This is a genomic window from Caulobacter endophyticus, assembly GCF_029543245.1.
In the GTDB taxonomy this organism is placed as follows: Bacteria; Pseudomonadota; Alphaproteobacteria; order Caulobacterales; family Caulobacteraceae; genus Caulobacter; species Caulobacter endophyticus_A.
The window spans coordinates 1-51,286 of sequence record NZ_JARQWV010000034.1 but is presented as its reverse complement, the minus strand read 5'-3'; the positions used below and the strand labels follow the sequence as shown (position 1 = coordinate 51,286).

Sequence of the window (51,286 nt, the reverse complement as noted above, 5' to 3'; positions counted from 1 at the left end):
GGACCTGCGCCTATCCCCGTCCGCCCTGCTCCTCCCCCGAGAAACGGGGGAGGTGGCGCGGCGCCATCGGCGACGTGACTGAGGGGGCGACGGCCGGCACAGCGCCCAGTCTCGCCCCCTCCACCGGCTTCGCCGGTCCCCCTCCCCCGTTTTACGGGGGAGGAGCAGAACGCTGCGGCAGTTGAAAACGGCCCCCCTCCGTCGCCTTCGGCGACACCTCCCCCAGAAGGGGGAGGATCTGGATCGGCGCCTTGCTGGGCCTTGCGCCCAGGATCCATCGTTCAGCCGCTCAGACCTTTGCAGGACGACCCAGGTCTGAGCAGCGGCCGGCATGGGCCCTCGCCACGAGGGCGAGGGAGGCGGTGATGGGGGCAAACGCCCTGGGTCTCAGAAAAAGCCTCGCGGGGATCTTACGGACGGCCCCTACCCTTTCGCGATCAGTCCGGCCAGGCGCCGGACTCCCTCCTCGATCTGGTCGGGCGGCAGCAGGGAGTAGCTGAGGCGCAGGGTGTTGGCGGCGGGGGCCTCGGCGAAGAAGGGCGCGCCGGGGACGAAGGCCACGCGGACCTCGGTCAGGGCCCGCTCCAGCAGGGCCTTGCCGTCGATCCCCTCAGGCAGGGTCAGCCAGACGAACATGCCGCCCTCCGGCGAGATCCACGACACGCTCTTGGGCATATGCCGCTCCAGCGCCGCCAGCATGGCCCGGGCCTGGCCGCCATAGGCGCCGCGCAGGCGGCCCAGGTGCTGGTCGTAGCCTTCGGAGACCACGCGATGGGCGACCATCTGGTTGATGGTCGAAACATGCAGGTCGCCGCCCTGCTTGAGCAGGACCAGCTTCTCGATCGCCGCCCTGGGGCCGCAGATCCAGCCGATGCGCAGGGCCGGCGACAGGGTCTTGGACAGGGTGCCGCAGAACAGGGTGCGCGCCGCCTCGATCGAGCCCTTGCGGGCGATGTCCAGGGCCAGCAGCGAGGGCACGGCCTCGCCGCCGAAGCGCAGCTCGCGATAGGCCCCGTCCTCGATCAGCGGGAAATCCAGCTCGTCGGCGAGGTCGAGCAGGGCCTCGCGCTGCGCCAGGGTCAGGCTGACGCCGGTGGGATTGGCGAAGTCGGGAACGAAGTAGCCCAGGCGCGGCGCACGAGCCGCCACGGCCTCGCGCGCGGCCGGATCGCCGTCCAGGGCGCCCGCCGGCAGGTCGAGATAGGTCGGCTGGTAGGCGTTGAAGGCCTGCAAGGCGCCCAGATAGGTCGGCCGGGCCACCATGACGGGCGCGCCGGGGTCGAGGAACAGCTTGCCCAGCAGGTCGAGGGCCTGCTGCGAGCCGGCGGTCAGCAGCACGTTCTCGGGTTCGCACGGCATGCCGTCGCGGGTCATGCGCTCGGCGATCCAGCGGCGCAGCGGGCCGTGGCCCTCGCTGACCGTGTATTGCAGGGCCTGGGCGGCCTGGCCGCCGTCGGCGAGGATCTCGGCATAGGCCTGGCGGATCGCTTCGGCCGGAAACAGGGCCGGATCGGGGATGCCGCCGGCGAAGGAGAGGATGTCGGGCTGCTCGAGCAGCTTCAGCAGTTCGCGGATCTCGCTGGCGCGGATGCCGGCCATGCGCGCGGAGTAACGCGCGGCCCAGTCCTGGGCGGCGAAGTCTTGGGTGTCGGTGGTCATTTGGTCTTCTTCGTCGAGACGGTCGTGCGGCGGCTCTCGGGCCGCCGGTCTTCTGAGTGCGACGGCCCTGACGTCCGTCGTCCCGGCGCACGAAGGCGCCGCGCCTGATCCCTAGCGGTCAGGCGCTGCGTACGAGTCCGTTGGTGCCCAGGGACAGCCGGCGCTGGAAGCGCCAGGTCCCGCGTTCGCTCGCGATCATGGCGCGACCCTAGCGACCCGGGCGGCGGAAGGAAACCCGGCTTTTCCTCGAAGGACCGCCAGCAAGCCTCACCGCGGGCCGTTGAGGCTGTCGGTCCAGTCCTCGTTGGGATCGGGCGGACCGCCGGTCGGCAGGCGCCATTCGCCGCGATAGGCGAAGTCCAGAGTGCCGCACAGCCGGGCCTGGCCGGCGGCCTTGGGATCGTCGCCGAAGGCCTGGATCCGCAGGTCGTGGCGCAGGGCGATGCGGCTGAAGCTCAGCCACAGGCGCTTGGAGCCGGGACAGAAGGCGCGGACATAGACCTTGCCCTGCTCGACGGTTCCGTTGACCTCGTAGAGGGCCGCGTCGGTGTCGACGCCGGGCATGGAGGCCAGGCCGCCCTTGCCGAGGTCCTTGGGGCCGGCCTTGCGCAGCAGGGCCTGGGCCGGAACGCCGGTGGCCAGCACCTTGATCGGCCGGGCGCTGAGCAGCCCCTGCTCGAACAGCACGGTCAGGCCCGCCCCCGTCAGCCGCTTGGCGTCGGGCGAGATCGGGTCGTAGGAAAACATCCGCCGCTCGGCCGCGGCCGGGCTCGCCGCCACGGCCAGGGCGGCCGCCGCGCCCAGCGCCAGGGCAAGGCCCCTCATCGCTTGAGCTGCAGGTTCACGGCCTGGGCGTCGAAGCCCGACAGCCGCCAGCTTCCGCCCTCGCGGGTGAAGGTCAACATGCACGGACCGTCCTTCTTGGCGGCGCAGACGCGGCCGTCGCCGACGGGACGCAGGGCCGAGGCGATGGCGATGCGGCCGGGGATCGGCTTGTCGGGCGTGTAGCCGTAGTAGTTGGCGGCGGCGCGGAACACCTCGGGGCGGATCAGGGCCGCGCCGGCGACGTCGGCGGCCGGACCGGCCAAAGCGATCATCGCCGCCTGCCAACCGCCCTTAGCCCCCGAGCGGCGGGCCTCTTCGACGAGACGGGCCTCGACCGCGCCGGTCAGGGCCCGATGATCGACCAGGCTGTCGAAGGTCGCCCGGTCGTTGTTGCGGATCGCCGTCAGCAGGGCGTGCACGTCGCCGGCGGCGTCATAGCGATCGGCGGTCGCGCAGGCGCTCAGCGAGGCGGCGACGGCGGTCAGGGCGAAAAGGGCTTTGATGCGCATGAATAACGGCTAGCGCTCAATTCCGGCGAATTCCAGTCGCTCGTGCAGCACCGCCCTAGCCTCGGCTAAGCGTAACGGTCTCGCGGTCGGAAAGGCCGCGTACGGGCCGGCTCCTGCCGCCCACCAGGGGCTCCTCTACCCGCAGGGCGAAATCGTAGACCCCGGAGACCTCATAGCCGCCTTCAATGTCGTAGGTCGCCGCCGTAGCCCGCTCGGGGGTCAGGCGATCGATCGCGGCGCGCCAGTCGGCCTTGAACGTGGCCGACAGGGCTTCGAGCGAGACCTCCAGCCGGGTGTCGCCGGGAACCTCGACCTCCAGGCTGAGCTGGCCACGGACGGTCACGGCGGCGCTGGTGTCAGCGCCCAGGACCAGCCCGGACGGCGCGGCGACCCATTTCGGCTCCAGGCCCGAGCCCGCCTGCAGGCGCTCGGGCCGAAAGCTGGCGACCTCGTCGAGGCCGATGCTTCCCCCCAAGGCAGCCAGGCGCTCCAGCGCCGACTGCGATCCTGCCGCCGCCCGCCAGCGATGCTGCGACACGCCCGACGCCGTCAGCTCGATGTTGAAGACCCGAGGGCCACGAGATCCGCGGTTGTCCAGGTTATGGACCACGCCGCGCAGCCCCCCGCCCGCCGCCAGGGACCGCTGGCGATAGACGATACGCGGATGGCCGAAGCTGGGTCGATAGGGCGCGAACCGCCACTCCTGATGGGCGCGGTTGTGGCGGTCGTACTCGTAGACCCGCACCGGACTGCGCGCGTCATAGGGACCGTTGCCGGAGATTTCGAGCAGTTGGTCGCCGGGGCTCGCTACGATCGGGGTGACCTCCAGGTTCGTGTCGAGGTTCCAGTAGAAGCCCCTGTCGTTCTCGTCGAACATCACGACGCGCACCGGCGCCCGGCCCTGCACCGCGGAGAAGTTGAGGCCTCCGCCCACGCCGCCGCCGGGATGGCTCAACGCGACAGCCTCAAGCCAGAACCGTCCGTCCTTACCGCTTCGCCGCCACAGCTGGTTGTCGCCGTAGCCGGCCGGCGCGACCCCGACGCGGCAATCCATCGTACCCCAATGGGCCTTCGTCCCCAGGCCGTCCGACGCCGCCGCGGTCAGCGCCAGGGGCGTGGGCCAGTCGCGACTGGCGGCGGACAGAATGACATAGAGCAGCGGCGCGTCGGCCATGGATGAGCCCCCTGGAGCGCGCGATCGCGCCGTGGGCGACAACCTAGGGCGGCGCTGCGGGGCGTCCATCCGCCGGGGACTCATTTTGGGGCGCGCATGCGAAAAGGGCGCGGACCTTTCGATCCGCGCCCTTCGATAGTTCGGTGACCGAAGTCGCCGGCCCTTAGTCGAGCTGGCGCTTGATCTCCTCGACGGTGAAGCACTCGATGGTGTCGCCGACCTTGATGTCCTGGAAGCCCGCGAACATCATGCCGCACTCCTGACCGACGGGGACTTCGTTGACCTCGTCCTTGAAGCGCTTGAGCGTCTGCAGGGTGCCCAGTTCGAGCACGACGATGTCCTGACGGATGATCCGGACCTTCGCGCCCTTGCGGACCACGCCTTCGGTGACCTTACAGCCGGCGACCTTGCCGATCTTGGTGATGTCGAAGGCCTGCAGGACTTCGGCGTTACCGAGGAAGGTTTCGCGCTGGATCGGGGCCAGCATGCCCGAGAGCACGCCTTTGATGTCGTCCAGCAGGTCGTAGATGATCGCGTAGTAGCGGATCTCGACGCCTTCGCGTTCGGCCAGGGCCCGCGCCTGGGCCGAGGCCCGGACGTTGAAGCCGATGACCGGCGCGCCGGCGCCCTTGGCCAGCATGACGTCGCTTTCGCTGATCGCGCCGGCGCCCGACAGGATGATCCGCGCGCGGACCTCGTCGGTGGCCATCTTGTCCAGCGAACCGATGATCGCCTCGGCCGAACCTTGCACGTCGGCCTTGATGATCAGCGGAAGCTCTTTCAGCTTCTTGTCCTGCAGCTTGGCCATCATGTCGGCCATCGAAGCGCCGGCGCCCACCGGGGCCAGCGTCTTCTCGCGCTTCTGGCGGATGCGGTACTCGGTCAGCTCGCGGGCGCGGGCCTCGTTCTCGACTACGGCGAAGGCTTCGCCCGGCGAGGGAACGCCGTCCAGGCCGAGGATCTCGACCGGAGTAGCCGGACCGGCTTCGGTCAGCTGCTCGTTGCGCTCGTTCAGCAGGGCGCGAACCCGGCCGAACTGGCTGCCGGCGACGACGATGTCGCCGCGCTTGAGCGTGCCGCGGTTGACCAGGACGGTCGAGACGGCGCCGCGACCCTTGTCCAGCTTGGCCTCGATCACCACGCCGTCGGCGGTGCGGTCGGGGTTGGCCTTCAGGTCGAGCACTTCGGCCTGCAGCAGGATGGCGTCGAGCAGGTCGTCCAGGCCCGTGCGGGCCTTGGCCGAGACTTCGATGATCTGGGTGTCGCCACCCAGGCTTTCGACGACGATCTCGTGCTGCAGCAGCTCGTTGACCACGCGGGTCGGATCCGAGCCCGGCTTGTCCATCTTGTTGACGGCCACGATGATCGGAACCTCGGCCGCCTTGGCGTGCTTGATGGCTTCGATCGTCTGCGGCATCACGCCGTCGTCACCGGCCACCACCAGCACGACGATGTCGGTGATGTTGGCGCCGCGGGCGCGCATCGCCGAGAAGGCGGCGTGGCCCGGGGTGTCGAGGAAGGTGACGCGCTGGCCGTCCTTCAGGCGAACCTGATAGGCGCCGATGTGCTGGGTGATCCCGCCGTGTTCGCCGGCCGCCACGTCGGTGGAGCGCAGGGCGTCGAGCAGGCTGGTCTTGCCGTGGTCGACGTGGCCCATGATGGTCACGACCGGAGGACGGGCCTCCAGGTGATCGTCGTGGTCCTCGGCGCCGATGAAGCCTTCTTCGACGTCGGCTTCCGACACGCGCTTGACGGTGTGACCAAACTCGGTGGCCACCAGCTCGGCGGTGTCGTTGTCGATGACGTCGTTGATCTTCAGCATCACGCCCTGACGCATCAGGAACTTGATGATCTCGACGCCGCGCACGGCCATCCGGTTGGACAGCTCCTGCACGGTGATGACGTCGGGGATCACGACCTCGCGGGCGACGCGCGCCTGCTCGACCGCGCCGCCACGGCGCTTTTCCTTCTCGCGTTCACGGGCCCGGCGAACCGAGGCCAGCGAGCGCATGCGATCGGCGGAATCCCCATCACCGGCCACGGCCTGGATGGTCAGACGGCCTTCGCGACGCTGCGGAGCGCCCTTGACGCGCGACACGGCCTTGTTCGGCGCGTTCGCGGTCTTGCGACGATCGTCGTCCTCGTCGGGACGGCGGCCGATTTCGCCACCGGGACGCGGGGCCGAACGCATGGCGCGCTGGATTTCCGGGGTCGCCGGAGCCGAGGCGGGAACGCCGGGACGCGGACCGCGCGGACCGCCGGGGCCGCCAGGACCACGAGCGCCGCCAGGCGCCGGACGCGGGGCCAGGGCCGAGTAGCGGACGGTCTGCTGCGGACGGTCGCCTTGCGGACGATCACCCTGCGGGCGGTCGCCGCCCGAGCGGTAACCACCGCCGCCAGCGCCGCCTTCCGGACGCGGGCCGCGCGGACGGTCGCCGTCCGGACGCGGAGCGCGCTGGTTGTACGGGCCGTCCTGACGGGGGGCGCGTTGGTTGTACGGGCCGTCCTGGCGCGGAGCGCGCTGGTTGAACGGACGGTCGCCCTGCGGACGGTCACCCTGGGGACGATCGCCTTGCGGGCGGTCGCCGCCCGGCGTCGGCCGGTAGGTCGTGGTCGTCGGACGGTCGTCGCGGCGCTCACGGCTGGGTTCGTAGGTGCGGGTCTGGCCCGGCGCGCTGGGGCGCGGAGCCTCGGCGCGGGGCGCTTCGACGCGCGGCGCGGCCGGAGCCGGAGCGGGCGTCGGCGCGGGCGCGGCCGGAGCAGCGGCGGCCGGGGTCGGCGCGGGCGCGGGCTTGGCGGCGGCGGCTTCAGCGGCGGCCTTGGCGGCAGCGGCCTTGGCGGCGGCTTCGCGAGCCGCGGCGGCCTCGGCGGCGGCGCGGGCGTCAGCGGCGCGACGCTCGGCGGCCTGGCGCTCCTGGTTCTCGCGAGCAGCTTCGATGGCGCGCTGGCGGGCGCGCATCTCGTCCTGCGACAGACCGCCAGCGGCGGAACCGCCGCCCTGCGGGCGCGGCGCGTCATGGCGACGCTCGGCCTGGGACGGCGCGGCGAGGTTGCCGGAAGCCGGCGCATGCGGACGCGTGCGCTTCGTCTCGACAACCACCGTCTTGGTCCTGCCGTGGCTGAAGCTCTGCTTCACAACGCCGGCGCTCACCGAGCCCTGGCGGGGCTTCAGGGTGATGGGCGCGCGCCCACCGGGGTTGGAACCAGGCCGACCGTTATCGTTCTCGTCGCTCATGCGCTCGCTTGTACTTCCGCCGGGCGGGTTCCCGGCCCAAAAAACCGATCAATCCATACGAGAAAGGGGCCTGGACGTACCTCCAATAGGAAGCGCGTTTCCCGGCCCTTCGCTCAAGAGCGCGACGCCTGCGGCGGCTTGCTCCAACATTCAGGTTCTAGGCTATTTTCGCCATCGAATGAAGCCATCCGAGGACGTATCGAAGCCTAGGGCTCCTCGCTCTGCCGCACCACCCAGTCCGGCGGCGTGAAAGGACGGAAGCCTGATAACCGCTCGACGTCCAAAGTCCAGCGATCCGTACCTCGCCCCGCGAGGAGCGCCGTGTGTATCACATTCTCCCCGCCCAAGGCCAAACCCAATTCGTCGGATGTGAACATCCCGAGGATTCTTGGGGCGTTCGGCGCCTTGCGGGCGGCTGAAAAGACCTTTCGGCGGCCGTCATCGGCGCCGTCGGCGGCTTCGATCAGCCAGGCGGTCTTGCCCGAGGCCAGAGCCGCCAGAACCTTTTCGAACCCCGAGATAATGCTCCCCGAGCGCCGCGCAAGGCCAAGACCGTCCAGAACCCGCTTGGCCAGAAGCTGTTCCACCTGGTCGGCGAGATCGGCCGGGGCCGACAGCTTGGCCTTGGCCGAACGCGAGAAGGCGTTCTTCTTCACGGCCGCGGCGATCGACTCGCGGTCGGCCGCCACCCACATGCCGCGCCCCGGCAGCTTGCGGGCCACGTCGGGCACGACGACGCCGTCCGGGCCGGCCACGAACCGCACCAGGCGCGCCTCGTCGACCGCCTCGCCCAGGACGATGTCCTTGCGGGCGCGGTTGGCTTCGGCGTGGGTTTTCGGTGCGGCCTGGTCGATCATGCGTCTTTTAAAGGAAGCGGCCCCTCCGAGGTTCGGAAGGGCCGGCTCTCTGTCTCTTACTGCTCTTGCGCGGCTTCTTCGGCGGCAGGAGCTTCTTCGCCCTCGCCTTCGACTTCGGCGCCTTCGGTCTCGTCGGTCGCTTCGACCTCCTCGACCTCTTCGTATTCCGGCTCCGGCGGGGCCTCGACCCAGCCCATGGCGATGCGGGCGCGCATGATCAGGGCTTCGGCGTCGTCGGGCGACAGGTTGAAGCTTTCGAGGATGCCCGGCTCGCGCACGCGCTCGCCGCCCTTGCTCTCGAACCAGCCGCGCATGTCGTCGGGGACGAGGCCGGCCAGGTCTTCGATCGTCTTCACGTCGCCTTCACCCAGGGCCACGGCCATGGCCAGGGTCACGCCCTCGATGCCGAGCACCTCGTCCTGAACGCCCAGTTCGACGCGCTTGGCGTCGAGGGCGGCGGCTTCCTTTTCGAGGAATTCGCGGGCGCGGGCCTGCAGTTCCTCGGCGGTCTCGTCGTCGAAGCCTTCGATCGAACCGATCTCGTGGGTGTCGACATAGGCGACGTCTTCCACGGCGGTGAAGCCTTCGGTGACCAGCAGCTGGGCGATGACCTCGTCGACGTCCAGGGCTTCCTGGAACAGGGCGGTGGCCTCGGCGAACTGCTTCTGACGGCGCTCGCTCTCCTGGCTTTCGGTCATGATGTCGATCTGCCAGCCGGTCAGCTGCGAGGCCAGGCGGACGTTCTGGCCGCGGCGGCCGATGGCCAGCGACAGCTGTTCATCCGGCACCACGACTTCGACGCGCTCGTCTTCCTCGTCCATGACGACCTTGGAGACTTCGGCGGGCGCCAGGGCGTTGACGATGAAGGTGGCTTCGTCTTCCGACCACTGGATGATGTCGATCTTCTCGCCCTGCAGCTCGGCGACCACCGCCTGCACGCGCGAACCGCGCATGCCGACGCAGGCGCCGACCGGGTCGATCGAACCGTCGTTGGAGATGACGGCCATCTTGGCGCGCGAACCCGGGTCACGGGCGACGGCGCGGATCTCGATGACGCCGTCGTAGACTTCCGGCACTTCCTGCGCGAACAGCTTGGCCATGAAGCCGCCGTGGGCGCGGCTGAGCATGATCTGCGGGCCCTTGGTCTCGCGACGGACGTCGTAGATGTAGGCGCGGATGCGGTCGCCGACGTTGAAGTTCTCGCGCGGGATCGACTGGTCGCGGCGCATGATGCCTTCGCCGCGGCCCAGGTCGACGATGACGTTGCCGTACTCGACGCGCTTGACGCTGCCGTTGACGATCTCGCCCGAGCGGTCCTTGTACTCTTCGTACTGGCGCTCGCGCTCGGCTTCGCGAACCTTGTGCATGACGACCTGGCGGGCCATCTGGGTCTGCACGCGGCCGATCTCGAACGGCGGCAGGGCTTCTTCGTAGATCTTGCCGATCTCGGCGTCGCGCCAGGTGCGCTTGGCCGAGGTCAGGTGGACCTTGCCGATCTCGCCTTCCAGGTCGGCGTCGTCGGCGACGACCTCGATCACGCGCTTCTGCGTCGTCTCGCCCGTGCGCGGATCGATCTTGACGCGGATGTCGTGCTCGGCGCCGTAGCGGGCGCGGGCGGCCTTCTGCAGGGCGTCCTCGATGGCCTCGATGACGACTTCCTTCTCGATGCCCTTTTCGCGGGCGACCGCGTCGGCGATCTGGAGCAGTTCAAGCCGGTTGGCGGCGATGCCGATGGCCATGGTCAGTCCTCTTCACTTTCGGACAAATCGTTGTCGTTCTCGGCGTCCACGCGGGCGGCGCGCGCATCGGCGCCCCGCTTCATCAGCTCGTCGGTGAGGACGAGCTTGGCGTCGACGATCCAGGCGAACGGGAAATAGACGGTGACGTCGTCCTCGCCCTCGATGTTGAGGCCGACCTGGTCGTCCTCGACACCGGCGAGCTCGCCCTTGAAGCGCTTGCGGCCCTCGGCCACGCGGTCGAGCTCGATGCGCACCTCGAAACCGGCATAGGTCTCGAAGTCCTTCAGGCGGGTCAGCGGGCGGTCGACGCCCGGGCTGGAGACTTCCAGGGTGTATTCGCCGGCGATCGGGTCGGCGGCGTCCATCACCTCGGAGATGGCGCGCGACAGCTTGGCGCAGTCCTCGACGTTCATGTCGCCGCCCGTGCCGTCTTCCAGCAGGGGGCGCTCGGCCATGATCTGCAGGCGGCGCTGCTCGGCCCCGCCCATCAGGCGCAGGCGGACGATCTCGTAGCCGGTCGCCTCGGCGACGGGGTCGAGCATCTCGATCAGGTCCAGGTCTTCTCGCGTCTTGCCGCGCACGGTTCTCTTCTCAAATTTCGCGGGCCGTCCGCCGGGGGCCTGGAAGGCCCAGCTGGCGAGCGACCAAAGAAAAAGCGGCAGCCTTTCGGGCCGCCGCTCGAAAGCGCCAATCAGCGCTAACGGACGATGTAGGAGCTATATAGCGCGATAGGCGGACGGGTGGAAGCCCCCTGGCGCCCGACGGCTCGCGCCACGCGCGAGAGACCTTTGCAGGCCCCGCAAGCCAAGCGGCGAAAGCTGTTCTGATGGTCACTCGGCAAGCTGGGCCACAGATCGAAGTTGCTTTTGCGGGCGCAAGTCGAGGGGCGGACACGCCCCCTCTTTCGCATCGCAACACTTGTGGCCTATACAGGCGGCCGCTTGAGGCCCGCCTCCCCGCGGGAACCTTCCCACAACGAAGAGTGACTATGGACCTCTCCAAGATCGCCGTGGGCGTGAACCCGCCCTACGACCTGAACGCCGTCATCGAGATCCCGCAGGGCGGTGAGCCGGTGAAGTACGAGATCGACAAGGAAAGCGGCGCCCTGATGGTGGACCGCTTCCTGCACACGGCGATGTTCTACCCGGCCAACTACGGCTTCATCCCGCACACCCTGGCCGACGACGGCGACCCCGCCGACATCATGGTCGTGGGCCCGACCCCGGTGGTGCCCGGCGCGATCATCCGCTGCCGCCCGATCGGCGCCCTGATGATGGTCGACGAGGCCGGGTCGGACGAAAAGATCCTGGCCGTGCCGGTCGACAAGCTGCACCCCTTCTACACGGGCGTGAACAGCTGGCGCGACCTGCCGACCATCCTGACCGAGCAGATCGCCCACTTCTTCCAGCACTACAAGGACCTGGAAAAGGGCAAGTCGACCAAGATCACCGGCTGGGCCGATCCGGACGAGACCGCCGAGCTGATCCGCGCGGCGATCAAGCGTCACGACGAGAACTACTGATCCTTCAAGGATCGAGATGCGGCGCCGGAGGCCTCTCCGGCGCCGTTTTCTTTTGGGGTTTCAAGAGCCGGGTGTGACCTTCGCGACCTTGCGCGCGGGGCCGCCCGACCCCATAACCTCGCCGGATGAGCGAGACCCCGCAAAAGCGCCTCTATATCAAGACCTACGGCTGTCAGATGAACGTCTACGACAGCGAGCGCATGACCGACGTCCTGCGTCCGCTGGGCTATGGCGTGGTCGATGATCCCGAGGGCGCGGATCTCGTGGTGCTCAACACCTGCCACATCCGCGAGAAGGCCACCGAGAAGGTCTATTCCGAGCTCGGCCTGATCAAGCAGATGAAGGACCGCAAGGCCCAGACCGGCGGCAAGATGACCATCGCCGTGGCCGGCTGCGTCGCCCAGGCCGAAGGCCAGGAGATCATGAACCGCCAGCGGGCGGTGGACCTGGTCGTCGGCCCGCAGGCCTATCACCAGCTGCCCGAGCTGATCGCCCGCGCCCACCGGGCTAGCGGCGAACGCCTGGCCGCCGACTTCGCCGCCGACGAGAAGTTCGACGCCCTGCCGGCCGAGCGTCACGTGACCGGGGTCACCGCCTTCCTCACCGTGCAGGAGGGCTGCGACAAGTTCTGCACCTTCTGCGTGGTGCCCTATACCCGCGGCGGCGAGTGGTCGCGGCCGGTGAACGACATCGTCGAGGAAGCCAAGCGCCTGGCCGGGGCCGGCGTGCGCGAGGTCACCCTGCTGGGCCAGAACGTCAACGCCTATGACGGCGACGGCTCGACCCTGGCCAAGCTGGTGCGCAAGCTGGCCACGATCGATGGCCTGGACCGCATCCGCTACACCACCAGCCACCCGCGCGACATGGGCGAGGATCTGATCGAGGCCCACGGCGAGCTGCCGCAGCTGATGCCGTACCTGCACCTGCCGGTGCAGGCGGGCAGCGACAAGATCCTCAAGGCCATGAACCGCGACCACACGGCCGAAAGCTACGTGAAGCTGATCGAGCGCATCCGCGCCGCCCGCCCCGACATCGCCATGAGCGGCGACTTCATCGTCGGCTTCCCCGGCGAGCGCGACGGCGATTTCGAGAAGACGCTGGAGCTGGTGCGCGAGGTCGGTTTCGCCAGCGCCTTCTCGTTCAAGTATTCGCGCCGCCCCGGCACGCCCGCCTCGGCCATGCCCGGCCAGGTCGACGAGGCCGTGAAGGCCGAACGCCTGGACCGCCTGAACCAGCTGCTCGACGACCAGCAGCGGGCCTTCAACGCCAGCCAGGTGGGCAAGACCCTGCCGGTGCTGTTCGAGAAGGCCGGCCGCCACCCCGGCCAGATCGTCGGCCGCAGCCCCTATCTGCAAGCCGTCCACGTTTCGGGCGGGGAGCACCTGATCGGGACCATCGTTCCCGTCCGCATCGAGAGCGCCGCCAAGATGAGCCTGGCCGGCGTGCTCGCCAACGAACCTGTTCTGGAGACCGCGTGAGCCGCACGCCCGAGTTCCTGCCGCTTTCCGACGACGCCGTCGTCGCCGTCACCGGCCCGTCCGGCCGCCACGCCGCCCTGATCGAGGACGCCTTCAAGGTCCTGCTCGAGACGCCCGGCGGCGGCGTCAAGATCACCGGCGACGTCAAGGGCCGCTCGTCGGCCAAGCGCGCCCTGCTGGCCCTGGCCGAGCGCGCCGACGCCGGCCATGAGGTCGTCGAGGCCGACATCCGTGTGGCCGTGGGCGAAGCCCACAGCGCCGGCGGCCAGGCCTCGCCGCGCGCCGTGCGCCGCGGCGCGGTCTCGCCCAAGACCAAGAACCAGGCCGCCTACATGGAGCTGATGGCCCGGCAGCCGCTGGTCTTCGGCCTGGGTCCGGCCGGCACCGGCAAGACCTTCCTGGCCGTGGCCCAGGGCGCGGGCATGCTGCTGCGCGGCGAGGTCGACCGCCTGATCGTCACCCGCCCGGCCGTCGAGGCCGGCGAGAAGCTGGGTTTCCTTCCAGGCGACCTGAACGAAAAGGTCGACCCCTACATGGCCCCCGTCTGGGAGGCCCTGACCGACATCATGGGCGCCGAGCAACTGCGCCGCCGCCGCGACAAGGGCGAGATCGAGGTCGCCCCGATCGCCTTCATGCGCGGCCGCACCCTGGCCCATGCGTTCGTCATCGTCGACGAGGCCCAGAACTGCTCGCGCCTGCAGATGAAGATGGTGCTGACCCGCCTGGGCGAAGGCGCCCGCATGGTGGTGACCGGCGACCCGACCCAGATCGACCTTCTGAACCCCCGCGACTCCGGCCTGGCCCACGCGGTGTCGATCCTCGACGGCGTCGAGGGCGTGGCCGTGGCCCGCTTCACCTCGACCGACGTCGTGCGCCACCCCTTGGTGGAGCGCATCGTCAAGGCCTACGACGCCGACGCGGCCCTGGTGGCGACTCCCCGATGATCACTGTCGATATCGAAATCGAAGACGAGGCCTGGACCAAGGCCGAGCCCGAAGCCGAGGCCCTGGTCTGGCGCGCCGCCCAGGCCGTTCTGGACGCCCACGAGGACGTCGAGGGCAAGGGCATCGTCATCCTGCTGGCCGACGACGACAGCGTCCAGGCGCTGAACCGCGACTTCCGCCACAAGGACTACGCCACCAACGTACTGTCCTTCCCCGCCCCCCAGGATCCGGCGGCCAACCCGGAGGGCCAGATCGGCGACATCGCCCTGGCCTACGGCGTCTGCGCCCGCGAGGCGGCGGAGCAGGGCAAGCCCCTGAGCCACCACCTGCAACATCTTGTGGCGCACGGGGTGCTGCATCTTCTAGGATACGACCACGAAGGCGACGAAGAGGCCGAGGCCATGGAAGCGCTGGAACGTGAGATCCTGGCCGGGCTGGACGTGCCCGACCCCTACGCCGACGAGAGGTGAAAGCCTAAAGGCATGCCCGACGACGACCAGAGTTCCACGCCCGCCGGTCCGGCCAGATTCAGCCGGGGCCTGCGGGCGTTCTTCCGTGAGCTGCGACGGGCCGCGCCGGTCAAGCGCGCGCATCCGGTCGACCCCGACCACCCCGCCGCCCCCGACCTCGTCGACCAGGCCGAGGCGTTCAAGACGCTGAAAGTCGGCGACCTGATGACCCCCCGCCCCGACGTGGTGGCGGTGGAGCTCGACACCCCGTTCGCCGTGGTCGTGGCCCAGTTCGTCGAGTCCGGCCACTCGCGCATGCCGATCTATCGCGAAGCCCTCGACCAGCCGATCGGCGTGGTCCACGTCAAGGACGTGTTCAGGCTGCTGGCCGACGGCGACCTGCGGCCCGAGCCCGAGGACCGTGTCCTCGAACAGCTGCGCCGCGACATGTTCCTGGTTCCCGCCTCCATGCGGGCCGCCGACCTGCTGCAGCGGATGCGCACCAAGCGCGTGCACATGGCCATGCTCATCGACGAGTTCGGCGGGGTCGACGGCCTGGTGACCATCGAGGATCTGATCGAGAGCGTGGTCGGCGACATCGACGACGAGCATGACGACGCCCAGGTGGCCACCGTGATCGCCCGTCCGGGCGGCGTCTTCGAGACCGAGGGGCGCACGCCGCTGGAGGACCTGGAGGCGGCCCTAGGCGAGACCCTGGATCCACCCGAGCACGAGGAGGAGGTCGACACCGTCGGCGGCCTCGTCGCGGCCCTGGCCGGCCAGGTGCCCGAGCCCGGACAGGTGGTGCGCCATCCGGCCGGCTTTGAACTGGAAGTGCTGGAGGCGGATTCCCGCCGCGTCCTGAAAGTGCGAGTGCGCCGCGCGCCCGAGCCGGCCGAGCCCGAGACCTCGTTCGCGCCGGTGGACGTTCCTTGAACCTGCGCGCCCTGACCGCCGCTCCAGCCCGCCTCGGCCCATGGCGCGACCGCGTGTTCGCGCTGGTCGCCGGCCTGGCCGCCGCCCTGGCCCATCCGCCGTTCGGGGTTCTGCCGGGCCTGCTGGGCTACGCCCTGCTGCTGTGGCTGCTGGACGGGATCGACGGCCCACGCCCCCTGCGCAGCGCCTTTCTGCGCGGCTGGCTGGCGGGCCTGGCCTATTTCGGCCTGGGCACCTGGTGGATCGGCGAGGCCTTCATGGTCGACGCCGCCAACCAGGGCTGGATGGCTCCGTTCGCGGTGACCGCCATGGCCGCGGGCCTGGCGCTGTTCTGGGGCCTGGCCGCACTCCTCTATCGCCGCCTGCGTCCGTCCGGCGCCGTGCGCGTGCTGGCCTTCGCCGCCGCCCTGTCGGCTCTGGAATGGGTGCGCGGCCACGTTCTGACCGGTTTTCCCTGGAACCTGCCGGGCGAGACCTGGCGGGCCGGTTCGGCCCCCTCCCAGGCCGCGGCCCTGATCGGCGCCTACGGCCTGACCTTCGTCACCCTCGCCGTCTCGGCGGCCCCCGCCGTCTGGCGGCAGGGACGATCGGGCAGGATCGCGGCCGGCGCGGCCGTCCTGACCCTGGCCGGCCTCTATGGCGGCGGCCTGCTGGCGCTCAAGACCGCGCCGCCGACGGCCCAAGCCCCGGCGCCCAAGATCCGCATCGTCCAGGCCGACGTGCAGCAGTCGGCCAAGTGGGACGCCGCCAGCTTCCAGGCGATCGTCAACGACTACGCCGCCCTGACCGCCACGCCCTACGCCGACGGCCGCCCGGCCGACATCGTGGTCTGGCCCGAAGGCGCCTTGCCTGCGGCCATCAACGACTACCTGGCCCCCGGGACCTGGGTGCGCCAGGCGATCATGGACTCGCTTCAGCCGGGCCAGCTGCTGCTGATCGGCGGCTACCGCTACGAAGGGTCGGTCGAGGCGCCGGTCTACTACAACAGCCTGGTGGCCCTGCGCCGCGACCCCGGCGACCTCGTCATGGTCGGCGTCTACGACAAGCACCGGCTGGTGCCGTTCGGCGAGTACCTGCCGGCCGAGGACTTCCTGACCGCCATCGGCTTTAAGAGCATGGCCCACCTGGGCGACGGCTTCGCCATCGGTCCGCGGCCCGCCGCCCTGGCCGTCGCGCCGGGCCTGAAGGTGCAGCCGCTGATCTGCTACGAGAGCCTGTTTCCGGGCCTGGCCAGGCCAGACCCCGCCGTGCGGGCCCTGGTCAACGTCTCCAACGACGCCTGGTTCGGGGTGACCTCCGGACCGCTGCAGCACCTGAACCTGGCCAGCTATCGCGCCATCGAGGCAGGCCGGCCGATGATCCGCGCCACCCCCACCGGCGTCTCGGCCATGATCGACGCCAAGGGCCAGGTGGTCGAAGGACAGCGCCTGGACCTCGGCGCCCGAGGGGTCATCGACGCGCCCCTGCCCGCCATCGGCGCCGACACCCCGGCCGCCCGTCTGGGCGACTGGCCGTTCATGCTCATGCTTTTCGCCTCGGTGGCGATCTGTATCGCGATTTCACGTATCACGGGTCAGAAGTTTGCCGGCCTGAAAGATATGGGCTGAACTAAAACCGTAATCTCAGGTCTATGCCTAAGCATGACCGTCGCCCCCGAATCCCCCGCCGAAATCGAGCGTTCGCCCAACCCCGTCGACCTGCACGTCGGGGCCCGTATCCGCATGCGCCGCAAGATCCTGGGCGTCAGCCAGGAGAAGCTGGCCGAGAGCCTGGGCCTGACCTTCCAGCAGGTGCAGAAGTACGAGCGCGGCGCCAACCGCGTCAGCGCCAGCAAGCTCTATGAGATCGCCCGCAGCCTGCAGGCCCCCGTGGCCTACTTCTTCGAGGGCCTGGCCGATCCGTCCGAACCGGCCGACGGCGAGACCCGCAACGACCATCAGGTGCACGAATTCCTGATGACCCCCGAGGGCCTGGAACTGGCCTCGCTGTTCCCTCGCCTGAACCGCGCGCCGGTGCGCCGCCGCATCCTCGACCTCGTCCGGTCGATGGCCGACGAGCAGGTCTAGCCACCGATCCCGGCCTTCGGGCCGGGTTTTGGCCATCAAACACCGCGAAACCGCGCCCGGCCGCCTTGCGGACATAAACATATCTTTATATGTTCCGCCCCTAGCTCGCGGGGCCGGTCGCCACGTGGGCGCTGGATTCTAAGCCGGAGACGTCCACTTGAGCCGTTCGTCCTACATCTTCACCAGCGAAAGCGTCTCCGAAGGCCATCCCGACAAGGTCGCCGACCGGATCAGCGACACCGTCGTCGACGCGTTCCTGAGCGCCGACCCCGAAGCCCGGGTCGCCTGCGAAACCCTGGTCACCACCAACCGCATCGTGCTGGCCGGTGAAGTCCGCGCCGGCAAGCCGGATGGCGACAAGGCCGCCAACAAGCAGCTGACCAAGGACATCATCAAGTCCCTGGAGCCCAAGGTTCGCGCCGCCATCAAGGATATCGGCTACGAGCAGAAGGGCTTCCACTGGGAAAAGGCCAAGTACGCCTGCTACCTGCACGGCCAATCGGCCCACATCGCCCAGGGCGTCGACGCTTCGGAAAAGAAGGACGAAGGCGCGGGCGACCAGGGCATCATGTTCGGCTACGCCAGCACCGAGACCCCGGAGCTGATGCCGGCCACGCTGCAATACAGCCACAACATCCTCAAGCGTCTGGCCGAACTGCGCCACTCGGGCGAGCTGCATGAGCTGGAGCCCGACGCCAAGAGCCAGGTGACCCTGGAGTACGACGGCAACGGCGTTCCGCAGCGCGTCGTCTCGATCGTCGTGTCGCACCAGCACAAGAAGAAGATCGACGGCAAGGCCGCCACGTCCAAGCGCGTGCTCGACCTGATCAAGCCGCACATCCTGCCGATCTTCCCGGAAGGCCTGATCACCAAGAAGACCCAGTGGCTGGTCAACCCGACCGGTCGCTTCGAGATCGGCGGTCCGGACGGCGACGCTGGCGTCACCGGCCGCAAGATCATCGTCGACACCTACGGCGGCGCGGCTCCGCACGGCGGCGGCGCGTTCTCGGGCAAGGACCCGACGAAGGTCGACCGTTCGGCCGCCTATGCCTGCCGCTACCTGGCCAAGAACGTCGTGGCCTCGGGCCTGGCCGAGCGCTGCACGATCCAGATCGCCTATGCGATCGGCGTGGCCCAGCCGGTCTCGTTCCACGTCGACCTGCACGGCACCGGCAAGATCGATCCGGCGATCCTGGAAAAGACCCTGCCGCAGCTGATCGGCGGCGCCACCCCGCGCTCGATCCGCGAGCACCTGAAGCTGAACCGCCCGATCTACGCCCGCACCGCCGCCTACGGCCACTTCGGCCGTACGCCGGACAACGAAGGCGGCTTCTCGTGGGAGAAGACCGACCTGGTGTCGGAGCTGAAGGGCCTGGCGTAAGCCTTTCCCTTCTTCTGAATTGAGAGCGGGCCCCGGTCACAAGACCGGGGCCCGTTTTCGTTTGCGGGGGGCCGCCGCTGGCCTCCGGCCGCCATCACGGCTAAAGACCCGCCCCATGACCAATCCTCAACAGCCCCACGGGCCGCTGCGCTCGTTCGGCCGCCTGAAGTCGCGGCCGGTGAAGCCGCGCCAGCAGGCCCTGCTCGACACCCTGCTGCCGACGATCGCCGTGCCGCACGAGGCCTTCCAGCCGCTCGACCTGATGCCGCAGGCCAAGGAAATCTGGCTGGAGATCGGCTTTGGCGGCGGCGAGCACATGGCCGCCCAGGCCGGCCGCCGGCCCGACGTGCTGGTGATCGGGGCCGAGCCCTTCGTCAACGGCGTGGCCAGCGCCGTGCGTCACGTCGAGGAACAGGCCCTCTCGAACGTCCGCATCCACGAGGGCGACGCCCGCGACGTGGTCGGCTGGCTGCCCGACGCCAGCGTCGACCGCCTCTTCGTGATGTTCCCCGACCCCTGGCACAAGGCCCGCCACAACAAGCGCCGGATCATCCAGCCGGAGTTCGTGGCCGAGCTGGCCCGCGTGCTGAAGCCCGGCGCGGCCTTCCGCTTCGCCACCGACTGGGCCGACTACGCCGAGTGGACGATCGAGCGGGTGCTGGCCAGCCCCGCCTTCCGCTTCGCCGAGGAGGGGATCGATCGCCAGGCCATCCCGGCCGACCACGTGACCACCCGCTACGAGGAAAAGAAGCTGGGCGACTGCGCCCCGGTCTTCCTCGATTTCGTGCGGGCCTGATCCAGGCTTCAGGGCCAAAAGAAAAGGGCGCGGGATGATCCCGCGCCCTTTTCCTTGATATCGATCAATCACTCTTCGAGCGGCACGCCGTAGAGTTCCAGGCGGTGATCGATCAGCTTGTAGCCGAGCTTCTTGGCGATCGCGTGCTGCAGGGCCTCGATCTCCTCGTCCACGAACTCGACGACCTTGCCGGTCTTCATGTCGATCAGGTGATCGTGGTGATGGGTCGGGGTCTCTTCGTAGCGCGAGCGGCCGTCACGGAAATCGTGGCGCTCGATGATGCCGCTTTCCTCGAACAGGCGAACGGTGCGGTACACCGTGGCGATCGAGATGTGCGGGTCGATGGCGTGAGCCCGGCGGTGCAGCTCCTCGACGTCCGGATGGTCGTCGGCCGAAGACAGTACGCGCGCGATGACCCGACGCTGGTCGGTCATGCGCATGCCTTTTTCGATGCAAAGCTTTTCGAGGCGGTCCAAGGCGGCGTCTCCGTCGGGGATTCGCGGGCACAATAGGCAATCGGTACCTAAGTGTTAAGCGCCCGCCGCATGACGACGGCGTCCTTGGCGCCGTCCGGATGGGGATAATAGCCCTTCCTGAGACCCACTTGCGAAAAGCCCGTGGCCCCATAGAGGGCGATGGCGGCCGTATTGTCCGCCGCCACCTCCAGGAACAGGTCGAAGGCCTTGGCCTCCGTCGCGATCCCGGCCGCCATCTCGACCAGGGCCGCGCCCCAGCCGCGCCGGCGGGCGGCCGGATCGACGGCGATGGTCAGGATCTCGGCCTCGCCGGCGATCGCCCGGCAAAGGATGAAGCCCCGCGCCTCATCAGGCTCGCCCGAGGAACCGAGCACGGCGAAGACGCCAGGCGAGGTCAGCAGGGCCTCGAACTCGGTCGGGGCCCAGGGGCGGTCGAAGGCCTTCTCGTGCAGGTCGGCTAGGTCCCAGCACGCTTCCAATCCAACGGGACGCAGGTTCATGGCGTCGGCATCGTGGCGTAGGGCGCGCGCAGATAGAGCGGCCTGGGCGAATGGGTGGGGGCGGACCTGGCGGCGGCCAGGCGGGCGATGGCGACGGGGTCGGCGACCGCCAGGTCCAGACGCGTCGCGTCGGGCAGCACGCCCTCCAGCAGGGCCGCGCCCGAGCCCACGAGGGTGGCCGGGCCGCCGGAATAGAGCTCGGCCAGGCGAGCCGTCGCCGAACCGACTTCGAGGGCGTCAGGGGCCATCAGGGCCGTTCCGCCGTCGAAGACCTGCAGATAGACCTGGGCCATCTTGGCGTCGAGCACGGCGGCGACGAAGCCGGACGCCCCCGAGGAGGCCGCCAGGGCCTCCAGGCTGTTCACGCCCACGCAGGGGATCGACAGGGCCTCGGCGAGCCCCTTGGCGAACGATAGCCCCACGCGCAGACCGGTGAACGAGCCGGGGCCGACGGTGACGGCGATGCGGTCCAGATCGGTGAAGGCGATCCCGGCCTCGGCGGCGACTTCCTTGGCCAGGGGCGCGATGCGCTCCTGGTGGCCGCGGGTCATGGGTTCGCTGCGGGCGGCCAAGGAACGGCCGTCCTCGATCACGGCGACCGACGAGGCCGCCAGGCAGGTGTCGACGGAGAGTACGCGCAAGATCAGGCGGCCCCGACCTGGGCGGTCTCGGCCGGACGCCAGACGAACTCGTTGAGCTGGCCCTTGGCCTTCAGCGTCGCCTCGTCGGGCACGCCGCCCTTGGTCCAGCCGGGTACGCCGAAGACATAGGACACGGTGGGCGCCTCGGGACGTACGCAGATCGTCTGGTTGACGGTGCGGCCCTCGCCGGCCCTGCACTGGCCCGTGGTGAAGCCCAGGGCCGCCCACTTGGCCAGCAGGCTCTCGCCCTTGGGGCCGCGCACGTCGCCGGCGGCCAGGCGGATCTCGGCGATGCCGCCGTCGGCGCCCTTGCCGATCTCCAATAGCGGGACGTTGTCCTGCTCGACGGTGATGATCGGCCCGGGCGGGCCGTCGCCCACATGGATGAAGGCGCTCTTGACCACGGCCTTGGGGAACAGGGCCTGGATCGTCGGCTGGTCGAAGGCGGTGGCGGCGGTGATGGGGCCTACGCCCGCAGCGCCCACCTGCAGCGGCCCGCCGACATAGGGGGTGATCTTGATCACGGCCGAACCGTCGGCCGGCTGGGCGGCTTCGGGGGCGGCCTGGGCGACCGGCTTGTCCGAAGACTGGCCCGACGACTGGGCGGGGGTCTTTTCGGCGGGGCCGCAGGCGGCCAGCAGGGCCAGCGGCGCGGCGAGGAGCGCGAGACGGAGGGTCATGACCTCGTTCTAGCGCCGAAGTGCGAAAATCGCACGTGACCGTGCGATTTTCGCGAAGATTCCGATCAGAGGATCTGGGCGGCTTCCTCGAAGTCCAGGCGCGGGCTGCGCGGGAACAGGCCCTCGTCGGTGCCGTAGCCGATCGAGGCGATGAAGTTGGACTTGATGTTGGTGCCTTCGAAGAAGGCCGCGTCGACGCCGGCGTTGTCGAAGCCCGACATCGGACCGACGTCCAGGCCCAGGGCGCGGGCCGCCAGGATGAAGTAGCCGCCCTGCAGCGAGCTGTTGCGCAGCGCGCCCCACTCCTTGGCCACCGGATCGCTGAACCAGTTCTTGGCGCCGGGGGCGTGCGGGAACAGCTTGTCGAGGGTCTCGGGGAAGTCGAGGTCGTAACCGACGATGACGGTGACCGGGGCGGCCAGGATCTTGGGGCCATTGGAGCCCGACGACAGGGCGGCCAGCTTTTCCTTGGCTTCCGGGCTGGTCACGAAGATGAAGCGGGCCGGGGTGGCGTTGGCGGCGGTCGGGCCGAACTTCACCAGGTCGTACAGCTCACGCAGCACCGCTTCCGGCACAGGGTCGGACGTCCAGCCGTTGCGCGTGCGCGCCTCGGTGAACAGCTGGGCGAGAGCGGCGGTGTCGAGCTTGGACATCAGCGATCCTTATAGGAAACCATAATCGCAACTTATGTAGTTACAGTATGGGGATCCCTATGGATCGCGCAAGGCGCCCGGGGCCGAAAACCCGCCCCGGGACCTTGAATATCAGAGCGTCTGCTCGACCCGGGTCACTTCGGGCACATAGTGCTTGAGCATGTTCTCGACGCCCGACTTCAGCGTCGCCGAGGACGACGGGCAGCCCGAGCAGGCGCCGCGCATGTGCAGCCAGACGACGCCGGTGGCCGGCTCGAAGCGGCTGAAGACGATGTCGCCGCCGTCCTGGGCCACGGCCGGACGGATGCGGGTGTCGAGCAGTTCCTTGATCTCGGAGACGATCTGGGCGGTCTCGTCGTCGTAGACGCCGTCCTCGTCGTGGCCGCCGGCGGCGTCCTCGCTCAGCAGCAGCGGGCGGCCGCTGGTGAAGTGATCCATGATCGCCGCCAGGATCGGCGCCTTCAGGTGCGGCCACTGGGCGTCTTCGCCCTTGGTCACCGTCAGGAAGTCCGGACCGAAGAACACCCGCGTCACGTCGCCGAGGCGGAACAGGGCGTCGGCCAGCGGCGAGGCCTCGCCCTCCTCGGGGGTGCGGAACTCCCGCGCGCCGTCCACCAGGACCTCGCGGCCGGGGAGGAACTTCAGCACATCGGGATTGGGCGTGGTTTCGGTCTGGATGAACATGGGCGAGATGTGGCGTTTTGAGATGCGGAGAACAAGGGGGCGCGGCATCGCGCCCCCCTTTCGAGTTTCAGGCGCTTACGCGCCCCAGAAGCCGACGAGCTTCTTGGTCTCGGCCACGACCGGTTCGGCCACGGCGCGGGCGCGCTCGGCGCCGTCCTTGAGGATGGCGTCGATCTGGGCCGGGTCGGCGGTCAGCTCGCGCATGCGCGCGCCGATCGGGCTCATGACCTCGACCGCCAGCTCGGCGAGGGCCGGCTTGAACGTGCCGAAGCCCTTGCCGCCGAACTCCTCGATGACCTTGGCGCGGGTGCTGCTCGACAGCGCCGCGTAGATGTCCACGAGGTTGCGGGCTTCCGGACGCTCGGCCAGACCCTCGATAGTCTCGGGCAGCGGCTCGGGATCGGTCTTGGCCTTGCGGATCTTGGCGGCGATAGCGTCGGCGTCGTCCATCAGGTTGATGCGCGAGGCGTCCGACGGATCGGACTTGCTCATCTTGGCCGTGCCGTCGCGCAGGCTCATGACGCGGGTGGCCGGGCCCTCGATCACCGGCTCGGTGACCGGGAAGAAGGCCGGCTGGCCGCCCGGGGCGCCGAAGTCGTTGTTGAACTTCTGGGCGATGTCGCGGGTCAGTTCCAGGTGCTGCTTCTGGTCCTCGCCCACCGGCACGTGGGTGGCCTTGTAGAGCAGGATGTCGGCCGCCTGCAGCACCGGGTAGGTGTAGAGGCCCACCGAGCTGCGCTCCTTGTGCTTGCCGCTCTTTTCCTTGAACTGGGTCATGCGGTCGAGCCAGCCCAGGCGCGCCACGCAGTTGAAGATCCAGGCGAGTTCCGCGTGGGCCGGCACGGCCGACTGCGGGAAGATCGTCGCCTTCTTGGGGTCCAGGCCCGCGGCGATGTAGGCGCAGGCGATCTCGCGGGTCTGCTGGGCCAGCACGGCCGGGTCCTGCCAGACGGTGATGGCGTGCATGTCGGCGACGAAGATGAAGGGCTCTTCGTCCTGGATGTCCACGAAGCGCTTCAGAGCGCCGAGATAGTTGCCCAGGTGCAGGGCCCCGGAGGCCTGGATCCCGGACAGGATGCGCTTGGGACCCGTGTACGCAACGGGAGCTTGGTCGGTCATGGCTTCAGCCTTGGATGTCGGAAACGGTCAGGATGGCGGCGCGCACGAGGGCGCGGGCCGCGTCCGGGGACGCGGCGATCGGGTTCAGCGGAAGCTGCGCCATCGCGGCGCGGGGGAACCGATCATTGCCATGGGCATGCTCGTTACCGTCCCCGCGCGCGCCGGACAAGGCTCTAGGTTGCTTTGCCGCGCCGCAGGGCGGCCTTCAGCTCGCTCGGCTTGACCCCGCCGAACAGGAACAGCAGCGGGAAATAGAGGCCGCCGCCGACCAGCACCGTGAGGACGAGGGCCACTTCCTTGGCGCCGATCACGCGGCCGCGCAGGCCCAGCGCTTCCAGCGGCGCCTCGATCAGCGGCCGCCAGTGCGAGGCGGCGGCCAGGACAAGGCCCATGCCGACGCTGGCCAGCAGGATGCGGATCACCCGCGACCAGGTCTGGCCCGACGGGCCGTAATGGCCCTTGCGCCAGAGGGTGAAGGCCATCTGGCCGACATTGAGCCAGGAGGCGATGGCGGTCGCCGCGGCGATGCCCTTCACGCCCACCAGGTTGAACAGCACGATGCCGAAGACGATGTTCACCGCCACCGAGATCAGGGCGAACCGCATCGGCGTCTTGGTGTCGCCGCGCGCGAAGAAGGCCCGCGAATAGAGCTGCTGCAGCACGAAGGCCGGGGTGCCCAGGCCGTAGAAGAACAGCGCCGACGCCGTCTGGCTGGCGTCGAAGGCGGTGAACTCGCCGCGGGTGTAGAGGCCGTCCGACAGGAAGCCGGGCATGGCCACCAGGGCCGCGGCGGCCGGCAGGGTGAACGCAAGGGCAAGCGCGATGGCCTGGTCCATGGCGCTCTGGGCGTCGTCGCCGTCGCCGGTGTTCACCGCGCGCGCCAGGCGCGGCAGCAGAGCCACGCCGATGGCCACGCCCACCAGGCCCAGCGGCAGCTGGTAAAGGCGGTCGGCGGTGGCCAGCCAGGTGCGGCCGCCGGGAACATGGCTGGCCAGGTTGCCGGAGATGAAGATGTTGACCTGGGTGGCGCTGGCCGCCAGGGCGCCGGGAATGGCCTTGCCGATCAGGGCCTTCACCTCGGGGGTCAGGCGGGGCAGCCGCCAGTGGACCTTGGCGCCGGACTTGTTGACCCCCCAGACCAGCAGGGCCGCCTGGGCCACGCCCGCCACGACCACGCCGGCCGAGCCCCAGACCGCCGCGTCGATCGGATCGCTCTGGGGCAGGATGAAGGCCAGGGTGGCGATGTTCAGCAGCACCGGCGCGCCGGCCGACAGGATGAACCTGTCACGGGCGTTCAGCACGCCCGACAGGTGGGCGACGATGGCCATGCACGGCAGGTAGGGCATGGTGATCTGGGTCAGCAGCACGGCCAGCTTGTACTTGGCCGGATCGGCGGCGAAGCCGGGGCTGATCAGCATCATCAGCCAGGGCATGGCCATCTGGCAGATCACGGTGATGATGATGGTGGCCGCCGCCAGGGTGGCCATGGCGTCGGCGGCCATGACGTCGGCCTTTTCCTCGCCGTCATCCTGCAGCGACTTGGCGTAGGCCGGCACGAAGGCGGCCGCGAAGGCGCCCTCGGCGAAGAAGCGCCGGAAGAGGTTGGGGAAGGCCAGGGCCGTGGCGAAGGCGTCGGCGGCCGGCGTGGCGCTGGCCCCCATGCGGTACGACATGGCCAGGTCGCGCACGAAGCCCATCAGCCGGCTGACCAGGGTCAGGCCGGAATAGATCATCGACGACTTGAGCAGGCCTCCGCCCTTCTTGGCGGGCGGAGCGGACGTCGGTTCGGGCGCGGCGGAGGTGTCGGTCACGTCCGGCTTCTGGGCGCTGCGCAAGAGGGCGTCAAGCGGGGGCGCGGGAACTGCACCGAGGTTTGACGGAAAGTGCATTGAAGGCAGTAGGTCCTTCTCCCCTTGCGGGAGAAGGTGGCGGCCGAAGGCCGACGGATGAGGGGTCGCGCGGACGGTTCTGAGAGACCCCTCACCCGACCTGCTTCGCAGGCCACCCTCTCCCGCAGGGGGAGAGGGGCGCGTTTCAGAGCCCCAGCCGCCGCGCCCGCCCGGCGATCTGAAGCGCCAGGCGCTCGGCGATCAGCTGGTCAGGAGACCCTGACGTCTTGCAGGCCTTGTCGGCGGTCAGGATGTCCTGCTGCACGGTCAGAAGGTGTTCGAGCGTCCAGGCGCGGGCCTGGCGCAGGAACTCGCGCTCGGTCTTCCAGAACACGCCCGAGGCCTTGGTCGCGGCGCCCAGGTCGACGCCGTTCTTGTGCAGGGTCAGGGTGCGGCGCAGGCGTCCCAGATAGTAGCCCATGGCCCGCACGGCGGCCGGACCGCCCTCACCTTCCTGGGCGGCGCGACGCAGGCCCGCCTGGGCCGCGCCGATCTTGCCGCCGAAGGCGTCGGCCGCTGCATCGCTGAGAGAGGCTTCGGGCTCGACGCCGAGGAAGTCGGTCAGGTCGGCGGGCGTGGCGACGACGCCGCTGCCGGGACCCAGATAGAGGGCCAGCCGCTCGATCTCGGCGCGGGCGACGCCGCGCTCCTTGGGCAGGCGGTTGACGAACAGGTCCAGCGCCTCGCCGTTCAGGCTGACCCCGTCGCGCGAGAGGGCGTCGCGGGTCAGGCGCGCCATGTCGCCGACCTCGTCCTCGTAGCAGGGGATGACGTAGCAGCCGCCGGCCTTCTCGGCCGTCTTGCGCAGAGCGGAGTCGCGGCCCAGGGCCCCGGCCTCGACCAGGAAGAAGGCCTCCGGATTGAGGCGGCCCTCGACGTGTGCGGTCAGGGCCTCGGCGGCCTGCTTGTCGGGACCGGCCTTCTCGCCCATCAGCCGCAGGCGCACCAGGCGCTTGCCGCCCATCATCGACAGGGCGGCCAGTTCGTCTTCCAGACGGCCGGGCTGGCTGTCGAGGTCGCCCTCGGTCAGCAGGGCGGTGTCGAAGGGGTCGTCGGGCCGCTCGACCACCTTGTGGGCGAGCTGGGTGGCGCGGTCGCGCACCACGCCACGGTCCTTGCCATAGATGACGACGGCCCGGATGTCGGGCGTCGGTTCCTTCAGGAACCGCTCGACTTCCTGCCGCTTGGAGAGAATGGCCACGAGGTCAGGCGGGCGCCTTGCCGGCCAGCCAGGAGGCCAGTTCCAGCTGGATCTTGCGGGCCACCTCGGCGGCGGCGCGCTCCTGGCCGTCCTGCTGAGCGGAGATGGCGGCGTAGGGCTGGTCGGCGGAGTCGTAGGTGACCACCGCCATGGTCGTGCCCTTGCGCACTTCCGAACCCGTGGTCACGTCGGTGAGCTTCCACTCGACCTTCATGTTGAGCTCGTAGCGGTTGGCCACGTTGTCGACGCGAACGCCGCGCGCGTAGCGCTTTTCCTCGACCTTGTAGGTCAGGCGGTGCGAGGCCAGCACGTTGGGGTTACGCGCCAGGGCGTCTTCCAGCTGCTCGCGCAGCAGGTAGCCGGCGCGACCGTCGGCCGCCACGACCTCGATCGCACCCAGGCCGCCGGTGACGCCCTGCTGGCCGTACAGCGGGGTGAAGCCGCAGGCCGACAGGGCCAGGGTCGAGAGAAGGGCGGCGGCCGCCAGGAGACGCTTCATGGATCAGTTCGCCACGATGTTGACGATGCGGTCTTTGACCACGATCACCTTGCGGACCGTGACGCCCTCAAGGTGGGCCATGACGGCGGGATCCGCCAGAGCGATTTTCTGCACCTCGTCGTCCGGGGCGCCGGCCTTGACCTTGATCTCACCGCGGCGCTTGCCGTTGATCTGGATCGGCAGCACGCGCTCGTCGTCGGCCGCCAGGGCCGGGTCGGCCTTGGGCCAGGGCGCGTCGACCACCATGCCTTCGCGGCCCAGGCGGACCCAGGCCTCTTCGGCCAGGTGAGGCGTGAACGGCGCGACCAGGCGGGCCAGGATGTCCAGCGCCTCAACCCGGGCCGCCAGCACGCCCTGAGACGCGCCTTCAGCCGGAGCCGCCTTCAGGGCGTTCAGGAACTCGTACAGGCGCGCCACGCCGCTGTTGAAGCGGAAGCCCTCGATGCTGTCGGTGACGAAGCCGATCAGCTTGTGGGCCGCTTTGCGCAGGGCCAGGGCCGCTTCGTCGGCGTCGTCATGGGTAAAATCGCCGGCCGGCTGGCTGTCGAACTCGTTCCACAGGCGGTGGGTGAAGCGCCAGCTGCCCTCGACGCCCGAATTGGTCCACTGCACGTCGCGCTCGGGCGGGCTGTCGCTCATCACGAACAGGCGCGCGGCGTCGACGCCGTAGGCCTCGAAGATGTCTTCGGGGGCGACGACGTTCTTCTTGGACTTCGACATCTTCTCGATGTCGCCGATGACGATCGGCGCGCCGGTCTTGGCGTGTTTGGCGGTGCGGCTGTTGCCCTCGGCCGTGATCACCACATCCGACGGCTCGACCCACTCGCCGGCCTCGTTCTTGTAGGCCTCATGGGTGACCATGCCCTGCGTGAACAGGCCCGCGAACGGCTCGTCCACCGACAGCAGGCCCTCGTCCTTCAGCGCCTTGGTGATGAAGCGGGCGTACAGCAGGTGCAGCACCGCGTGCTCGACGCCGCCGATGTACTGGTCGACCGGCATCCAGTGGTCGGCGCAGGCCTTGTCGATCGGCTCGGCCGCGGTCGGATCGGTGAAGCGGGCGAAGTACCAGCTGCTGTCGACGAAGGTGTCCAGCGTGTCGGTCTCGCGCTCGGCCGGGGCGCCGCACGACGGGCAATTGACGTGCTTCCAGGTCGGGTGCCGCACCAGCGGATTGCCCGGCTTGTTGGGATCGAAGGTGACGTCCTCGGGCAGGGTCACGGGCAGCTGGTCTTCCGGCACCGCCACCGGGCCGCAGGCCTGGCAGTGGATGACCGGGATCGGGCAGCCCCAATAGCGCTGGCGGCTCACGCCCCAGTCGCGCAGGCGATAGACGGTCGCGCCCTGACCCTGGCCGGCGGCTTCGATCCGCGAGACGGCCTCGGTCTTGGCGGCCTCGACCTCCATCCCGTCCAGGAACTCGGAGTTGAAGATCTTGCCGGGGCCGACATAGGCCTCCTTGCCGACCGTGAAGGTCGCCGGATCCTCGCCGTTCGGCAGCACCACCGGCAGTACCGGCAGGTCGTACTTGCGGGCGAAATCCAGATCGCGCTGGTCGTGGGCCGGGCAGGCGAAGATCGCGCCGGTGCCGTAGTCCATCAGGATGAAGTTGGCGATCCACACCGGCAGGGTGATCGACGGGTCCAGCGGGTGCTTCACCCGCAGGCCGGTGTCGCGGCCCAGCTTCTCGGCGCCCTCGATGTCGGCCTCCGAGGTGCCGCCCTTGCGGCACTCGGCGATGAACGCCTGCAGGTCGGGGTTCTCGACCGCCAGCTGCTCGGCCAGCGGGTGCTCAGGCGCGATGCCCACGAAGCTGGCGCCGAACAGGGTGTCGGGACGGGTGGTGTAGACTTCCAGGCCCTCGGCCAGGCCGTCCGGAGCTTCGCCGTCAAACTGGAACTTGAAGCGCAGGCCCGTGGACCGGCCGATCCAGTTCTCCTGCATGATGCGGACCTTCTCGGGCCAGCGATCCAGGGTCTTCAGGCCGTCGATCAGGGCGTCGGCGTAGTCGGTGATGCGCAGGAACCACTGGGTCAGCTTGCGCTTCTCGACCGTCGCGCCCGAGCGCCAGCCCTTGCCGTCGATGACCTGCTCGTTGGCCAGCACGGTCATGTCGACCGGGTCCCAGTTGACCGAGGCTTCCTTGCGATAGACCAGGCCGCGCTTCAGCAGGCGCAGGAACCAGGCCTGCTGCTTGCCGTAGTATTCCGGGTCGCAGGTGGCGAACTCGCGCGACCAGTCGACCGACAGGCCCAGGGCCTTCAGCTGCTCGCGCATGGCGGCGATGTTGTCGTAGGTCCAGCCCTTGGGGTGGACGCCGCGCTCCATGGCCGCGTTCTCGGCGGGCATGCCGAAGGCGTCCCAGCCCATCGGGTGCAGCACATTGAAGCCCTGGGCGCGCTTGTAGCGGGCCACGACGTCGCCCATGGCGTAGTTGCGCACATGGCCCATGTGGATGCGCCCCGACGGATAGGGGAACATCTCGAGCACGTAGTACTTCGGACGCGCGTCGGGAGCGATCGGCGTCAGGAAGGTGTTGGCGTTCGCCCAGGCGGCGCGCCACTTCGGCTCGGTGTCTTTGGGATTGTAGCGGGCCATGGAAACCAGACAGTGCTTGCGGTCGATGCGCGAGAGCGCGCCAGGGTTAGGTGTGAGCGGTTAACCCGCCCGGGCGCGCTCCACTAAAATGGACGCGGTCCGCAATGCTCATAAGCGGTTTCGCGGCCGGGGCGCGCCTAAATATGCGAACGGGAGCCCCTTGTCGCCAGACGAGGGGCTCCCGCGCGGATCCTTCGGACTTGAAGAGCCCTCAGTTCCGGATGTTCGAGAGGCGAAGCTGACGCGCGCGGGTCAGGATGGCGTTCTCGATGTCGGTCGCCGTCTGATCCGAGGCGGCCGTGTCGGCCCAGGCGCCAGAGGCGTCCTTGGCCTGCTTGAAGATCGTGACGTTCAGGCCGTCGGCGCGCAGGCGGGTGTCCAGGATGTAGACGGTGGCCTTGAAGCGCTCGTCCGGCTTTTCCGGGTTGATGTACCAGTCGGTGACGATCACGCCGCCGTACGGGTCGGCCGAGGCCAGCGGCATGAAGGCCAGCGTGTCCAGCGACGCGCGCCACAGGAAGCCGTTGACGCCGATCGAGCCTTCGCTCGTGGCGGCCTTCGGGCTCTTCTTGAACAGGCCGAAGGGCCGGAAACCGGGCTCTTCGCTCTGGCTGGTGAAGGTCTTGGGCGGCTTGTTGCTGCTGCATGCGCCCACGCCGAGAACCGACAGCGCCAGCACGCCGGCGGCGACGCCGCGCAACATGGACCCACGCTCAAACGCCATAGTACCTCGCTCCAAATAACCGCCGGCGCGTGCGCGCAGCCCAGGCGCGCCCCCGCAGCCGGAACGCGTCTATAGCATGGCCGCGCTGCGTCAAAACAGGAATCGCGTGACATGACCGCCACAGGCGCCGCTTGAATCGATACCTGCGACGATCAGCGTGATCCAAGCCCGGTTGACCGCGTTGTACCAAGGCCTTTATTCGGCGTTCAGGGTGTCCGTACCTATATGAGGTTCGGGCAGGGGTAACTTGGGGAATAGGTGTCGTAGTGACGAAGGTCGCGACGCAGTTCGTCTTGGCGGGCGCCGCCGCGCTGATCCTGACCGGATCGGCTTCGCTGGCTCATGCCCAGACCAAGACCCGCACCGCGCCGGCCACCGCCGACTTCACCGTCAAGAACGACTTCACCGCCTCGCAAGGCGCGCCGTTCAGCCCGCAGAACCCCAAGAAGACCCTCGAATTCGACGCCCGCAAGGGTAAGTGGGGCCTCAAGCTCGACCTCGACCAGCCCGTGGGCCGCGAGATGGAGCTGAAGGACGTCCAGGCCGGGGCCTATTACAAGGTCACCCCGTCGATCCGCGTCGGCGGCGCCGTGGCCCTGGGCGAGAACAACCCCGTGGCCGCCGCCCGCAAGAACGAAACCCGCGAGCCCGCGCCGCGCGTGAAGCTGGAAACGGCGTTCAAGTTCTGATCTTCGGCGCTCAGCCGCCGAACCCCTCGATCCCCGCCAAGCCGTAGACGCCCGCGCCGACCAGCGCGCCGGCCGTTTTCGCATTGACGCCGCCCAGGGCGTAGATCGGCAGGGCCGCGCCCGCCGCGATCGCGGACAGGCCCTCGACGCCCAGCGGCGCGCCGGCCGAGGGGCTGTTGCTGGGAAAGACCGGCGAGACCACCACCGCCTCCACGCCGACCGTCTGCACCGCCCGCACGGCCGGGGCGTCGTGCGCCGCCGCCGTGATCCGCCACGAGGGATGATCTCTGCGAAGCTCGGCGGCGCCGTCCGCCAGCCGCTGGGGCAGGTGAACGCCGCCTGCGCCGATCGCCTGCGCCAGGGCCGGATCCGCGCCCGCCAACAGCAGCAGGCCGCGCGCTCGGGCGATCGCCGCCAGACGCAGGCCGCGCTCGACCGCGTCGGCCGCGTCGAAGGGCCGATAGACGATCCCCGCTCCGGCCGGCAGGCGCTCGGCGACGGCCTCGGGATCGGGAACCCGCAAGGGATCGGTGAAAAACAGCAGGCGCGGCAGGGGATCGCCCGACCAGACCCATGGGCGAAGCCGCGCGGCCGTTCTAGAGAGGGTCTCCAGACTGCCTGTTTCCTGGTCCGACATGTCGCAAGCCCTGAACGCCATCCGATCCCGCATCGCCGCCGCCGCCCTTGCGGCCAGCCGGCCCGCCGACGCCGTCCAGCTGGTGGCGGTGTCGAAGCTGCAGCCCTGGGACCATATCGCCCCTGTGTTCGACGGGGGCCAGCGGGTTTTCGGCGAGAACCGCGTGCAGGAGGCCAAGGAGCGCTGGACGCCGCTGCGCGCGCAGATCGAGCTGCGGCTGATCGGCCCCTTGCAGACCAACAAGGCCCGCGACGCCGTGGCCTTCTTCGACGTCATCGAGACCCTCGACCGCGAGAAGCTGGCGCGGGTGCTGGCCGACGAAGCCCAGGCGCAGGGGAGGGCCCCTCGCCTCTACGTCCAGGTCAATACGGGGCAGGAGCCGCAGAAGGCCGGCGTGACGCCGGGCGAGGCCGACGCCTTCGTGGCCGCCTGCCGGGACGTCTATGGGCTCTCGGTGGAGGGCCTGATGTGCATCCCGCCGGCCGATGAAGATCCCGCGCCGCATTTCCGCATGCTGGCCGACATCGCCGCCCGCAACGGCGTGACCAGGCTCTCGATGGGCATGAGCGACGACTTCGAGACCGCCATCGCGTGTGGGGCCACCTCGGTGCGGGTGGGCTCGGCGCTGTTCGGCTCCCGTTGATCCCTCTCCCCCTGCGGGAGAGGGTGGCCTCCCGAAGGGAGGTCGGGTGAGGGGTCGACGATCCCGTCAACCGCAACGGCGGGCAGGCCAGGGAGCGGTCTTTCAAATTTGAGAGACCCCTCATCCGTCGACTTCGTCGACACCTTCTCCCGCAAGGGGAGAAGGACTATTCCGAAATCCCGATCGCGTCCCCCGGCGCGGCCTTGCCCAGCAGCGCCTCGATATCCGCCCGCGCCAGGGCCACGCAGCCCTCGGTGCCGGGATAGCCCTCGCGCGCCAGATGCAGGAAGATCGCCGAGCCCAGGCCCGGAACCGGCGGGTCGTCGTTGTGGGCCAGGATCCCGACCAGGTCGTAGACGCCGTCGTCGCGCCACATGCGCTCGGCGCTGGCGGGGTAGGGCAGCTTGACCGGGCGGTTGTAGTTCGGATCGCCGGGCGCGTCGCACCACCCGTCGTCGGGCGCGATCGGCGCGATCGGCAGGGCCGTCTTCGGGCCGTCCGGATAGACGTCGGGGCGGTAGAGCACCTGGCGGATCGCCCAGGTTCCCAGCGGGCTCCTGTTGTCGCCCTCGCGCTTGTCGGCGGCGGCGACGACGCCGGCCTTGCCCAGGGCGCAGCGCACGATCCGGCCGTCGCCGAGGTCGATGGTTCCGTCCGAATGCGCCTGGAAGATCATCGCAAACCCCGCTCCCGCAAGCCGCGCCCCTTGGCGCCGGGCCTCGTAGCGGTCATGTTCCGCCTCATGGCGCAACGCAAGACCCTGCTTCTCATCGACGACGACGACGACCTGCGCGGCGCCTTGGCCGAACAGCTCGCCCTGCACGAGGAATTCGCCGTGGCCGAGTGCCCGACCGCCGGCGAAGGCGTGCGGCAGGCCCGCGAGATCAAGCCGGACCTGATCCTGCTCGACGTCGACCTGCCCGACATGGACGGCCGCGAGGCCTGCCGGCTGATGCGCAAGAACGGCGTCACCGCGCCGGTGATCATGCTCACCGCCGCCGCCAGCGACAGCGACACGATCCTGGGCCTGGAATCGGGCGCCAACGACTATGTCACCAAGCCCTTCCGCTTCGGCGTGCTGCTGGCCCGCATCCGCGCCCAGCTGCGCAGCTACGAGGCCTCGGAAGACGCGCTGTTCCGCATCGGTCCCTACGAGTTCCGCCCCTCGGCCAAGCTGCTGGTCGACGACAAGCAGAAGAAGGTGCGGCTGACCGAGAAGGAGACCAACATCCTCAAGTACCTCTATCGCGCCGGCTCCAAGCCGGTGTCGCGCGAGGAACTGCTGACCGAAGTCTGGGGCTACAACGCCGGCGTCACCACCCACACGCTGGAGACCCACGTCTATCGCCTGCGCCAGAAGATCGAACCCGATCCGGCCACGGCGCGCATCCTGATCACCGAGGCGGGCGGCTACCGGCTTCAGCCTTAGCCTTCACGGAAGCCAAAAAAGAAAGGCCCGGAGCATCGCTGCTCCGGGCCTTCTTCGTTTTCGGGGTCGTCAGCCTGAAATCAGGCGTTGCCGACCTGACCGGCGTCGGCCTGGGCCTTGCGCGCGGCATAGACGCCGGCGAAGTCGATCGGGTCGATCAGGAAGGGCGGGAAGCCGCCTTCGCTGGTGACGTCGGCGATCAGGCGACGGGCGAACGGGAACAGGAAGCGCGGGCACTCGATCAGCAGGACCTGCTCGAGGGCCTCTTCCGGCACGCCGGCGATCTGGAACAGGCCGCCATAGACGACTTCGACGTGGAACACCGCCTGGCCGTCGCGCTCGGCGCGGGCCGACAGCTTCAGGTCGACTTCGAACAGGCCGTCGGCGCGACCGCGGGCGTTCATCTCGACGCCCATGTCGATGGCCGGCTGGGTGGCCGAGGCGCGCAGCGAGTCCGGCGCGAGCGGGTTTTCGAACGACAGGTCGCGAACGAACTGGGCGACGATGCGGATCCCGGCGGCGGCCGCTTCGTTGTCGTCCTGGGCGGCGGGCGGAGCGCCGTTGGTATCGGTCATGAAGGGTTTTTCCATACTCGGCGCGGCATATCGGCCGTTAGGCGTGAGCGGCGCTGCTAACATGCGGGAGAACGCCGTGCAACGTCAGGCGCCTGACGCGGGCGGTCGCTTGGCCTATATAGGAAGGCTGTCGTCTCAATCGACGGCCCCGATGCGGAACTTGTCGTGCTTGAACTGATCGTCTTCGCGGTGCTCGCCGCCGTCGTCCTCTACCAGCTCTACGCCACTCTCGGTCGCCGGGTGGGGCGTCAGCCCGAGGACACGCCCGCCCCCGTGGCCGCCCCGGCCGCAAACCGTCCGGCCGACAGCGCCGAGGCGGCGATCCCGGTCAACGCCACGGGCCTGGCCGCCCTGCGCGCCCGCCAGCCCGACTTCGATCCCGCCCGCTTCCTGTCGGGCGCCCGCTACGCCTACGAGATGATCCTCAAGGCTTTCGCCCAGGGTGACCGCGAGACGCTGAAGCCGCTGCTGGCGTCCGACGTGATGGCCAATTTCGAAGGCGCCATGGCCGCCCGCGAAGCCGAGGGCCGCACCGAAAGCGTCGAGATCCTGGCTCCGCCGCGCATGGACCTCGACAGCGCCGAGGTGCAGGGCGACACCGCCCGCGCCGTGGTGCGGATCCTGGCCGAGGTGCGCACGCGCTCGACCAGCGCCGCCGGCGAGGCGGTCGACGACCGCCGCACGGCCGACCTGTGGACCTTCGAGCGCGACCTCAAGAGCCGCGACCCCAACTGGACCCTGGTGCGCGTCGCGGTCGCCGAAGCCTGATGTTGCGTTCCGTCCTGACGATCGCGGCGGCCGCCCTGGTGCTGGCCGCCTGTACGACGACCGCGCCGCCGCCGCCCGTCACCCCGACCACGCCGCCGACGACGCCCACCAAGCCTGCTCCGCAGCCGCCGACGACGCCGTCGCCGGCCAGCTTCGCGGCGCTGCAAGGCTGGAACGAGGAAGACCACGCCGCCGCCCTTCAGGCCTTCCGCGAGACCTGCGGCGTCGCCAAGGATCCGGCCACGGCCGAGGTCTGCCGCCGGGCCAAGGCCGCCGGCCCGGTCGACGACGCCCGGGCCCGCCAGTTCCTGGAAGCCAACTTCCGTCCCGAGGCCGTCGCCGGCCAGGGCCTGCTGACCGCCTATTTCGCTCCTGAGTACGAGGCGCGCATGTCGCGCTCGGCCGAGTTCAGCGCCCCGATGCGCGGCCGGCCGGCCGACCTGGCCATGCTCGACCTCGGCGCCTTCGACCCCAGCCTGAAGGGCAAGACCGTGGCCGGCCGCGTCGCCGGCGCGACCTTCGTGCCCTATGACGACCGCGCCGCCATCGAGGCCTCGCCGCTGGACCGGCCGCTGGCCTGGATGCGGCCCGAGGACCTCTTTTTCCTGCAGATCCAGGGCTCGGGCGTGCTGACCCTGCCCGACGGCCGCCGCGTGCGCGCGGCCTTCGCCGCCCACAACGGCAAGCCCTTCGTCGGCATCGCCACGGCCATGCGCGACCAGGGCCTGCTGAGCGACGGCAACACCTCGGGCGAGGCGATCCGCGGCTGGCTGGCGGCCAATCGCGGCCCCAGGGCCGATGCGATCATGCAACTGAACCCGCGCTACATCTTCTTCCAGACCCTGCCCGACGACGGCCGCCAGGCAACGGGCGCGGCCAACGTGCCGCTGCCGGCCGGCCGCGCCATCGCCGTCGACCCCAGCCAGCACGCCATGGGCGGCCTCTTCTGGATCGACGCCAGCGCCCCGAAGCTGGCCGGCGCCTTCCCGACCTATCGCCGCGCCGTGGTGGCGCTGGACACCGGCGGGGCGATCAAGGGCCAGGTCCGCGCCGACCTCTACATCGGCACCGGCCAGGCGGCCGGAACCGAGGCCGGCCGCGTGCGCCACGACCTGCGCCTGTGGCGGCTGGTCCCCCAGCCCCAGCCCTAGCACCATGAGCAAGCGGCGGCCGCCGGATGACGATGGCCAGCGCCTCTGGCGGCTGGTGGCCTCGACGGTGACGGGGCGCGCGCCTGAAAAGGCGCTGAAGATGCGCGACAAGGCCCGTATCCGTCCCGGCAAGGCCGAACTCCTGGCCCACGCCGCCGACGTCGAGCCTCCGACCCACCTGGCCTCGGTGGCGCCGCTGCGCATCGATCCGTCCGAGATCAAGGCGCTGAAGGCGAAGCCCGCGCCCAAGCCGCCGCCCGAGGGCATCGAGCCCAACCGTCGCCGGCGCATCGTCAAGGCGCACGACCCGATCGGCGCGCGGCTGGACATGCACGGTCTCGACCAGGACCAGGCCCGCGCCACGCTGGAACGGTTCATCCGCCGCGCCTGGGACGAGGGTCACCGGGCGGTGCTGGTGATCACCGGCAAGGGCAAGGTCGGTCACGGCGTCCTGCGCCAGCGCACGCCCGAATGGCTGGCCGATCCGACCCTGCGCGAAATGATCGCCGGGGTGTCGCAAGCGGATCAGCGACACGGCGGCGAGGGGGCGCTCTACGTGGCGCTGAAGCGGAAGGGTTGAGCGCCGGCCAGGGGGAGGGAAGCCGCCATTGCATCGGCCGTTTCCAAGCTCCACCATGGCGACATGGCAGATGAGTTTTCACCCGATGTCATTCGGTCGCCCGAAGAGGTCGCCAGGAGAGCGTTGGCGTTATTCTCGGTTGTCGGGGTGGCCCTCGGCGCTCCGAGAAGCGACGTTCTGGACTGGCTGAAAGAGACGGGCGTCAGCGCCGATCTTTCGCCATCGGAGGATCGATTTCTGGCGACCTCGACGCCGCCGCGTCAGCAGTTGATCGACAGCGGATGGCTATCCGAACGGCTGGCCGTGCTTTGCTGGGCGCTTGGCGAGGTGAGCGAACTGCCGCCTTCCGACCAGCAATATGACCCCGCTGTCTTTCAGGATCTGCTTCCGCCGTTTGCTGACGTGGACACCGCGAGCTTTATCGCCAACGCCAAGCTGCGATCCGACGAGGCGTTGATCACCAAGGCGGACGAACTGCTGGGCCACCATTGGGAAGCCAGGAACGCCAAGCTGACCGGCATGGCTCCCGCGATCCCGGTCGATATCGAGATCGTTCAGGAGCGCCACCATGCGATCAACTGGGTGATCGGCTACGACGGCGCTGCGTGGGATGAGGTGACGACGGATACCTGAAAGGTCCGACAGGCGCCGGCAGCTGAGAGGTCAGCCGCCCCGCGACGCCTTCTCGGCGTGCCCCGAGGTACCCTCGCGGGCTTCCAGCTTCTCGGCGACGGCGTCGAGCGGGACGCCCGAGGCGGCCATCAGGGCCAGCCAGTGATAGAGCAGGTCGGCGCTTTCCGAGGCCAGGGCTTCAGGCCCCTGCGCGACGGCGGCGATCACCGTCTCGACGGCTTCCTCGCCCAGCTTCTTGGCGGCCAGGGCCGGGTCGTTCAGCAGCTTGGCGGTGTAGGACGCCGTGGGGTCGCCGCCCTTGCGGCTCTCGACCGTGGCGGCCAGCCGCTCCAGGACCTCGAACAGGCGGCTCATGCGGCGGTTCTCGCAGGGTCCAGGCGCACCGGCACGCCGGCGGCGGCCATGGCCTGCTTGGCCTCGCCGATCGAGATCTCGCCGAAGTGGAAGATCGATGCGGCCAGCACGGCGGCGGCGTGGCCGTCGCGGGCGGCTTCGACCAGGTGCTCGGTCTTGCCGGCGCCGCCCGAGGCGATCACCGGCACATTGACCGCGCCTGTCACCGCCTGGAGCAGAGGGATGTCGTAGCCGATCTTGGCGCCGTCGCGGTCCATCGAGGTCAGCAGGATCTCGCCCGCGCCGCGCTCGACCACCTTGGCGGCCCAGTCGACGACGTCGAGGCCGGTGTCCTTGCGGCCGCCATAGGTCCAGACGTTCCAGCCCGAGCCGTCGGGACGGGCCTTGGCGTCGATGGCCACCACCACGCACTGGGCGCCGAAGGCGTCGGCGCCGGCGGCGATCAGGTCGGGGTTCTCGACGGCGGCGGTGTTGGTCGAGACCTTGTCGGCCCCGGCCAGCAGCAGGCGACGCATGTCGGACACCTGGCGCACGCCGCCGCCCACCGAGACGGGCATGAAGCAGACCTCGGCGGTGCGCGATATCACATCCAGGATCAGGCCGCGGCCCTCGCTGGAGGCGGTGATGTCGAGGAACATCAGCTCGTCGGCGCCGGCCGCGTCATAGGCGGCGGCCTGTTCGACCGGATCACCGGCGTCGCGCAGGTCGACGAAGTTGACGCCCTTGACGACCCGGCCGTCCTTGACGTCGAGGCAAGGGATGATCCGGGTCTTCAGCATCAGGCGGCCGCCGCGACCAGCGCTTCGGCCGGCTTGATGGTGCCGGCGTAGAGCGAGCGGCCCAGGATGGCCCCGGCGATCTCGACGCCCTTACGGGCCTTGAGGCGCTCGATATCGGCGACTGCCGCCACGCCACCGGAGGCGATGACCGGGATCGAGACGGCGTCGGCCAGTTCGCCCACGCCTTCGACATTGACGCCGGTGAGGGCGCCGTCGCGGCTGATGTCGGTGACAATCAGGGCGGCCACGCCCACGTCCTCGAAGCGCTTGCCCAGGGTGATGGCGTCGATGTCCGACAGGCCGGTCCAGCCGTCGATGGCGACCTTGCCGTCCCGCACGTCGACGGCCACGGCGATCTGCTCGGGCCACAGGCGGGCGGCCTTGCGGACCAGCTCCGGATCGTGGACGGCGACGGTGCCGAGGATGACGCGCGAGACGCCGGCCTCGATCCAGGCCTCGATGCCTTCGAGCGTGCGGATGCCGCCGCCCAGCTGCACCGGGATCGAGATCGACTCCAGGATCGACTGCACCGCGGCCGTGTTGACCGACTTGCCCTCGATGGCGCCGTTCAGGTCAACGACGTGCAGCCACGAGAAGCCGTCCTTGACGAAGCGCTGGGCCTGGTCGGCCGGGCTGTTGTTGAAGACCGTGGCCTTGTCCATGTCGCCGTGCAGCAGACGCACGCACTGGCCGTCCTTCAGGTCGATGGCGGGATAGAGGATCATGGGCGCCATTCCAGGAAGTTGGCGAGCAGGGTGAGCCCCGCGGCTTGTGATTTTTCAGGGTGGAATTGTACGCCCGCGACATTCCCCTTGGCCACCGCCGCGACGAAGGCGCCGCCGTGGTCGCTGGTCGCCACCACGTCGGCCGGATCGGCCGCGTCGAGCGCGAAGGAATTGGCGTAGTACATGTGGGCGCCGTCCTCGATGCCCGTAAACAGGGCATGAGCGCGCGAAAAGGCGATCGCGTTCCAGCCCATGTGCGGGATGGTCAGCGACGGGTCGGACGGGGCGAGCTTCTTCACCTGGCCGCCGATCCAGTCGAGGCCCGGCGTGACGCCGAACTCGAGACCTTCGGTGGCCAGCAGCTGGTGGCCGACGCAGATGCCCATGAACGGCGCGCCGCGCTGGTGCACGGCCTCGTTCATGGCCTCGTAGACGCCCGAGGCGTCGAGGCCCGCGCGGCACGAGGCGAAGGCGCCGACGCCGGGCAGGAACACCCGGTCGGCCTTGGCCACGATGGCGGGATCGGTGGTGACGACGATGTCGGTGGCGACGCCACGCCGGCGGGCGGCCTCTTTCAAGGCCTTCTCCGCCGATCGCAGGTTGCCCGACCCGTAGTCGATCAGGGCGAGGGTCTGCATGGTATGAGCCTTACAGCACGCCCTTGGTCGACGGCGCTTGGCCGCCGGTCTTCGGGTCGAACTCCACCGCCTGGCGCAGGGCGCGGGCCAGGGCCTTGAAGCCGCTTTCCGCCACGTGGTGGGTGTTGTCGCCGTAGAGCGTCTCGAGATGGATGCACGCGCCGCAGTTCATGGCGAAGGCGTGGTGGAACTCCTTGAAGAGCTCGGTGTCCATCTCGCCGACCTTGGGGCGCTTGAACTCGACCTTCCAGATCAGATAGGCCCGATTGGACAGGTCGATGGCGCAGCGCGTCAGGGTCTCGTCCATCGGGATATAGGCGTGGCCAAAGCGCCGGATGCCCTTGAAGCCATCCAGCGCCTTGTTGATCGCCTGACCCAGCACGATCCCGGTGTCTTCCACCGTGTGGTGCATGTCGATGTGCAGGTCGCCCTTGGTCTCGATCTTCAGGTCGAAGCCGCCGTGCCGCGCGAAGCTCTCCAGCATATGGTCGTAGAAACCGATGCCGGTGGAGATCGTCGAGGCGCCGGTCCCGTCGAGATCGATCCAGACCCGGATCTGGGTCTCTTTCGTCTCGCGGACCACTTCAGCGGTGCGGGCCATGCTTCGTCCTTGAAGGTCGGTGAAGACCTTGGGGTGGTTAGAGTCCGTTCTGGGCGGCCAGGTCGCGCAGCTTGACCTGCGGACGCGGACCGTAGTGGGCGATGACCTCGGCGGCGGCCAGCGAGCCCAGCTTGCCGCAGTCGGCCAGCGAGCGCCCCTGGGAGAGGCCGTAGAGGAAACCTGCGGCGTATTGGTCGCCCGCGCCCGTCGTGTCCACGACTTTTTCCACGGGGAAGGCCGAGATTTCGTGGAAGTGCTCGCCCGAGGCGATCACCGAACCCTTTTCGCTCCGGGTGACGGCGGCGATCTCGACCCGCTTGCCCAGTTCCTTGACGGCGGCGTCGAAGTCGTCGGTCTGGAAGAGGGCGCACACCTCGGAGGCATTGGCGAAGACGATGTCGCACTGGGTCTCGACGAAGCCGAGCAGGGCCTCGCGGTGACGGTCGACGACGAAGCTGTCCGACAGGGTGATGGCGATCTTGCGCCCGGCGCCGTGCGACAGGGCCGCGGCCTTGGCGAAGGCGCGGCGAGCTTCCAGCGGGTCGAACAGATAGCCTTCGAGATAGGCGTACTGGGCGCCTTCGATGATCGCCTGGTCGACATCGGCGGCGGTCAGTTCGACGCAGGCGCCCAGGTAGGTCGACATGGTGCGCTGGGCGTCCGGAGTGACGTTGATCAGGCACTGGGCCGTGGCCGGGCCGCCGACCAGAGGCGAGGTGGTGAAGACGCCGCCGATGGCGCGCATGTCGTGGGTGAACACCCGGCCCAGCTGGTCGTCGGCGACCTTGCCGATGAAGGCGGCCTTGCCGCCGAAGCTGGCCACGCCGGCCAGGGTGTTGGCCGCGCTGCCGCCCGAAGCCTCGATGCCGGCCGCCATGGAGTCGTACAGGCTGGCGGCGCGGGTCGTGTCGATCAGCGCCATCGAGCCCTTCACCAGGCCTTGGGCGTCGAGGAAGGCGTCGTCGCACTGGGCGATCACGTCGACGATGGCGTTACCGATGGCGGCGACGTCGTAGAGGGCGGTCATGGCTGCTCGTGTGTTCCGGGAGGATTGACCGACCGCAAGTAAAGGAAGGGGAGGGCGCTGGCAACGTAGGCTTGGGCGACGCAGGCTTGGGGCGACGCAGGCCTTGCCCCGCGCCCCGCGGCTTTCTAACCCTTGGGGCATGAGCATCACCCAGCCCGACGTCCTGATCCTGGTTCCCGCCGCCGACGAGCCGCGCTTCGCCCAGAGCTGGCCGCCGCTGTTCGAACGCCTGGCCGCGCCGCTGCGGGCCCAGGGCCTGTCGGTCGCCTCGCGGTCCTGGACCGATCCGGTCGAGGCCGGCGGGCAGGAGATCGTCCTGCCTCTGCTCAGCTGGGGCTATCACCACCGCGAGCCCGAATGGTACGCGCGCCTCGACGCCCTGGAGGCCGCCGGTGTGCGGACCGCCAACCCGCCCGACCTGCTGCGCTGGAACACCGCCAAGACCTATCTTGCCGAACTGGCCGCCAAGGGCGCGCCCGTGGTGCCGACCATCACCCTCGACAAGGTGACGCCCGAGGCCGTCGCTCAGGCGCGCGAGCGCTTCCAGGTCGACCTCGTCGTCGCCAAGCCGCAGGTCTCGGGCGGCTCGCACCGCACGGTGAAGCTTGGTCGCGACCCGGACCTGACCGACGCCCCGACCGGCCCGGCCCTTATCCAGCCGTTCCTGCCGGCGGTGGGCGAGGAGGGCGAGCTGTCGCTGTTCTTCTTCGACGGCGCCTTCAGCCACGCGGTGACCAAGGTCGCCGTTCCCGGCGACTTCCGGGTGCAGCCCCAGTTCGGCGGCAAGGTCAGCGAGATCGCGCCCGAGCCCGAGGCGCTGCATGCGGCCCATATGGTTCTGGACGCGCTGGCCCGGCCGCTGACCTATGCCCGCATCGACCTGATCCGGGGTCTCGACCACACCCCGCAGCTGATGGAACTGGAGATCATCGAGCCGGACCTCTTCCTGCAGCACGCCCACGACCACGGCGCGGCGTTCGCAAAAGCGGTGAAGGCGTCGCTGTAGAGGCGCCCAGCCGCCCACCCCGAAAACCGCCTCGATTGCTTTTGCTGTTTCGATAGAGACAGCCTATATCAGAGCCATGCTCCCGACCCTTCGCCAGATGCAGTACCTGAAGCTCCTGTCCGAGCACGGCTCGTTCAGCCGGGCGGCCGAGGCCTGCTACGTCACCCAGCCGACGCTGTCAGCGGGGATCCAGGAACTGGAGAAGATCCTCGGCGCACCGGTGGTGGATCGCGCGCGCTCGGGCGTGATCCTGACCGCCGCCGGCCAGGAGGCCGTGCGCCGGGCGACTTCGATCCTGGCCCAGACCGAAGACCTGGTGCAGGCCGCGCGCGGGGCGGGACAGCCGCTGGCCGGGCGCTTCCGCCTGGGGGTGATCCCGACCGTGGCGCCGTACCTCCTGCCGCGCGCCCTGCCGATGCTGCGCGATCAGTTCCCCAAGCTGCGCCTGTTCCTGCGCGAGGACCTGACCCAGCGCCTGATCGCCTCGCTGAAGGCCGGCTCGCTGGACGCGGCCCTGATCGCCTTGCCCTACGACATGACCGGCCTGGACTGGGCCCACGTGGAGCACGACGAACTGCTGGCCGCCGCCCCCGCCAACCACCCGATGGCCATGCAGGACAGGGTCGACCCGGCCAGCCTGGACGGCCAGGACGTTATCCTGCTGGAAGACGGCCACTGCCTGCGCGACCACGCCCTGGCCGCCTGCGGACTGGAGCCGCCCAAGGGCGTCGGCGACGAGGAGAGCTTCGCGGCCACGTCTTTGCCAACCCTGGTGCAGATGATCGGCTCGGGCCTGGGCGTGTCGTTCCTACCGGCCATGGCCGTGCAGGCGGGCCTGGCCGAGAACGCGCCGGTGACCGTGCGGCCGCTGGCCACCGCCCAGTCGACCCGCGAGATCGTCGTGGCCTGGCGGGCCGGCTCCAGCCGCGCCGCCGAAGGTCGCCTGCTGGCCGAGACCCTGCGCGCGGCTTGAGACGCCGCACGATTATTCAATACCGCCGTTCTTCCAACCTGCGACCAATCCGCCGTCGGCGCGTTCAGGGCCGGGGATTGGAGGACATCGGATGAACGCGGCGAAGATGGCGGCCCTGCTGGGCTTGGCGACGATGGCGACCGGCTGCGTGAGCCTGTCGCGCAGCGCGGCGGTCGAGGACCTGCCCAAGGATTGGAAGACGCAGACCCGCGTCGCCGAGGTGCGGCTGACGCGCGGCGACCTGAAGGTCACCGAGGGTTTCGACGCCCTGTTCAAGCAGCGCGTGCAGGCCAAGCTGGACGGCTGCGCCAAGGGCGAGCGGCCGCTGCGGCTGGAGGTCAAGCTCGACCGCTTCGACAAGGCCAATCCGGCCATGACCGCCCTCGTCGGCGGCGCCAACGTGCTGCGCAGCCAGGCCCGGCTGGTCGATACGCGCACCGGCAGGACCGTCGGCGACTACGCCATCGGCAAGACCATCGTCGGCTCGCGCCTGGCGGTCATCAAGATGGGCGAGGCCGAGGAACAGCTCAGCGACGCCTTCGGCGAGGAGCTGTGCGCCCAGGCCTTCCCCGCCGCCGTCGCATCCCGATAGCATCAGATATATCTAAATAGCTCTTGACGCCGATCAGTTTCGATATATCTATCATTTCGATATAACGAAACTGCATCGAAAGAGCACACATGTTTGGACGACATCATCACCATCACCACGGCCGCCACGGCGGTCACCACAGCCGCCATCCGTTCGGCTTCGACGGCCGCGAACACGGCGGCATGGGCGGACGGGGCTTCGGCCGCGGCGGCCCGCGCGGGCGCTTCTTCGATCACGGCGACCTGCGCCTGGTCGTGCTGAAGCTGATCGCCGACAAGCCCAGCCACGGCTACGAACTGATCAAGGCGGTCGAGACCGCGGCCGGCGGCGCCTACAGCCCCAGCCCGGGCGTAATCTATCCGACCCTGACCCTGCTGGAAGAGCTGGGCTACGTGGCCGCGACCGACGCCGGCGGCGGAAAGAAGCTCTACACGATCACCGATGAGGGCCAGGCCTTCCTGGAAGCCAACGCCCAGCCGGTGAACGGCCTGTTCGCGCGCATGGCCGAGGCCGCCTCGCGCAGCGCCGCCTTCGCGCCGCAGATCCTGCGGGCCCGCGAGAACCTGAAGACGGCCCTGCGGTTGAAACTGCACGCCGGAAGCCTAAGCTCCGAGCAGATCGGCGCCATCGCCAAGGCGCTGGACGACGCCGCAACGCAGATCGAAGCTGTCTGAACCGGGCCGGAACAGAGGAGCACATCTCATGCAAAGCCACGCTCGCCTCGTCACCGACAAGGCCGCCCGCTACATGACCCAGCTGGCCAAGCACTGGGGCCACAAGTTCGAGGTCGAGCTGACCGAGACGACGGCCCTCTTCCCGCTGCCGCTGGGCCCGTGCCGGATGACCGCCGACGCCGAAGGCCTGGACATGACCGTCGAGGCCGAAGACTTCGAGGCCCTCGCCAAGCTGGAGCAGGTGGTCGCCGACCACATCCTGCGCTTCGCCTTCCGCGAAGGCGTCGAGAAGCTGAACTGGACCCGCGCCCGCGAGGCCGGCCACATCGACCCGCCCAAGGCGCGCGGCGGCCTGGGGCTGGGGGTCTGAGCCTTCCGCCCTCCCCTCCCGCTCGTCATCCCGGCCGAAGCGAAGCGTAGAGCCGGGACCCAGGGGCCGCCGCCACAGCGTTGAAGCAAGCGCCGCGCCCAGTCCCCTGGGTCCCGGATCGGCCTCTGGCCGTCCGGGATGACGCGGAGAGTTGGAGCTAAGCCGGCTCCAACCCCGCCAGCAGTTTGGTCAGCAATCCGCTCAGCGCCTGCTGCTCACTAGCGTCCAGCGCCTCGAGCAACGTCCGCTCATTGTCGATGTGCAGGGGCAGGATCTTGTCCAGCAGCCCCCTGCCCTCCTCCGTCAGCGCCACCAGCGTGCCGCGCCGGTCGCTGGGATGCGGACGGCGCTCGACCAGGTTCATCTTCTCCAGCCGGTCGATCCGCGCCGTCATGCCCCCCGACGAGACCATGGCCGTCTCATAGAGGTCGGTCGGGGTCAGGGCGTAGGGCTCCCCTGCCCGGCGCAGGGTGGCCAGCACGTCGAACTCGCCGCGCTGCAGGCCGTGGGCGGCGAACAGTGGGGCCAGGCGCTCCTTGAGCACGATCTCGGCCACCTCGCAGAGGCGGCCGACCAGCTCCATCGGGAACGGATCCAGGTCCGGCCGCTCGCGCCGCCACTGGACCGAAGCCGCGCCTGCGCGGTCATGACGCTTGGCTTTCGCCGCCATCGGATATATCTCGCCATCAAGATACTTTCCGACGAGATATATCGTGGTCCTCGCCTACGAAGAAGACGCCAAGGCGCGTAAAAGCGCCTCTCTTTCCGCGCGTGCCGCCAAAAGCGGCGCCCTGCTCACCATCGCGGCGATCGTCGTGGCGGCCCTGAACCTGCGCCCGGCCCTGGCCGCGCTTGGCCCCGTGCTCGATCAGGTCAAGGCTGCCACCGGCGCCTCCTCGGCGGCGGCGGGCCTGCTGACCACCCTGCCGATCCTGCTGATGGGCCTGGGCGCCCTCTTGGCCGCGCCGCTGCGCCGGGCCCTGGGCGAGCGCCTGGGCGTGGCCATCGGCCTCTTGGCCATCGCGCTGGCCTGCGGCCTGCGGGCCATTTGGCCAACCACAGCAGGCCTCTTCGCCAGCGCCGCCATGGTCGGCGTCGGGGTCGCCGCCGTTCAGGCCTTGATGCCCGGCTTTATCAAGCGGACGACCGGCGAGGGCGCGCCGCGGATGATGGGCCTCTACACCACCGGCATCATGGCCGGCGCCGCCGTGGCCGCCGCCATGGCCACGGGCGTCACCCGCCTGGCCGGCTGGCAGGTGATGTTCGGCCTGTGGGCCGCGCCCGCCGTCCTGGCTCTGGCGCTGTGGATGCGCGCCGCGAGGCGCGAAACGGCCGCCCCGGCCGGCGGCCCGCTCGCCCTGCGCCAAGCGTCGATGTGGAAGAGCCAGCGCGCCTGGCTGCTGCTGACCTTCTTCGGCATCGGCACCGGCGCCTACACCCTGGTGCTGGCCTGGTTCCCGCCGTTCTACGCCAGCCGCGGCCTGACCGCCGACCAGGCCGGCTACGCCCTGTCGGCGCTGACAGTCTGCGAGGTGCTGGCCGGCCTGACGGTCTCGGCCGCCATCGCCCGCCGCCCCGACCGCCGGCCGCTGCTGGCGGCGGCCCTGGCCTCGCTGTTGGCCGGCATCGCCTGCCTGCTGCTTGCCCCGTGGCTGGTGCTGCCGACCGTCTGCCTCTTGGGCGCGGGCATCGGCGCGATCTTCCCGCTGTCTCTGATCGTCACGCTGGACCACGCCGGCGACCCGGAAAGCGCCGGCGACCTGATGGCCTTCGTCCAGGGCGGCGGCTACGTCATGGCCAGCGTCATGCCGTTCTTCGCCGGCTGGGTGCGCGACGCCTCGTCCGACCTGTCCGGCGCCTGGCTGCTGATGGCGGCCGGCGTCGTGGCGATGATGGCGATGACCGCGCGCTTCAAGCCGGGCGCGCGGGTCTTAAGCCGCTAGAACAGGCCCAGCGACGGGCAGAGGTCGGCGATCTTGCAGATCTCGCACTTGGGCTTGCGCGCTACGCAGATGTAGCGGCCGTGCAGGATCAGCCAGTGGTGGGCGCGGGTCTGGTAGGGCCCGGGCACCACGCGCATCAGATCATCCTCGACCGCGTCGGGGGTCTTGCCGGCCGACAGCTTGAGGCGATGCGAGACGCGGAACACGTGGGTGTCGACGGCGATGGCCGGCTCGACGTCCAGCTCGTTCAGCACCACGCTGGCGGTCTTGCGGCCCACGCCCGGCAGGCTTTCCAGCGCCTCGCGGTTCAGCGGCACCTGGCCGCCGTAGCGGTCCATCAGGATGTGGGCGGCGGCGATGACGTTCTTGGCCTTGGTGCGGAAGAGGCCGATCGAGGCGATGTAGGAGATCAGGCCGTCTTCGCCCAGCTCGAGCATCTTTTCGGCGCTGTCGGCGACCTGGAACAGCGGGCCGGTGGCCTTGTTGACCTGGACGTCGGTGGCCTGGGCCGACAGGGCCACGGCGGTGACCAGCTCGTAGGGGTTGGAATAGTTCAGCTCGGTCTTGGGGCGCAGCTCCAGGCTCTCGAAGCGCTCGAACAGGATGCGCACGCGTTCGCGCTCGGCGGCGGTGATCCGCTTGCCGGCGGGACGTTTCTTGACGAGGGATTTGGTGGCGGCCATCGGCGGCGACCATGCCGTGATGCGGCCCGCTCGCCAAGGCGGCGCGAGGGGCGTAGACCTTTGGCATGGCCGCCGCGCTCTACATGGACGCCGTGATCCGCCCCAACCGGTCGCTGAGCCGCGCCGGCATGGCCGTGGTGCTGGCCGTGGCCGTCGCCTTCAACCTGATGATCGCGGTGTTCCTGCTGGTGATCGGCGCGCCGCCGGTGCTGCCGTTCCTGGGGCTGGACGTCCTTGCGCTATGGCTGGCCCTGCGCGCCAGCAACCGCGCCCTGTCACGCTCGGAACGGGTGAAGGTCACGGCCGAAGCCATCACCGTCAGCCGCGAGGACGACCGGGGCGCCAAGGTGGTGTGGACCTCGCCGACGGCCTTCACCCGCGTCGACCTCGACCAGCCGGGCGAGCACGAGAGCCGCGTGCGCCTCTTCATGTCGCGCCGCCGCCTGACGCTCGCCCGGGCGCTGAGCCCCGAGGAGCGGGTGGCCTTCGCCCGCGCCCTGGAGCGGGCGATCAAGGCGGCGCGGGCCGAGCGCTACGCGTGAGCCAGGACAGGCGGCGCAAGAACCGGGCGGACGCCCTGCCCCGGTCGGCGTAGAGTGCGGCGATGGCCCTCGATCTCGTCCAGTCCGAACCTTCCGCGTCCGAAATCCTCGCGCGCCTGGCCGAACGCTCGGCCGATTACCACCGCATGGCCACCGCCCTGGACTGGCTGGCCCAGCGCTGGATGGAGCGGCCGTCGCTGGACGAGGCCGCCGACGCGGTGGGTCTGTCGCCGTTCCACTTCCAGCGGATCTTCACCCGTTGGGCCGGCGTGAGCCCCAAGACCTTCGTGGCGGCCATCGCCCATGCCGAGGCCCGCCGCTCGCTGGAGGCCGGGGCCAGCGTGCTCGACGCGGCCTATGACGCGGGCCTGTCGGGGCCCTCGCGGCTGCACGACCTGTTCATCGCCCAGGAGGCGGCCACGCCGGGCGACGTGCGACGGCGCGGGGCCGGCATGACCCTGCGCTGGGGCTGGGCCCCTACCCCGTTCGGCCGCGGGCTGTTCGTGCTGGCTGAGCGCGGCCTGGCGGGCCTGGCCTTCTCGGACGGCGATGACGACTTCAGCTTCGCCGACATGCACCGCCGCTGGCCCGGCGCGGACTGGGTGCGCGACGACATGGCCGCTCAGGAAACGGCCCTCAAGGCCTTCGGCGCCGGCGAAGGCCCCCTGCCCGTGGTGCTGATCGGCTCGCCCTACCAGGTGCAGGTGTGGAAGGCGCTGCTGCGCATCCCTGCCGGCGGCACGGCCACCTACGGTCAGGTCGCGGCCTGGGCCGGCAAGCCCAAGGCCTTCCAGGCCACCGGCGGGGCCATCGGCGCCAACCCGATCTCGCTGCTGATCCCCTGCCACCGGGCCATCGCCAAGGACGGCCGGCTCACCGGCTATCACTGGGGCCTGGCCCGCAAGGCCGCGATCCTGGGCCTGGAAGCGGTGGCGACGCGCGAGGTGGCCTGAGCGCCATTCACGATTCGGAACAAAAAGGGAACGTACGTCCGAACTCGACGTCGCAGCGAGTCATTCTGGCCCGTAACCGCGATGCGGGGTCGAGTAACGGGTGGAGCAATGGAACCGGAGGTACTGAAGGAATTGGCGGTCGTGTTGTCGGCGGTGGCCGGCGTGGTGACGGCCTTGGCCGGATTGGTATGGGCGTTTCGGCGGCGGCCTTGATGGGCGCCATATTCTTCTCGTCATCCCGGGCGAAGGCGCGAACGCGCCGCAGACCCGGGACCCAGGGGTGACCACACTGCGCCGGCTCCTGGGTCCCGGCTCTCCGCTGCGCGGAGCCTGTCCTCGGGCGCGCTTCGCGCGACCCGGGGGGCCGGGATGACGAGAATTTTTCGCCTCAGGCCGTGCCGAGGAAGTCGCGCTTGCCCAGCACCACGCCGTTCTCGCGCAGGATCGCGTAGGCGGTTGCGAGGTGGAAGTAGAAGTTCGGCATGGCCTGGGCGGTCAGGTAGTCGAGGGCGTTGTGCTCGGTGGTCTCGCCACGGCGGGTCAGGGCCACGGTGCGGTCCTCGGCGCCGTCGAAGGCGGCGGGATCCAGGCCCTCGACATAGGCGATGGCGCGGGCGACGCGGGCCGACAGGTCGGCGAAGCTGGTCTCGGTGTCATCCCAGGCCAGAACCTCCACGCCGGCCAGGCGGGCGCTGGCGCCCTTGGCGAAGTCGGTGGCGATCTGCACCTGGCGGATCAGCGGGAACATGTCGGGATAGAGCCGCGCCTTCAGCAGGGCCTCGGGGTCGAGCTTGCGCTCTTCGACATGGGCGGCGGCCTTGGCCAGCACGCCCGACAGGCCCTTCAGCCCTTGGACGAAGACGGGAACGCTGACGCGGTGGGCGGTGATGGTCATGGGAGCTCCGGTATGGCTTGGCGCCGGATGTAGGGTGGTTCGGTGACAAGCGCAGCCCTGAGGCGGCGAACCTCCCCCACAGGGGGAGGTTCCTTGAGGTTGGGCGCGGCTTCGCATGCTCCCGCGTTCGCACGCGTTAGGTCGGGGAGGCGCGGAGCGGCCGGGCGGAGCCCGGAGACCGTGTGTTTGTTTAGC

56 protein-coding genes are annotated in these 51,286 nt (G+C 69.6%); 24 read left to right on the top strand and 32 right to left on the bottom strand.

Annotated features, from left to right (window positions below; translation table 11 throughout):
- Positions 1–423 precede the first annotated feature (423 nt).
- The 8 genes from P7A99_RS23335 to rimP form a co-directional block, all read right to left on the bottom strand.
- A complete protein-coding gene (locus P7A99_RS23335; protein ID WP_277796110.1) occupies positions 424–1,659 on the bottom strand; it encodes a PLP-dependent aminotransferase family protein in 1,236 nt (411 codons plus the stop codon).
- Between the two features lie 267 nt (positions 1,660–1,926).
- The gene (locus P7A99_RS23330) at positions 1,927–2,484 is read right to left on the bottom strand and encodes a hypothetical protein (protein ID WP_277796109.1); all 558 of its coding nucleotides are present in this window, start codon (positions 2,482–2,484) and stop codon (positions 1,927–1,929) included.
- Positions 2,481–2,993, bottom strand: a complete 513-nt coding sequence (locus P7A99_RS23325) for a DUF2939 domain-containing protein (protein WP_277796108.1) — start codon at positions 2,991–2,993, stop codon at positions 2,481–2,483. Before P7A99_RS23325 ends, P7A99_RS23330 begins: the two co-directional genes overlap by 4 nt.
- A 55-nt stretch (positions 2,994–3,048) precedes the next feature.
- Positions 3,049–4,167 carry a hypothetical protein gene (locus P7A99_RS23320; RefSeq protein WP_277796107.1) on the bottom strand — a complete coding sequence of 373 codons (1,119 nt, stop codon included), beginning with the start codon at positions 4,165–4,167 and terminating at the stop codon, positions 3,049–3,051.
- 163 nt (positions 4,168–4,330) lie between these two features.
- Complete coding sequence (gene infB / locus P7A99_RS23315) at positions 4,331–7,402, bottom strand: translation initiation factor IF-2 (protein WP_277796106.1); 3,072 nt, start codon at positions 7,400–7,402, stop codon at positions 4,331–4,333.
- 206 nt (positions 7,403–7,608) lie between these two features.
- On the bottom strand, positions 7,609–8,259 hold the full coding sequence (locus tag P7A99_RS23310; protein ID WP_277796105.1) for an RNA-binding protein: 651 nt from the start codon (positions 8,257–8,259) through the stop codon (positions 7,609–7,611).
- A 56-nt stretch (positions 8,260–8,315) separates the two neighbouring features.
- Positions 8,316–9,998, bottom strand: coding sequence for a transcription termination factor NusA (nusA, locus tag P7A99_RS23305; RefSeq protein ID WP_277796104.1), 1,683 nt, complete (start codon positions 9,996–9,998; stop codon positions 8,316–8,318).
- A gap of 2 nt (positions 9,999–10,000) precedes the next feature.
- The gene (rimP, locus tag P7A99_RS23300; protein ID WP_277796103.1) at positions 10,001–10,579 is read right to left on the bottom strand and encodes a ribosome maturation factor RimP; all 579 of its coding nucleotides are present in this window, start codon (positions 10,577–10,579) and stop codon (positions 10,001–10,003) included.
- Positions 10,580–10,986: 407 nt separating this feature from the next.
- Between rimP and ppa the strand changes: the two genes are divergently transcribed.
- From ppa to trmB, 9 genes are all read left to right on the top strand, one after another.
- Complete coding sequence (gene ppa / locus P7A99_RS23295) at positions 10,987–11,520, top strand: inorganic diphosphatase (protein WP_058347149.1); 534 nt, start codon at positions 10,987–10,989, stop codon at positions 11,518–11,520.
- Between the two features lie 125 nt (positions 11,521–11,645).
- Positions 11,646–12,998 (top strand): tRNA (N6-isopentenyl adenosine(37)-C2)-methylthiotransferase MiaB, encoded by a 1,353-nt coding sequence (miaB, locus tag P7A99_RS23290; protein WP_277796102.1) that lies wholly within the window; start codon positions 11,646–11,648, stop codon positions 12,996–12,998.
- Positions 12,995–13,942 carry a PhoH family protein gene (locus P7A99_RS23285; RefSeq protein WP_277796101.1) on the top strand — a complete coding sequence of 316 codons (948 nt, stop codon included), beginning with the start codon at positions 12,995–12,997 and terminating at the stop codon, positions 13,940–13,942. Before miaB ends, P7A99_RS23285 begins: the two co-directional genes overlap by 4 nt.
- Before the next feature lie 11 nt (positions 13,943–13,953).
- Positions 13,954–14,412 (top strand): rRNA maturation RNase YbeY, encoded by a 459-nt coding sequence (gene ybeY, locus P7A99_RS23280; RefSeq protein ID WP_277796114.1) that lies wholly within the window; start codon positions 13,954–13,956, stop codon positions 14,410–14,412.
- Positions 14,413–14,424: 12 nt separating this feature from the next.
- Positions 14,425–15,327 carry a hemolysin family protein gene (locus P7A99_RS23275; protein WP_277796100.1) on the top strand — a complete coding sequence of 301 codons (903 nt, stop codon included), beginning with the start codon at positions 14,425–14,427 and terminating at the stop codon, positions 15,325–15,327.
- A gap of 11 nt (positions 15,328–15,338) precedes the next feature.
- Positions 15,339–16,934 carry an apolipoprotein N-acyltransferase gene (lnt, locus tag P7A99_RS23270; RefSeq protein WP_277796113.1) on the top strand — a complete coding sequence of 532 codons (1,596 nt, stop codon included), beginning with the start codon at positions 15,339–15,341 and terminating at the stop codon, positions 16,932–16,934.
- 33 nt (positions 16,935–16,967) lie between these two features.
- Positions 16,968–17,393 carry a helix-turn-helix domain-containing protein gene (locus P7A99_RS23265; RefSeq protein ID WP_277796099.1) on the top strand — a complete coding sequence of 142 codons (426 nt, stop codon included), beginning with the start codon at positions 16,968–16,970 and terminating at the stop codon, positions 17,391–17,393.
- A gap of 157 nt (positions 17,394–17,550) precedes the next feature.
- The gene (gene metK, locus P7A99_RS23260) at positions 17,551–18,774 is read left to right on the top strand and encodes a methionine adenosyltransferase (protein ID WP_277796098.1); all 1,224 of its coding nucleotides are present in this window, start codon (positions 17,551–17,553) and stop codon (positions 18,772–18,774) included.
- Positions 18,775–18,889: 115 nt separating this feature from the next.
- Positions 18,890–19,570 carry a tRNA (guanosine(46)-N7)-methyltransferase TrmB gene (gene trmB / locus P7A99_RS23255; RefSeq protein WP_277796097.1) on the top strand — a complete coding sequence of 227 codons (681 nt, stop codon included), beginning with the start codon at positions 18,890–18,892 and terminating at the stop codon, positions 19,568–19,570.
- A 68-nt stretch (positions 19,571–19,638) separates the two neighbouring features.
- On the opposite strand, the gene P7A99_RS23250 is transcribed toward trmB, so the two are convergent.
- From P7A99_RS23250 to P7A99_RS23195, 12 genes are all read right to left on the bottom strand, one after another.
- The gene (locus P7A99_RS23250) at positions 19,639–20,046 is read right to left on the bottom strand and encodes a Fur family transcriptional regulator (protein ID WP_277796096.1); all 408 of its coding nucleotides are present in this window, start codon (positions 20,044–20,046) and stop codon (positions 19,639–19,641) included.
- A gap of 47 nt (positions 20,047–20,093) precedes the next feature.
- Positions 20,094–20,546 (bottom strand): ribosomal protein S18-alanine N-acetyltransferase, encoded by a 453-nt coding sequence (gene rimI / locus P7A99_RS23245; RefSeq protein WP_277796095.1) that lies wholly within the window; start codon positions 20,544–20,546, stop codon positions 20,094–20,096.
- Positions 20,543–21,187: a tRNA (adenosine(37)-N6)-threonylcarbamoyltransferase complex dimerization subunit type 1 TsaB gene (gene tsaB, locus P7A99_RS23240; protein WP_277796094.1), complete on the bottom strand. Its 645-nt coding sequence runs from the start codon at positions 21,185–21,187 to the stop codon at positions 20,543–20,545. Before tsaB ends, rimI begins: the two co-directional genes overlap by 4 nt.
- A 2-nt stretch (positions 21,188–21,189) precedes the next feature.
- Complete coding sequence (locus tag P7A99_RS23235; RefSeq protein WP_277796093.1) at positions 21,190–21,867, bottom strand: DUF1131 family protein; 678 nt, start codon at positions 21,865–21,867, stop codon at positions 21,190–21,192.
- Positions 21,868–21,932: 65 nt separating this feature from the next.
- Positions 21,933–22,520, bottom strand: coding sequence for a malonic semialdehyde reductase (locus tag P7A99_RS23230; RefSeq protein WP_277796092.1), 588 nt, complete (start codon positions 22,518–22,520; stop codon positions 21,933–21,935).
- A gap of 111 nt (positions 22,521–22,631) precedes the next feature.
- Positions 22,632–23,204 (bottom strand): NifU family protein, encoded by a 573-nt coding sequence (locus tag P7A99_RS23225; protein WP_277796112.1) that lies wholly within the window; start codon positions 23,202–23,204, stop codon positions 22,632–22,634.
- A 75-nt stretch (positions 23,205–23,279) separates the two neighbouring features.
- Complete coding sequence (trpS, locus tag P7A99_RS23220; protein WP_277796091.1) at positions 23,280–24,323, bottom strand: tryptophan--tRNA ligase; 1,044 nt, start codon at positions 24,321–24,323, stop codon at positions 23,280–23,282.
- 173 nt (positions 24,324–24,496) lie between these two features.
- On the bottom strand, positions 24,497–26,134 hold the full coding sequence (gene murJ, locus P7A99_RS23215) for a murein biosynthesis integral membrane protein MurJ (RefSeq protein ID WP_431307703.1): 1,638 nt from the start codon (positions 26,132–26,134) through the stop codon (positions 24,497–24,499).
- Between the two features lie 223 nt (positions 26,135–26,357).
- Positions 26,358–27,407, bottom strand: coding sequence for a DNA polymerase III subunit delta (gene holA / locus P7A99_RS23210; RefSeq protein WP_277796111.1), 1,050 nt, complete (start codon positions 27,405–27,407; stop codon positions 26,358–26,360).
- A gap of 10 nt (positions 27,408–27,417) precedes the next feature.
- On the bottom strand, positions 27,418–27,912 hold the full coding sequence (gene lptE, locus P7A99_RS23205) for an LPS assembly lipoprotein LptE (protein WP_277796089.1): 495 nt from the start codon (positions 27,910–27,912) through the stop codon (positions 27,418–27,420).
- A gap of 3 nt (positions 27,913–27,915) precedes the next feature.
- The gene (gene leuS, locus P7A99_RS23200; RefSeq protein WP_277796088.1) at positions 27,916–30,507 is read right to left on the bottom strand and encodes a leucine--tRNA ligase; all 2,592 of its coding nucleotides are present in this window, start codon (positions 30,505–30,507) and stop codon (positions 27,916–27,918) included.
- 211 nt (positions 30,508–30,718) lie between these two features.
- Positions 30,719–31,246 carry a DUF3576 domain-containing protein gene (locus P7A99_RS23195; protein ID WP_277796087.1) on the bottom strand — a complete coding sequence of 176 codons (528 nt, stop codon included), beginning with the start codon at positions 31,244–31,246 and terminating at the stop codon, positions 30,719–30,721.
- Positions 31,247–31,497: 251 nt separating this feature from the next.
- Here P7A99_RS23195 and P7A99_RS23190 point away from each other — a divergent pair, with 251 nt between their 5' ends.
- Positions 31,498–31,920: an NtrZ family periplasmic regulatory protein gene (locus P7A99_RS23190; RefSeq protein ID WP_240621631.1), complete on the top strand. Its 423-nt coding sequence runs from the start codon at positions 31,498–31,500 to the stop codon at positions 31,918–31,920.
- Between the two features lie 10 nt (positions 31,921–31,930).
- Here the strand turns inward: P7A99_RS23190 and P7A99_RS23185 are convergent, their stop codons facing one another.
- Positions 31,931–32,557, bottom strand: coding sequence for a thiamine phosphate synthase (locus P7A99_RS23185; RefSeq protein WP_277796086.1), 627 nt, complete (start codon positions 32,555–32,557; stop codon positions 31,931–31,933).
- On the opposite strand from P7A99_RS23185, the gene P7A99_RS23180 reads away from it, so the two are divergent.
- Complete coding sequence (locus P7A99_RS23180; RefSeq protein ID WP_277796085.1) at positions 32,556–33,200, top strand: YggS family pyridoxal phosphate-dependent enzyme; 645 nt, start codon at positions 32,556–32,558, stop codon at positions 33,198–33,200. The genes P7A99_RS23185 and P7A99_RS23180 overlap by 2 nt on opposite strands.
- A gap of 166 nt (positions 33,201–33,366) precedes the next feature.
- Here the strand turns inward: P7A99_RS23180 and P7A99_RS23175 are convergent, their stop codons facing one another.
- Positions 33,367–33,876 carry a L,D-transpeptidase family protein gene (locus P7A99_RS23175; protein ID WP_277796084.1) on the bottom strand — a complete coding sequence of 170 codons (510 nt, stop codon included), beginning with the start codon at positions 33,874–33,876 and terminating at the stop codon, positions 33,367–33,369.
- Between the two features lie 66 nt (positions 33,877–33,942).
- Between P7A99_RS23175 and P7A99_RS23170 the strand changes: the two genes are divergently transcribed.
- Complete coding sequence (locus P7A99_RS23170; protein ID WP_058347127.1) at positions 33,943–34,629, top strand: response regulator transcription factor; 687 nt, start codon at positions 33,943–33,945, stop codon at positions 34,627–34,629.
- Between the two features lie 80 nt (positions 34,630–34,709).
- Here the strand turns inward: P7A99_RS23170 and secB are convergent, their stop codons facing one another.
- Positions 34,710–35,204 (bottom strand): protein-export chaperone SecB, encoded by a 495-nt coding sequence (secB, locus tag P7A99_RS23165; protein ID WP_277796083.1) that lies wholly within the window; start codon positions 35,202–35,204, stop codon positions 34,710–34,712.
- Positions 35,205–35,369: 165 nt separating this feature from the next.
- Between secB and timA the strand changes: the two genes are divergently transcribed.
- From timA to P7A99_RS23145, 4 genes are all read left to right on the top strand, one after another.
- Complete coding sequence (gene timA / locus P7A99_RS23160; protein ID WP_277796082.1) at positions 35,370–35,972, top strand: TIM44-related membrane protein TimA; 603 nt, start codon at positions 35,370–35,372, stop codon at positions 35,970–35,972.
- Positions 35,972–37,123, top strand: a complete 1,152-nt coding sequence (gene mltA, locus P7A99_RS23155) for a murein transglycosylase A (RefSeq protein ID WP_277796081.1) — start codon at positions 35,972–35,974, stop codon at positions 37,121–37,123. The genes timA and mltA overlap by 1 nt, the downstream gene beginning before the upstream one ends.
- Before the next feature lie 4 nt (positions 37,124–37,127).
- Positions 37,128–37,703: a Smr/MutS family protein gene (locus P7A99_RS23150; protein ID WP_277796080.1), complete on the top strand. Its 576-nt coding sequence runs from the start codon at positions 37,128–37,130 to the stop codon at positions 37,701–37,703.
- Positions 37,704–37,766: 63 nt separating this feature from the next.
- The gene (locus tag P7A99_RS23145) at positions 37,767–38,336 is read left to right on the top strand and encodes a DUF4272 domain-containing protein (protein WP_277796079.1); all 570 of its coding nucleotides are present in this window, start codon (positions 37,767–37,769) and stop codon (positions 38,334–38,336) included.
- A 30-nt stretch (positions 38,337–38,366) separates the two neighbouring features.
- On the opposite strand, the gene P7A99_RS23140 is transcribed toward P7A99_RS23145, so the two are convergent.
- Genes P7A99_RS23140 through P7A99_RS23115 form a run of 6 tightly spaced genes read right to left on the bottom strand, consistent with a single transcriptional unit; the run spans position 38,367 to position 42,460 of the window.
- Complete coding sequence (locus P7A99_RS23140) at positions 38,367–38,690, bottom strand: phosphoribosyl-ATP diphosphatase (protein ID WP_277796078.1); 324 nt, start codon at positions 38,688–38,690, stop codon at positions 38,367–38,369.
- On the bottom strand, positions 38,687–39,469 hold the full coding sequence (gene hisF, locus P7A99_RS23135; RefSeq protein WP_277796077.1) for an imidazole glycerol phosphate synthase subunit HisF: 783 nt from the start codon (positions 39,467–39,469) through the stop codon (positions 38,687–38,689). The genes P7A99_RS23140 and hisF overlap by 4 nt, the downstream gene beginning before the upstream one ends.
- Positions 39,469–40,203, bottom strand: coding sequence for a 1-(5-phosphoribosyl)-5-[(5-phosphoribosylamino)methylideneamino]imidazole-4-carboxamide isomerase (gene hisA, locus P7A99_RS23130; protein ID WP_161934944.1), 735 nt, complete (start codon positions 40,201–40,203; stop codon positions 39,469–39,471). Before hisA ends, hisF begins: the two co-directional genes overlap by 1 nt.
- Positions 40,191–40,832 (bottom strand): imidazole glycerol phosphate synthase subunit HisH, encoded by a 642-nt coding sequence (gene hisH, locus P7A99_RS23125; RefSeq protein WP_277796076.1) that lies wholly within the window; start codon positions 40,830–40,832, stop codon positions 40,191–40,193. Before hisH ends, hisA begins: the two co-directional genes overlap by 13 nt.
- Before the next feature lie 10 nt (positions 40,833–40,842).
- Positions 40,843–41,433, bottom strand: coding sequence for an imidazoleglycerol-phosphate dehydratase HisB (hisB, locus tag P7A99_RS23120; RefSeq protein ID WP_101713144.1), 591 nt, complete (start codon positions 41,431–41,433; stop codon positions 40,843–40,845).
- A gap of 37 nt (positions 41,434–41,470) precedes the next feature.
- Entirely contained in the window at positions 41,471–42,460 is a 990-nt protein-coding gene (locus P7A99_RS23115) for an adenosine kinase (protein WP_277796075.1), read from the bottom strand.
- Positions 42,461–42,599: 139 nt separating this feature from the next.
- Between P7A99_RS23115 and P7A99_RS23110 the strand changes: the two genes are divergently transcribed.
- From P7A99_RS23110 to P7A99_RS23090, 5 genes are all read left to right on the top strand, one after another.
- Positions 42,600–43,466, top strand: coding sequence for an ATP-grasp domain-containing protein (locus P7A99_RS23110; protein ID WP_277796074.1), 867 nt, complete (start codon positions 42,600–42,602; stop codon positions 43,464–43,466).
- Between the two features lie 76 nt (positions 43,467–43,542).
- A complete protein-coding gene (locus tag P7A99_RS23105; protein WP_277796073.1) occupies positions 43,543–44,439 on the top strand; it encodes a hydrogen peroxide-inducible genes activator in 897 nt (298 codons plus the stop codon).
- A 91-nt stretch (positions 44,440–44,530) separates the two neighbouring features.
- Positions 44,531–45,031, top strand: coding sequence for a hypothetical protein (locus P7A99_RS23100; RefSeq protein WP_277796072.1), 501 nt, complete (start codon positions 44,531–44,533; stop codon positions 45,029–45,031).
- A gap of 89 nt (positions 45,032–45,120) precedes the next feature.
- The gene (locus P7A99_RS23095; protein ID WP_277796071.1) at positions 45,121–45,705 is read left to right on the top strand and encodes a PadR family transcriptional regulator; all 585 of its coding nucleotides are present in this window, start codon (positions 45,121–45,123) and stop codon (positions 45,703–45,705) included.
- Positions 45,706–45,733: 28 nt separating this feature from the next.
- Complete coding sequence (locus P7A99_RS23090) at positions 45,734–46,075, top strand: DUF2218 domain-containing protein (RefSeq protein ID WP_277796070.1); 342 nt, start codon at positions 45,734–45,736, stop codon at positions 46,073–46,075.
- Between the two features lie 157 nt (positions 46,076–46,232).
- On the opposite strand, the gene P7A99_RS23085 is transcribed toward P7A99_RS23090, so the two are convergent.
- Positions 46,233–46,745, bottom strand: coding sequence for a MarR family winged helix-turn-helix transcriptional regulator (locus P7A99_RS23085; protein ID WP_277796069.1), 513 nt, complete (start codon positions 46,743–46,745; stop codon positions 46,233–46,235).
- Between the two features lie 43 nt (positions 46,746–46,788).
- Here P7A99_RS23085 and P7A99_RS23080 point away from each other — a divergent pair, with 43 nt between their 5' ends.
- Entirely contained in the window at positions 46,789–48,018 is a 1,230-nt protein-coding gene (locus P7A99_RS23080) for an MFS transporter (RefSeq protein ID WP_277796068.1), read from the top strand.
- Here P7A99_RS23080 and nth read toward each other — a convergent pair.
- Positions 48,015–48,701, bottom strand: a complete 687-nt coding sequence (nth, locus tag P7A99_RS23075) for an endonuclease III (RefSeq protein ID WP_277796067.1) — start codon at positions 48,699–48,701, stop codon at positions 48,015–48,017. The two genes, P7A99_RS23080 and nth, sit on opposite strands and share 4 nt — an antisense overlap.
- A gap of 65 nt (positions 48,702–48,766) precedes the next feature.
- Here nth and P7A99_RS23070 point away from each other — a divergent pair, with 65 nt between their 5' ends.
- Complete coding sequence (locus P7A99_RS23070; RefSeq protein WP_277796066.1) at positions 48,767–49,243, top strand: DUF2244 domain-containing protein; 477 nt, start codon at positions 48,767–48,769, stop codon at positions 49,241–49,243.
- Between the two features lie 62 nt (positions 49,244–49,305).
- Positions 49,306–50,196, top strand: coding sequence for a bifunctional helix-turn-helix domain-containing protein/methylated-DNA--[protein]-cysteine S-methyltransferase (locus P7A99_RS23065; protein ID WP_277796065.1), 891 nt, complete (start codon positions 49,306–49,308; stop codon positions 50,194–50,196).
- A gap of 388 nt (positions 50,197–50,584) precedes the next feature.
- On the opposite strand, the gene P7A99_RS23060 is transcribed toward P7A99_RS23065, so the two are convergent.
- Entirely contained in the window at positions 50,585–51,091 is a 507-nt protein-coding gene (locus tag P7A99_RS23060) for a DUF1993 domain-containing protein (RefSeq protein ID WP_277796064.1), read from the bottom strand.
- Positions 51,092–51,286 lie beyond the last annotated feature (195 nt).

Bases quoted from the DNA above. Each gene is read 5' to 3' on its own strand.
- P7A99_RS23150 (WP_277796080.1), top strand. From the start codon at position 37,128: ATGAGCAAGCGGCGGCCGCCGGATGACGATGGCCAGCGCCTCTGGCGG.
- hisF (WP_277796077.1), bottom strand. From the start codon at position 39,469: ATGCTGAAGACCCGGATCATCCCTTGCCTCGACGTCAAGGACGGCCGG.
- leuS (WP_277796088.1), bottom strand. From the start codon at position 30,507: ATGGCCCGCTACAATCCCAAAGACACCGAGCCGAAGTGGCGCGCCGCC.
- P7A99_RS23265 (WP_277796099.1), top strand. From the start codon at position 16,968: ATGACCGTCGCCCCCGAATCCCCCGCCGAAATCGAGCGTTCGCCCAAC.
- P7A99_RS23230 (WP_277796092.1), bottom strand. From the start codon at position 22,520: ATGTCCAAGCTCGACACCGCCGCTCTCGCCCAGCTGTTCACCGAGGCG.
- lptE (WP_277796089.1), bottom strand. From the start codon at position 27,912: ATGAAGCGTCTCCTGGCGGCCGCCGCCCTTCTCTCGACCCTGGCCCTG.
- nusA (WP_277796104.1), bottom strand. From the start codon at position 9,998: ATGGCCATCGGCATCGCCGCCAACCGGCTTGAACTGCTCCAGATCGCC.
- mltA (WP_277796081.1), top strand. From the start codon at position 35,972: ATGTTGCGTTCCGTCCTGACGATCGCGGCGGCCGCCCTGGTGCTGGCC.
- infB (WP_277796106.1), bottom strand. From the start codon at position 7,402: ATGAGCGACGAGAACGATAACGGTCGGCCTGGTTCCAACCCCGGTGGG.
- P7A99_RS23185 (WP_277796086.1), bottom strand. From the start codon at position 32,557: ATGTCGGACCAGGAAACAGGCAGTCTGGAGACCCTCTCTAGAACGGCC.
- trmB (WP_277796097.1), top strand. From the start codon at position 18,890: ATGACCAATCCTCAACAGCCCCACGGGCCGCTGCGCTCGTTCGGCCGC.
- hisB (WP_101713144.1), bottom strand. From the start codon at position 41,433: ATGGCCCGCACCGCTGAAGTGGTCCGCGAGACGAAAGAGACCCAGATC.
- P7A99_RS23105 (WP_277796073.1), top strand. From the start codon at position 43,543: ATGCTCCCGACCCTTCGCCAGATGCAGTACCTGAAGCTCCTGTCCGAG.
- P7A99_RS23060 (WP_277796064.1), bottom strand. From the start codon at position 51,091: ATGACCATCACCGCCCACCGCGTCAGCGTTCCCGTCTTCGTCCAAGGG.
- P7A99_RS23100 (WP_277796072.1), top strand. From the start codon at position 44,531: ATGAACGCGGCGAAGATGGCGGCCCTGCTGGGCTTGGCGACGATGGCG.
- P7A99_RS23335 (WP_277796110.1), bottom strand. From the start codon at position 1,659: ATGACCACCGACACCCAAGACTTCGCCGCCCAGGACTGGGCCGCGCGT.
- P7A99_RS23320 (WP_277796107.1), bottom strand. From the start codon at position 4,167: ATGGCCGACGCGCCGCTGCTCTATGTCATTCTGTCCGCCGCCAGTCGC.
- P7A99_RS23140 (WP_277796078.1), bottom strand. From the start codon at position 38,690: ATGAGCCGCCTGTTCGAGGTCCTGGAGCGGCTGGCCGCCACGGTCGAG.
- rimI (WP_277796095.1), bottom strand. From the start codon at position 20,546: ATGAACCTGCGTCCCGTTGGATTGGAAGCGTGCTGGGACCTAGCCGAC.
- P7A99_RS23225 (WP_277796112.1), bottom strand. From the start codon at position 23,204: ATGTTCATCCAGACCGAAACCACGCCCAATCCCGATGTGCTGAAGTTC.
- trpS (WP_277796091.1), bottom strand. From the start codon at position 24,323: ATGACCGACCAAGCTCCCGTTGCGTACACGGGTCCCAAGCGCATCCTG.
- P7A99_RS23070 (WP_277796066.1), top strand. From the start codon at position 48,767: ATGGCCGCCGCGCTCTACATGGACGCCGTGATCCGCCCCAACCGGTCG.
- P7A99_RS23325 (WP_277796108.1), bottom strand. From the start codon at position 2,993: ATGCGCATCAAAGCCCTTTTCGCCCTGACCGCCGTCGCCGCCTCGCTG.
- miaB (WP_277796102.1), top strand. From the start codon at position 11,646: ATGAGCGAGACCCCGCAAAAGCGCCTCTATATCAAGACCTACGGCTGT.
- P7A99_RS23175 (WP_277796084.1), bottom strand. From the start codon at position 33,876: ATGATCTTCCAGGCGCATTCGGACGGAACCATCGACCTCGGCGACGGC.
- P7A99_RS23180 (WP_277796085.1), top strand. From the start codon at position 32,556: ATGTCGCAAGCCCTGAACGCCATCCGATCCCGCATCGCCGCCGCCGCC.
- P7A99_RS23090 (WP_277796070.1), top strand. From the start codon at position 45,734: ATGCAAAGCCACGCTCGCCTCGTCACCGACAAGGCCGCCCGCTACATG.
- P7A99_RS23275 (WP_277796100.1), top strand. From the start codon at position 14,425: ATGCCCGACGACGACCAGAGTTCCACGCCCGCCGGTCCGGCCAGATTC.
- P7A99_RS23110 (WP_277796074.1), top strand. From the start codon at position 42,600: ATGAGCATCACCCAGCCCGACGTCCTGATCCTGGTTCCCGCCGCCGAC.
- P7A99_RS23170 (WP_058347127.1), top strand. From the start codon at position 33,943: ATGGCGCAACGCAAGACCCTGCTTCTCATCGACGACGACGACGACCTG.
- ppa (WP_058347149.1), top strand. From the start codon at position 10,987: ATGGACCTCTCCAAGATCGCCGTGGGCGTGAACCCGCCCTACGACCTG.
- P7A99_RS23235 (WP_277796093.1), bottom strand. From the start codon at position 21,867: ATGACCCTCCGTCTCGCGCTCCTCGCCGCGCCGCTGGCCCTGCTGGCC.
- P7A99_RS23095 (WP_277796071.1), top strand. From the start codon at position 45,121: ATGTTTGGACGACATCATCACCATCACCACGGCCGCCACGGCGGTCAC.
- secB (WP_277796083.1), bottom strand. From the start codon at position 35,204: ATGACCGATACCAACGGCGCTCCGCCCGCCGCCCAGGACGACAACGAA.
- hisH (WP_277796076.1), bottom strand. From the start codon at position 40,832: ATGCAGACCCTCGCCCTGATCGACTACGGGTCGGGCAACCTGCGATCG.
- P7A99_RS23115 (WP_277796075.1), bottom strand. From the start codon at position 42,460: ATGACCGCCCTCTACGACGTCGCCGCCATCGGTAACGCCATCGTCGAC.
- P7A99_RS23085 (WP_277796069.1), bottom strand. From the start codon at position 46,745: ATGGCGGCGAAAGCCAAGCGTCATGACCGCGCAGGCGCGGCTTCGGTC.
- P7A99_RS23065 (WP_277796065.1), top strand. From the start codon at position 49,306: ATGGCCCTCGATCTCGTCCAGTCCGAACCTTCCGCGTCCGAAATCCTC.
- P7A99_RS23310 (WP_277796105.1), bottom strand. From the start codon at position 8,259: ATGATCGACCAGGCCGCACCGAAAACCCACGCCGAAGCCAACCGCGCC.
- nth (WP_277796067.1), bottom strand. From the start codon at position 48,701: ATGGCCGCCACCAAATCCCTCGTCAAGAAACGTCCCGCCGGCAAGCGG.
- P7A99_RS23330 (WP_277796109.1), bottom strand. From the start codon at position 2,484: ATGAGGGGCCTTGCCCTGGCGCTGGGCGCGGCGGCCGCCCTGGCCGTG.
- hisA (WP_161934944.1), bottom strand. From the start codon at position 40,203: ATGGCGCCCATGATCCTCTATCCCGCCATCGACCTGAAGGACGGCCAG.
- P7A99_RS23145 (WP_277796079.1), top strand. From the start codon at position 37,767: ATGGCAGATGAGTTTTCACCCGATGTCATTCGGTCGCCCGAAGAGGTC.